General features: G+C 58.7%; 26 protein-coding genes and 3 pseudogenes. 17 read left to right on the top strand and 12 right to left on the bottom strand.

The genetic code is table 11. The annotated features are described in order from the left end of the window. On the bottom strand, positions 1 to 852 hold an 852-nt coding region (locus ABIQ96_RS05195), incomplete at its 3' end, for a Gfo/Idh/MocA family oxidoreductase (protein ID WP_348213494.1). Between the two features lie 434 nt (positions 853 to 1286). Here ABIQ96_RS05195 and ABIQ96_RS05190 point away from each other — a divergent pair. Beyond that, complete coding sequence (locus ABIQ96_RS05190; protein WP_348213493.1) at positions 1287 to 2477, top strand: glycoside hydrolase family 88 protein; 1191 nt, start codon at positions 1287 to 1289, stop codon at positions 2475 to 2477. A gap of 270 nt (positions 2478 to 2747) precedes the next feature. Here ABIQ96_RS05190 and ABIQ96_RS05185 read toward each other — a convergent pair whose 3' ends face one another. The 4 genes from ABIQ96_RS05185 to ABIQ96_RS05170 all read right to left on the bottom strand — a co-directional run bounded on the left by ABIQ96_RS05185 (position 2748) and on the right by ABIQ96_RS05170 (position 7707). Then, positions 2748 to 4340, bottom strand: coding sequence for a LamG-like jellyroll fold domain-containing protein (locus ABIQ96_RS05185; protein WP_348213492.1), 1593 nt, complete (start codon positions 4338 to 4340; stop codon positions 2748 to 2750). A gap of 3 nt (positions 4341 to 4343) precedes the next feature. Further along, on the bottom strand, positions 4344 to 4880 hold the full coding sequence (locus ABIQ96_RS05180; protein ID WP_348213491.1) for a sigma-70 family RNA polymerase sigma factor: 537 nt from the start codon (positions 4878 to 4880) through the stop codon (positions 4344 to 4346). Between the two features lie 146 nt (positions 4881 to 5026). Next, on the bottom strand, positions 5027 to 5665 hold the full coding sequence (locus tag ABIQ96_RS05175) for a response regulator transcription factor (RefSeq protein WP_348213490.1): 639 nt from the start codon (positions 5663 to 5665) through the stop codon (positions 5027 to 5029). Then, positions 5662 to 7707 carry a histidine kinase gene (locus tag ABIQ96_RS05170; RefSeq protein ID WP_348213489.1) on the bottom strand — a complete coding sequence of 682 codons (2046 nt, stop codon included), beginning with the start codon at positions 7705 to 7707 and terminating at the stop codon, positions 5662 to 5664. Before ABIQ96_RS05170 ends, ABIQ96_RS05175 begins: the two co-directional genes overlap by 4 nt. A gap of 140 nt (positions 7708 to 7847) precedes the next feature. On the opposite strand from ABIQ96_RS05170, the gene ABIQ96_RS05165 reads away from it, so the two are divergent. The 7 genes from ABIQ96_RS05165 (at position 7848) to ABIQ96_RS05135 (ending at position 21069) form a co-directional block, all read left to right on the top strand. Next, entirely contained in the window at positions 7848 to 10640 is a 2793-nt protein-coding gene (locus tag ABIQ96_RS05165; RefSeq protein ID WP_348213488.1) for an FAD-dependent oxidoreductase, read from the top strand. Between the two features lie 62 nt (positions 10641 to 10702). Further along, a complete protein-coding gene (locus ABIQ96_RS05160; RefSeq protein WP_348213487.1) occupies positions 10703 to 14719 on the top strand; it encodes an autotransporter-associated beta strand repeat-containing protein in 4017 nt (1338 codons plus the stop codon). A gap of 79 nt (positions 14720 to 14798) precedes the next feature. After that, a complete protein-coding gene (locus ABIQ96_RS05155) occupies positions 14799 to 15848 on the top strand; it encodes a thrombospondin type 3 repeat-containing protein (protein ID WP_348213486.1) in 1050 nt (349 codons plus the stop codon). Positions 15849 to 15905: 57 nt separating this feature from the next. Then, entirely contained in the window at positions 15906 to 18884 is a 2979-nt protein-coding gene (locus tag ABIQ96_RS05150; RefSeq protein WP_348213485.1) for an FAD-dependent oxidoreductase, read from the top strand. Between the two features lie 117 nt (positions 18885 to 19001). Continuing rightward, positions 19002 to 19133: a hypothetical protein gene (locus ABIQ96_RS05145; RefSeq protein ID WP_348213484.1), complete on the top strand. Its 132-nt coding sequence runs from the start codon at positions 19002 to 19004 to the stop codon at positions 19131 to 19133. 188 nt (positions 19134 to 19321) lie between these two features. Next, complete coding sequence (locus ABIQ96_RS05140) at positions 19322 to 20197, top strand: ion channel (protein WP_348213483.1); 876 nt, start codon at positions 19322 to 19324, stop codon at positions 20195 to 20197. A 464-nt stretch (positions 20198 to 20661) separates the two neighbouring features. After that, a complete protein-coding gene (locus ABIQ96_RS05135) occupies positions 20662 to 21069 on the top strand; it encodes a GxxExxY protein (RefSeq protein WP_348213482.1) in 408 nt (135 codons plus the stop codon). A gap of 517 nt (positions 21070 to 21586) precedes the next feature. Here ABIQ96_RS05135 and ABIQ96_RS05130 read toward each other — a convergent pair. Continuing rightward, entirely contained in the window at positions 21587 to 21976 is a 390-nt protein-coding gene (locus ABIQ96_RS05130; RefSeq protein ID WP_348213481.1) for a hypothetical protein, read from the bottom strand. 157 nt (positions 21977 to 22133) lie between these two features. On the opposite strand from ABIQ96_RS05130, the gene ABIQ96_RS05125 reads away from it, so the two are divergent. Next, the gene (locus ABIQ96_RS05125) at positions 22134 to 23483 is read left to right on the top strand and encodes a transposase (protein ID WP_348213480.1); all 1350 of its coding nucleotides are present in this window, start codon (positions 22134 to 22136) and stop codon (positions 23481 to 23483) included. A gap of 202 nt (positions 23484 to 23685) precedes the next feature. On the opposite strand, the gene ABIQ96_RS05120 is transcribed toward ABIQ96_RS05125, so the two are convergent. Then, complete coding sequence (locus tag ABIQ96_RS05120) at positions 23686 to 24165, bottom strand: hypothetical protein (RefSeq protein ID WP_348213479.1); 480 nt, start codon at positions 24163 to 24165, stop codon at positions 23686 to 23688. A gap of 168 nt (positions 24166 to 24333) precedes the next feature. Continuing rightward, positions 24334 to 29178: an autotransporter-associated beta strand repeat-containing protein gene (locus ABIQ96_RS05115; RefSeq protein WP_348213478.1), complete on the bottom strand. Its 4845-nt coding sequence runs from the start codon at positions 29176 to 29178 to the stop codon at positions 24334 to 24336. A gap of 710 nt (positions 29179 to 29888) precedes the next feature. Here ABIQ96_RS05115 and ABIQ96_RS05110 point away from each other — a divergent pair. Then, positions 29889 to 30320: a GFA family protein gene (locus ABIQ96_RS05110; RefSeq protein ID WP_348213477.1), complete on the top strand. Its 432-nt coding sequence runs from the start codon at positions 29889 to 29891 to the stop codon at positions 30318 to 30320. A 35-nt stretch (positions 30321 to 30355) separates the two neighbouring features. Here ABIQ96_RS05110 and ABIQ96_RS05105 read toward each other — a convergent pair whose 3' ends face one another. Beyond that, on the bottom strand, positions 30356 to 30514 hold the full coding sequence (locus ABIQ96_RS05105; protein ID WP_348213476.1) for a hypothetical protein: 159 nt from the start codon (positions 30512 to 30514) through the stop codon (positions 30356 to 30358). Between the two features lie 537 nt (positions 30515 to 31051). Next, positions 31052 to 31561: a pyridoxamine 5'-phosphate oxidase family protein gene (locus tag ABIQ96_RS05100; RefSeq protein WP_348213475.1), complete on the bottom strand. Its 510-nt coding sequence runs from the start codon at positions 31559 to 31561 to the stop codon at positions 31052 to 31054. Between the two features lie 567 nt (positions 31562 to 32128). Between ABIQ96_RS05100 and ABIQ96_RS05095 the strand changes: the two genes are divergently transcribed. Further along, positions 32129 to 34861, top strand: coding sequence for an autotransporter-associated beta strand repeat-containing protein (locus ABIQ96_RS05095; RefSeq protein ID WP_348213474.1), 2733 nt, complete (start codon positions 32129 to 32131; stop codon positions 34859 to 34861). 1159 nt (positions 34862 to 36020) lie between these two features. Here ABIQ96_RS05095 and ABIQ96_RS05090 read toward each other — a convergent pair. Next, complete coding sequence (locus ABIQ96_RS05090; RefSeq protein WP_348213473.1) at positions 36021 to 36659, bottom strand: hypothetical protein; 639 nt, start codon at positions 36657 to 36659, stop codon at positions 36021 to 36023. Between the two features lie 1870 nt (positions 36660 to 38529). Here ABIQ96_RS05090 and ABIQ96_RS05085 point away from each other — a divergent pair. The 6 genes and pseudogenes from ABIQ96_RS05085 to ABIQ96_RS05060 form a co-directional block, all read left to right on the top strand. Further along, positions 38530 to 39381: pseudogene (locus ABIQ96_RS05085) on the top strand (type I restriction endonuclease); the annotation flags it as partial. Between the two features lie 64 nt (positions 39382 to 39445). Beyond that, positions 39446 to 43135 (top strand): HEAT repeat domain-containing protein, encoded by a 3690-nt coding sequence (locus ABIQ96_RS05080; RefSeq protein WP_348213472.1) that lies wholly within the window; start codon positions 39446 to 39448, stop codon positions 43133 to 43135. A 17-nt stretch (positions 43136 to 43152) separates the two neighbouring features. Further along, positions 43153 to 43941: pseudogene (locus ABIQ96_RS05075) on the top strand (N-6 DNA methylase); the annotation flags it as partial. 13 nt (positions 43942 to 43954) lie between these two features. Further along, on the top strand, positions 43955 to 45157 hold the full coding sequence (locus tag ABIQ96_RS05070; RefSeq protein WP_348213471.1) for a hypothetical protein: 1203 nt from the start codon (positions 43955 to 43957) through the stop codon (positions 45155 to 45157). A 54-nt stretch (positions 45158 to 45211) separates the two neighbouring features. Continuing rightward, positions 45212 to 45328: pseudogene (locus ABIQ96_RS05065) on the top strand (restriction endonuclease); the annotation flags it as partial. Positions 45329 to 45556: 228 nt separating this feature from the next. Next, a complete protein-coding gene (locus ABIQ96_RS05060; protein ID WP_348213470.1) occupies positions 45557 to 45691 on the top strand; it encodes a type I restriction enzyme endonuclease domain-containing protein in 135 nt (44 codons plus the stop codon). A 407-nt stretch (positions 45692 to 46098) separates the two neighbouring features. On the opposite strand, the gene ABIQ96_RS05055 is transcribed toward ABIQ96_RS05060, so the two are convergent. After that, positions 46099 to 47256 (bottom strand): fatty acid desaturase, encoded by a 1158-nt coding sequence (locus tag ABIQ96_RS05055; RefSeq protein WP_348213469.1) that lies wholly within the window; start codon positions 47254 to 47256, stop codon positions 46099 to 46101. Positions 47257 to 47582 lie beyond the last annotated feature (326 nt).

The following is a 47582-nucleotide window of genomic DNA, read 5'->3' as shown; positions in this document are numbered from 1 at the left end:
CAAAGCGCGGCCTTTGGCGGGCGACGAGAACGACACGATGCGGCCGAAATTATCTTCGGTTCGGGCGAGGCTCATGTATTGGGCGACCGGGCCGAGACCGTGCGTCGGATAGAGGTTGCCGTTGCGGCTAGCGTATTGGAAAGTCCGCCACGATCCGGTGGAATCGCCATTCTCCATCTGCCCGCACAGCGGGTGGAGATAGGCGGCCTCGCCATGCAGCAGATCACCGAGCACGCCCTGACGGATCATGTTCAGATAGACCAATTCCTCGCGGCCGTAGTTGACGTTTTCCATCATCATGCAGTGGCGTCCGGTCGCCTCCGAGGTATCGACGATCTTCCACATGTCTTCGATGGTGTAAGCGATCGGCACTTCCGAGAACGCGTGCGCTCCGGCCTTCATCGACTCGATACACATCGGCGCGTGATGATCCCACGGCGTGGCAATGAAAACAGCATCCGGCTTGGTTTCCTCAAGCATCTTCTTCCATGCGCCTTCCTCACCGAAATAGACTTTCGGAGTGTGGCCGGCCTTGACCACGGCGGCTTCGGAACGCCTGGCACGACCTTCGACGAGATCGCAGATGCCGACGAATCCAACACCCTTGAGACCGGCGAGTTGCACTGCGTGACCGGAGCCCCGCGCGCCAACACCGATGATGGCCACCTTAACCTTGTCGAGTTTCGGTGCCGCGAAATCACCCATGTATTTCGCACCGGTTAGGCGGGACGGCGTGGACTCGCCCGATTGCGCGCGGGAAAACGTCGGGAGCGTGACGAGGCCCGCTGTGATGCCGCCAAGCGCTTTTAGAAAGCCGCGGCGAGGGTTGGTCGGAAAATCGGATGGGTTCATGGGTTGCGAATGTTTTCGGGGTGAATCGTTGTCGGGGCCTTTCAAACGGACAGATGATGGGTGTCTCCTCGATATGAGAATCACGAAGCCCGTCAATGATGAGCTTCATGTCTCGTGACTACGAGACGAGTTTCACGATCATTCAGGCGTCCGTCAAGCGCATTTAGCACGAGCTAAATGCCGTTGCTACTTAAATAACCTGTCTTGGGTCCCGCCAGAAAGCGCGGCGCGACGATTCAAGGATCGCAAGTGCCGGATACGGCGGTCAGATCACCATCGGCGGTCTAGCGGAACGGCTCGTCGGCACCGACAAGCTGCAGGCCGCCGGTTGGAGTCCGCAATACAGTTTGGACGAGGGGCTCGAGACAACACTCCGGTTTTTCAAAAACCAAAATTCTTGCTAAGTTTTCCCACCGAGCCTGCATGTAGCATACATGCAGTTGAAAAATCCTCTCGTTCTTGGAGCCACCGTCGCGTGCGCTTTTTGCCTCATCTTGACTTCGCTGGCCGGACGGGCCGCCGAAAACTATTTCAGTGACTGGCCGGAGGGCACTTCGCCAAAGCTGATCGGCACCCGCGTCACCGAACGATTCCTCAAAACGCTCAAAAACAGGGCTGATTCCGGCAAGAAAGGCGAGATCCGATATCAGGACGTCGTGGCGTGGTATGGCGCGTTGACTTTTGCCAAGGCCAGCGGGCAGCTGGAGTTGACCAAAGTGCTGATCGAGCGGACGACTCCGCTTTTGAACGAAGAGACTTACCAAATACCCCCTCCCAATCATGTCGACCGGAATGTTCTCGCCGCGCTGGCTGCCGAGATTTTCCTGCAATCCGGCAACCAGCGGGCTCTCGAAGTCGCCAGGAATTTTGCCGATATCCAGTGGGAGCCTACCGAGGAAATCATCAACAAAGGCGACGAGGGTGGAAAACCGCAGGGGGGATTGAGCTGGCGGTTCAACGAGGAGGCGAAGGTCCACATGCAGCAGGGGTTGAGCTGGCAGACCCGATTCTGGATCGACGACATGTATATGATCACGATGGCGCAGGGGCAGATGTTCCGGGCTTCCGGGGAACGGAAATACATTGATCGCGCCGCGAAGGAGATGGTCGCCTATTTGGACAAGCTCCAAAAGCCCAACGGACTTTTTTACCATGCGCCCGATGTGCCATTTTTTTGGGGACGGGGGAATGGCTGGATGGCTGCGGGAATGACCGAACTCCTGCGCAGCTTGCCAAAGGACAATCCGGATCGTGCCCGCATCCTCGAGGGCTATCTGAAAATGATGGCCACTCTCAAGGAGTCCCAAAGCGAAAGCGGCATGTGGTATCAACTCGTCGACGATCTCAAGTCCTGGCCTGAGGCATCCTGCACCGGGATGTTCACCTTCGCGATGGTTTCCGGAGTGAAGGAAGGCTGGCTGGATTCCGACGTCTACGGGCCGGTTGCTCGGAAGGGTTGGATCGCCTTGGCCGGCAATGTTCACGGAGACGGCGAGGTGTGCCAAGTCTGTGTGGGGACGGACAAGAAGAACAGCCGTGAATTTTATCTGGAGCGTCCCAGAGTCCTCGGCGATTTGCATGGTCAGGCTGCCTTGCTGTGGAGCGCCACGGCACTGGCCCGATGAGCCTTGTGTCTCGACGGTTGTCGGAACCTAACATTTGAGTTCGTTTAAAACGATCAGAAAGCCAACTTGGACACATTTTTACCATGCACCATGTTTCCGGATAACGGCATCATATTCCTCGCCGGGGAGTCTGCCCGCTAACGAATATTCCGAAGACGACAGGAGAAGATGGTCTGGATAGAACACCCGTCGTAGGTGCGGAAACTGATACTCAATGGTCACTATTGCAACGACCTGATGAGAAGCCGCACTGAAAAACCAAGGGGGTATTCACTGCATTGCCGCGATCTCTTCACTTGTTAGGGCGCGGGTGAACAGTGCGAACTCGTCGATCCGGCCGTTGAAGTTGCGGACCGGTTGGGTCCGATACCAGGTGGCGTCGAGGTTGCCGAGATTTGCTGTGCCGAATTGGATCGGCGTGTGCCGTAAGAGCGGACCACTGGCGACCTGCTTGCCGTTGACGTAGTGGCGCATCTCGCTTTTATCCGCATCGATCACCGTTGCCAAGTGCATCCACCGGCCGAAATCGTTAGGTGTCACCACTTGCGGACTTTCGAGGCGTTCCCAGGAATCGTAGCGGAGTTCCGGAGCGGCTCTCAATCCAAACAACAGTCGCCCGGATCGATCCAGCTTCCAGTGAACCTCGCCCACCTCGCCGGGAGCCATCGAAAGCAGCGAGTTGTGATCCAGAGGCAGGCTGTCCACGCGCACCCATGCCATCAAGGTGATGGACGGGCTGCTGCCTTCCGTGCGGAACCTCACCCGATCGCTGGTCTTGGCAAAACCAAGAGCGGTTTTCTGATCCCAGCGTCCCGTGAGTTTCTCACAACCGATCACCGATCCGTTGGAATCCTCATGCGCGCCCGAGGCACGGTTAGGCAGGGTCATGCTTGAGGAATCGAAATCCTCGAAATCGAAGTAGGCCAGCAGGCCGGGTGCCTCGCGCAGCGATTGGGATCTTGTCCGCCACTGTTGCCACCGGGCTTCGGTTTCCTTGGCGGCGGCCTGCAGGATGCCCACCGGACTGGCAAACGAACGCCGGTCCGCGGCGATGGCGGAGGACTTCCCCGCATGGATGGACACTGCCTCTCCTTCAAACAATTTCCGTGCCGTAGCTTCCGGCACATCTCCTTGAAGCTCCACTTCGCCATCGAATACATGCACCGTGCAGTTGTCCGCGTCGGTCACGCTCATGCCGAACTGGGTTCCCCGATCCACCACGCGCAGGTTGCCGTTCAAAACCGTGAAGCCGTGAGCCGGTGGCGGCACCTTGGCGGTAAGCTTGCCCTCATCGAGCCTGGCAAGGTTCTGCGACAACAGCTCCAGTTGTGCGGGTCCTTCGAGGATCACCCGTGCCCCGCTGTAGAAATCCAGCCGCAGCGTGCCTTTGCGGATGTTCAGCAGGCCCTTTGGCAAGGCTTCTCCCGTTGTAAATGTCCGCCCGTTCCACTCGACATCGACCGCCATCCCTAGCAGCGCCACCTCATCATTAGCGGGAGGTGTGGTATCGACCGATGCTGCCGGCGGCGTGGTGGTGTTAGATGCCGTTGGAGATTTCCCGACCTTCGGCAGGAGCCACCACCCCAATGCAATGCTGGCCGCCAGTCCAGCTGCGATCCAGGCACCCTTCGGGAAACGGGGGCTCGTCCGCCGGGGAGGTGCCGTTTTTCCCAGCCATTCCACGCCACCCGCTTGCATGGCCTGCTCACGCAGCAGGCCATGAAAGTCCGCGTGATCGAGAAAAACCTGCCGCGCTTTCGTTGAGGAAAGCAACATGGCTTCCAGTTCAACGCGCTCGTCCGCCGTCAGCTCTCTGTCGAAGTGGGCTGAGATCAATCGTTCAAGTCTGTCTTCGTCAAACATGGCTTAAGTTGGGGAGGTGGCCATCTTGCGCTGGACGCACTCGCGAAGGAAAGCCCTCGCACGGGACAGGGTGACATTCACCGATTGCACCGTGCAACCCGTTAGGCTTGCAATCTGGGGCGGCAGGTGCTCGTTCTGATAGCGGTAGTTGATCGAACGGCGGGCCTGAGGAGGGAGCTGATTGATGCATCCGCGCAGCAGGGCAAGCCGTTCGTCGATGTCTCCGGCGAACTCGTGCGGCTCGGTGCTCAGGGCCTCAAGCACTTCTTCGGAAAGTGTTTCAAACTTCCTCGCACGGATGGCCTCCAGCGCCTTGAAGCGTGCGATGGTTTTCACCCATGCCGAGAAACTCGTGCCAATTTCAAATGACGAAGCCTTCTTCGTCACGATGAGAAACGTTTCCTGGATCACGTCGTCCGCCAGTGAGAAGTCCGGAATCATCGAAAGCACGAAGCCGCGGATCACCGGCTGGTGCTGAATGAACAACCCCTGAACCTTCGCGGTGTGGTCGTTCCCGGCAGTGGAGAATGGGTCATTCATGATTCTCGTCACATTTGAATGGTCTGGCATGGCCAAAAATTAGCACCGGATCGGAAAAAACATCCGGCGGAATGCCAAGGCGCATCGGGGGAGCTGCAATCATCCATGTCACTCAAGCCGAACCATCGGGTGTGATCCGCTGGATTTCATGCCTCGGGCAAATGAACGATACCCCGGCGCAGGGCCACCGTGACCGCTTCCGTGCGGTCACGCACCTGGAGTTTCGCGAGGATGTTTTTGACATGGGACTTCACCGTCTGCTCCGTGATGCCCAATGCGGAGGCGATCTGCTTGTTAGCCTCTCCTAACACCAATAACCTGACGATTTCCCGCTCCCGCTCCGAAAGGATTTCCCCCCGTTCGCGGGAGGCCAGGTGACCGGCCACTTCCTGCGGGATCCAGCGTTTTCCCAGCATCAACGAGCGGATGGCGGGCGTGACCTGATCTCCCGAGCTGTGCTTGAGCAAATAGCCCATCGCCCCTGCGGTTAGGGCCGCGTGAATATCCTCATCGCCTTCGAAATTGCTCAACACCAGAATCCGTGCCACCGGGTCCGCGGCACGGATTTTCCGGATCGCCTCCACTCCCCCGCAAACCGGCATCCGCAGGTCCATGATGGTGACGTCGGGGCGCAGTTTGGCATGCGCGGAGACCGCCTCGAGGCCGTTGGCGGCTTCACCCACCACGGTAAAATCCGGCTCCCGGCGGAGAATGCTGCGCAGGCCCTCGCGGACCACGAAATGGTCATCGGTGATGAGGATGCTGATGGAAATTTTGGTGTTCATGAGGATGGATGGGTTAGCGGCACTTCGATGCGGATGGTGGTTCCCTCGCCGGGCTGGCTGCTGACGTCCAGTTTTCCGCCGATCCGCTCCGCACGTTCGCCCATTCCCATCAGGCCGAAATGTCCGGTGCTTCCATCTGGAGCGGTGGATGGGGTGAAGCCGTTGCCGTCGTCGCTGATCGCCAGGGAAATAAGATCGTTCGTGGTGGTTAGATCGATCCGCAACACGGAGGCATTCGCGTGCTTGAGCACGTTGGTGATGGCTTCCTGGCCGATTTTCAGCACGTTGTCGCCGATGAGTTGGGGGATTTTCCTTTCGCCCTTCTGCTGGCGGAATATCGCGCGGGTCCGGGATCCGAGGAACAGGGACTGGGCCGCGCGGTGAAGCGCGTCGCCGAGATCGAAGTGTTCGAGCGCCTCCGACCTCAGGTTCCAGATGGATCGCCTGATTTCGGAATGACATTGCTGCACCAGCCGCCGCGCCGCTCCGACCCTCTCCTGGGTTTCACCGGATGCTTCCTGTGGCGAGGGACCGATCGCGTGAAGCTGGAGATGAATGGCTGTTAGTCCCTGCTCCAGAGTGTCATGGAGATCGCAGGCGAGGCGGCTGCGTTCTGCCGAGACCGCCAACCTCTCGCGCATTTCCGCACGCAGCCGGAGATTCCGCTGCGCGAGAAAATACGCCCACAGGGCGGCTGCCAACAGGATGGCCAGGGTGATGCTCAGAAGGACCAGCAGACGTCTCGGCGTGAAGTAAGGAGCAGCCTCAACGACGGCGATGGAGGCGGCATCCGGGACCAGCATTTTGAATCCGGTGGTCTCACCCGTCATGTCCGTTTGGACCGAGCAAATACCCGTCACGCGCAACAGGCTGCCGGTTTCCAAATGGCCTAACACCCCGGAACCGCGGGCGTCCAGCTCGGCGGTGAAGACGCCACGGTCGGACTGCAACGCCAGAACCACCCGCCGGTCCGCGCTTCCGATGGGAGCGTCGATCCGGTCCAGCAGATGTCCGGTCACCGAAACAAAATCGCCGTGGTGCAGCCCTTCCCGCAGCGCCGCCGCTTGGAGTTGCTTGGGCTGCAACACAATTTCCGCCCCGTTGTCCGGGCGAATCACGGCATCCGACAAAACCGGCAGGAAATCTTCGAGGTCGCGGAAACCCACCACCTCCACCTGATCCCCGCGACTGACCTTCACCGCATCCGCTCTCCGCATCGCCAGTCCGGCCTCCCCGTCATGCAGCCAGGCGATGCCGTCTGCCACCATCACCACCTTGCCGCGCACATGAAGCCGTTCGCCGCGGGTTTGAGCCGGGTGATACTGGAACGCGTTGCGCAACGGCGTGGGAGGGAGGGTCCATGGCGACGCGGTTTCGCGCTGCTCCCAGCGGAAGTCCTCCTCGCCATTGGCGAGCAATTGCACTTCCACCAGTTGCCGGATGGTCCCGCGCGATCTAGCGGGACTGGCGACGCCGCGCACCCAGGCCTTGCCGGCGATGAGTTTTTCCGGTTTCAGAGTTTTCACGTTGTTGATCCGGAAGCTGATCCGCGACGCTCCGGAATCCAACAGACCAACCATGGTCGTGGCGTCGATCATCTCCGCCGATCGGATCCAGCCATCCGTTTCCACCCGTTCGCCATTGAAGGAACCGTTGAGCAAGCCTCCGCCGGACGCTCTAACCACATTGGGCATCCCACCCGGCCCAAGGCTTTGGTATTCCGCTTGGCGGATTACCGGGGCGAAATCTCCACGGCTCAACGTTCCCCTGATGCGCACCCGCTCGGCCACCTTCGGGCCGGGACCGTTTTCCCGGGTCACCAGCAATCCCCCGCTGGAGTCCTGGATGTAAAACCCGGGGCCCGCTCCGGCTTCCACCCAAGTCACCACCCCCTCCGCGATCACCTCCGATTGCTCGAACGGCTCGACGGTGGCGGCGGTCTGGATTTCCCGGATCGGCCGCACCTGGGACGCAGGCAGGTCCGCACCGGAGGAAAGGCCGGAGCAGCAAAGCATCGCCAGCAACAGCCATGGGATTTTCATGCTTGGAGGAATCTCCCGTTTATACGGGACGAACCCTTGCCCAAGGCGAGGGAAAAAATTCCGCTGTCGATCACCCGAAAGAGGGATTTCAAGCCCTCTCTCCGGGTCCAGTGTCGGGTAACTGCTGCCAGTTCCAACCCATGTTTCATTTCGGCATCTCATCTCTTTTGTTCCATCCGCGCATCCTTGCCCGGCTATTCGCTTGTGCGGGCCTCTCCGTCGCGGCCGTATCCGCCCATCCCGAGGACTTCGATCTCGTCGTGTACGGCGGCACCTCCGGCGGCATCACCGCGGCGGTGGCGGGCGCGAAAATGGGAAAGAAAGTCGCGCTGGTTTCCCCCACCGTCCAGCTCGGCGGGCTCACCACCAGCGGCTTGGGATGGACGGACTTGAAAAACCCCGCGATCCTCGGCGGCCTCAGCAAGGAGTTCTACCACCGCGTCTATCTCTACTACGCCGCGCAGCCGAACTGGACCACGGTCAAGTCGATGGCCGGCCAGCACGTCCCGGCGGCCTTCGATCAAACGAACCAGCTTGGTTACATTTTCGAGCCGAAGGTCGCCACGCAAATCTACGATGAGATGCTCGCCGAGACCAAGGTGGAGATTTTCACCGGCCTGCTGGATCTATCCGATGGTGTGGCGATGAATGGCCAGCGGATAATCTCGATCAAGCTGGAGGACGGCCGGATTTTCACCGGCAAGATGTTCATCGATGCCAGCTACGAAGGCGACGTCGTGGCCCAGGCGGGCGTGAGTTTCACGGTCGGACGCGAGGCGAATTCGGTTTACGGGGAAACGATCAACGGGGTGCAAACCGGGGCGGGGAACGAAGTGGTCGCGAACCTCGACCCATACAAGGTGAAGGGAAATCCGGCGAGCGGATTGCTGCCCGGCATCAAGGCGAGCGTCGCCGCGAACGGCACCGGTGACGGAAACCTCCAGGCTTTTTGTTACCGGATGTGCCTCACTAACAATCCCGCGAACCGCTTGATGGTGGCGAAACCCGCGAACTACAATGAGGCGGATTTCGAGCTCGTGCTTCGCGCCGTCGAGGCCGGGCAGACGACGTTCCTGAAAAACGATGCCATGCCGAATGGCAAGACGGACACCAACAATTCAGGCGGCGTTTCCCTCGACTACATCGGAAAAAACTGGGGACCGGGCTGGGACTGGTCCACCCTCAACCATCAGCAACGGGCCGCGCTTGCCGCGGAGCACGCCTATTGGCAACTGGGCCTCATCTGGACCATCCAGCACCACCCGCGCGTGCTCGCCAAAGTCGGCGCGACCGGACTGTATGCGAGTTGGGGCCTGGCGGCCGACGAGTTCACCGATAACGGGAATTTCCCGCCCCAGCTCTACGTCCGCGAGGCGCGAAGGATGGTCTCCGACTATGTGATGACCACGATGAACTGCGCCGGCACGGTCGTCGCCGCGGATTCCGTGGGCATGGGTGCCTACACGATGGACTCCCATTGCACGCAGCGCTTCAACAACGCCGGCGCGGTGAAAAACGAAGGCGGTATCGGCCAACCCGTTCCGGCTCCTTATCCGATCTCTTATCGCTCGCTGATCCCCAAGGTCGGGCAATGCGAAAACCTGTTGGTTCCCTGGTGCCTCTCGGCCACCCATGGTGCCTTCGCTTCGGCTCGGATGGAGCCCGTTTTCATGACGTTGGGGCAATCCGCAGCCACCGCAGCCGCAATGGCGATCAATGACGGCATCAGCGTGCAGCAGGTCCCTTACGAAAAACTCGCGGCGGTGCTCCGGGCCGACGGCGGAGTTCTCAGCTTGGCCGCGGCGGCCTCAGGCATTGTTGTCGATACCGAGGATGCCACCGGCGTCGTCACGACCGGGATCTGGACCATCTCCTCCGCGACCGCGGGCTTTAACGGCGCCAGCTATCTCCACGACGGCAATGAAGGAATCGGTCAGAAATCCGTCCGCTTCACCCCCGTCCTCCCCAGCACCGCAAATTACCGCGTCTCCCTCCGTTGGAGCGCCAACACCAACCGCGCCACCAATGTCCCCATTTCCATCACGCGCAGTGGCGGCGTGACCAATACCACCGTGAACCAGCAGGCGAACGGCGGCACCTGGTTCGATCTGGGAGTTTTCTCCTTCAACGCGGGAACGACCGGCAACCTTTTACTCACGAACACCGGCGTCAACGGCTATGTCATCGCGGACGCCGCCATGTGGACGCAGATGGGCCTGCCACCCACCGTCCGGATTTTCAGCACGGTTCCCACGATCATCCGTGGCGATTCCATACCTGCGGCCATCGTTTTCACCCGCGACGGCGATACCGCCGCTCCGCTGCAGGTTTCCTATCAAATGTCGGGCAGCGCCAACCCCTCCGGATTCACACCGCAACCTACCGGATCGGTCACCATCCCCGCTGGCAAGCGCGAGTTCAAGCTGCCACTTGCGGCTCTTTCTTCGATGATTCCTCAGGGGGAGAAAACCCTTGCGATCCAGCTTTCCGCGAACGCCGCTTACTCGTTGAATGGAAACACCTCCGCCGTCATCGTCGTGAGCGACAAGCCCTTCGATTCCTGGCGTTTCACCCGCTTCAGCTCAGCGGAGCTGGCAGACCCCTCCATTTCCGGCCCGTTCGCCGATCCGGACGGCAGCGGTGCCGTCAATCTCCTCCGCTTCTTCAGCGGCACCGAAAGCTGGCCCCGGACCTCCATCCTCGCGCAGGGTGACATCCTCTATTTCCAGTTCGACCGGCAACGCGCCGCCGCCGGCCTCGGATACTCCATCGAGGAATCCGACGATCTCCTGCACTGGAATCCCTCCCCGCAACTGTACCTGCACGCTCCCGTCCAGAATCACGGCGAGATCCAGCAAATCCAAATACCGGTCCGTGCCTTTGCCCCGCTGGCCGAGGGGAGAAAATTCTTCCGTCTGAACGTCATGCCTTGAGCTGCTCCATTTTCCGAAGAAATCCAAAACCCAAATCCAAAACCCCAAAACCAAAAAAACTCATGAAACTCAAGCCATCCCCCTTCCTTTGCCGCGCGAAATACTCGATCGGTACCCCAACGTGCGCCAGCATGTGTGCCGCCCTCGCCTTTTCGTTCCTTTACGTATCGTCCGCCCGAGCGGCAACAAGAGTCTGGGATGGCGGCGCGACCGTGTCCGGCACCGACGGCCCCAACACTTCGATGAACAGTGGAACCAACTGGGGCACCCCGGGAAGCCCAACAGCAAACGTCCTCCCTGCCTCCGGCGATACCTTGGAATTCAGCGGATTCGACAGCTCCACGACGGACCTCGTCATGAACGCCGCGATGTTCGCCTCGCCTGGTGCCATCGCCGCCATCAATGTGAATCAAACCAACCCTCTCACCTTTGCAAGCGGGGCCCAATACCTGCGCATGGCATCTGGCAGCAACTTCACCGTCACAAATGGTGCGGTCAGTATCAACGGCGGCCGGATCGTCTTCGGCGTGGGGTCGCTCACCACCGAATCCTTCACGCTGACGAACAACTCAGCCAGCCCGGTCACGTGGGGAACCGGTGCGACCACCCCCATCGCCGTCGGCACAGGCCCTGCGGCAGGCGGCGGGCGCAATATGACCTTCGCTGGATCAGGCGATTGGGTGTTCAACAGCAAGTTCGACGGGGCGACCTATGCAGTATTGACGAAAACCGGAGCAGGGACGCTGACCCTCAACGCCACTGGCAACCTCCTTGCCAACATCGCAACGACTCCTCTGACCATTTCCCAAGGCTCCATCGTCATTGGCGGTGCCGCCAACTTGAATGGCGGAGCCTACGCGAGTCCCATCGCGAACTCAGCGGCGTTGGTTTACAGCAGCAGCGCCAACCAGACTCTTTCCGGAGCCATTACCGGCACGGGCTCGCTGACGAAAAACACCAGCACGAGTTCCATCCTGACACTTGCGGGCGCCAACAATTACAGTGGTGCCACCACCCTATCAAGCGGCACTCTGGCCATTACTGGAAGCTCGACAGTCGGATCCCTATCAGTGGCGGATCAAACGACCCTCGCGGTCAAGGTGACCAGTCCATCCGTGAGTCCTTTGAAGCCTTCCAGCCTCACCCTCGGAGCGGCCCCCACCGACTTTTCCAACCTCAACGTTGACTTTGCCGCCTCGACGAATCCGACGGCACCACTCATCGATTTGGGTGCGGGCTCGGTCACCTTGAATGGAGAGGTGGATGTGTCTCTAGCAGGTTTGACGGCGCTGACGACTTCCACGAACACCATCAAGCTGCTTAAATATGGTTCCCTCACCGGTACCGGATCTTTCTATCTCCTGACGACTTTTTCCGGACGCTCCACCTTCGAGCTCAATCAAACAGCCACAGCGCTGTATCTCAATGTCACGGCCCTGGCGAACGTTTGGAAGGGAACGGTTAACAACACCTGGGACAGCGACCCTCTCAATTCGGCCAATTGGAGTCTGCCCGATGGCTATCAGTATGGTGATACGGTGATTTTCAATGACACGACACCTGTCACCACGGTCGATATCCCTTCCACGGTCTACCCGAGTGGGGTCACCTTCTCCAACAGCAGCGCGAGAACCTACACCCTGACGAGCGGCACCGGCTCAGGGATCGGCGGCAGCGGACCGTTGGTACTGAGTGGCACCAATGGAACGGTCGTCATCACCAATGCCAACACCTACACCGGCACGACCACCATCGGCACGGGTAACACCCTCCGGCTTGGCGATGGCACCACCGACGGCACCATTACCAACACCACCGACATCATCAACAATGGAACCTTGGTTTATAACCGAATCGGCACCACGTTCACTTACAATGGCGTCATCAGCGGCAGCGGCTCGGTGCTGAAGGAAGGGATAGGCACCCAGCGTCTGGGGGTCGCAAATACCTATTCGGGCGGCACCACCATCAACGGCGGCGACCTCCAGATTGACAACGGCAACGCCTTTGGCACAGGTCAGCTCACCCTGGCTGCCGGTTCCATCACCGCCCGTGGAGCATCCAGGACCGTTCCAAATCTTGTCACCATGAGTGGCGACTTCACCCTGAATACAATAACGGCGGGTAACAACGTGCTGACACTGGCGGGCAATGTTGACCTGACAGGCGCGACCCGCATCATCACGGTGGCAAATACCGGCGGAGCGGCTATCAACGGAGTTATCTCGAACGGCGGTCTCACCAAGGCAGGCACCGGCACATTGACCTTGACCGGCATCAATACCTACACCGGCCCCACACTCATCAGCGAAGGCCTGTTGCAGATCGGAAATGGAACGGTGGACGGCAGCATCGACACCTCGTCAGGCATCCAGAACAACGGAACGCTTACCTACAATTTCGCCGGCCAGCACACCATCAGCTTACCGATCACCGGCAGCGGGGCACTGACCAAGATCGGCGCGGGAATCGCGAGATTCTCCAACACCACCAACTCCTACACGGGGACCTCCACTGTCACCGCCGGAGCAGTGGTCAAGGACGCGGCCGACAGCACCACCGGAGACATCACCGTCGCGACCGACGCCACCTTTGTCCTCGCGGGTGGTATTACCGACGGCAGTGCCCAGACCGCCACCATCTCGGGCCCCGGCAACGGTAATCTCAATTATTTCTACACCGGCTCCTTGAACCAGCGCGGTGCGCTTCAGGCCCACACCGGCAACAACACCTGGGCTGGCAACATCGCTCTATCAGGCACCGCGGGCACCGCCGGGAACACCCGCATCGGCGTGCAGAACGACGCCAGCCTCACCCTCACCGGGAACATCACCGAAGCGGTCGCCGGAATGAGCCCGTATTTCCGCGCAGGGGACGGCTCATCCGATACCATCACGCTCGCGGGAACCTGCTCGTGGACCGGTGCCACCCGCATCTTCTCGAACGGAGGCAGCGTCAAGATCGGCGGCAACAACAAGCTGCCAACCACCTCCGACCTGATCGTGGGACCCTCTGCCGCCACACTCGGATCCCCCACCTTCGATCTCGGCGGATTCAACCAATCCGTCGCCGGACTCGTCGGCACCGTTGGGACCGTCGCCGCCACCATCAAGAATTCCGGAGTCGTCCAGTCCACCCTCACCCTCAACCCGGCGGCTGCCAGCAGCTTTCCCGGCAACATTCAGGACAACGTGAAACTCGTCATCGGGGGAGTCTTCACCCAGACCCTCGCCGGTCTGAATCGCAATACCGGGGATACCACGATCAATTCCGGTGCCAATCTGACCATCAGCAGCGCGGGCGAGCTCCGGTTCTATCCGACAACCAACGGCGTCACCAATTCGGTCGGCGGCACCGGCACGCTTCAATACAACGGCACTCTCAGGATCGATTTGGGCGGCTCTAATTCCACGCCCGGCAATTCGTGGACGCTGGTGAACGTCGGCAGCCTGGCCAATCCCACGCCCTTCAGCTCCACCTTCGCGGTGAGCGGCACCAGCGGCACCTTCACCGAGACGCCCGTGAATTCCGGCATCTGGAAATTGGTGGGTGGCGGCAAAGCGTGGACCTTCACCGAATCCGACGGAAAACTAACGGTCGCCGCCGATGGCTCCCCTCCCTACGAAACTTGGATCAACACCTACTTCTCCGGTGTGACCGACCCCGCCATCGTCGGCAAGGGCGCGGATCCCGATGGCGACGGCACTAACAACCTCGCCGAGTTCGCCCTCAACGGCAATCCTAACAATGGCGCGGACAACGGCTATAAATCTTTGGCCGTCGTGGACACTAATGCGAACTCGCAAAAGGATCTCACACTCACCATCGCCGTGCGCAAGGCCGGCGGCTCGCCCGTCTTCGCCGGCTCACCTCTATCAGCCACCTCGGATGGAGTGAAATACACCATCGAAGGATCCCTCGATCTGGCGTTCCCAACCAGCGCCGTCAGCGAGGCCTCGCCCGCCACCGGCACCGGCGGACTCCCGGCGGACTATGAATACCGGCGCTTCCGACTGGATGCCTCCGAAGGTCTCGGCAGCAAGGGTTTCCTCCGGGTGAAAACCGAACCCGCCCCCTGATTCTAACTTTACGGACTCCACCCGCCCGGCGTGGTTTCCCGTAGTCCGCAGCCGGAATTGACACTAATTTATTCGGATCATGAAAAGTCCATTTTATTGGCTGGCTGCGGGCCTGCTGTCACTGTCCTGCGACGCCGCGCAGATCGGTGGCGAGTCCTTCGACTACGCATCGGCGTCCCCCCTCGGTAGCCAGGGAGGGGGAAGCGGGTGGTCCGGCGCATGGTTCCAGGATGGGGAGTCTACGGTCACCGGTGCGGTCGGCTTGGGTTTCACCGATTCGCTGGGGAACGTCCTGAATGCCTCCGGCCTTTCGGCCGACACCTCCGGCACCGCCACCACCAGAAGCCTGCGGGACTTGAGCAGCGGGCAGCTCAACAACGTCTGGATCTCGTTTCTCTATCAGCTCCCCGCAGCTAACAGCAACTTCGAGGGAGTTTCGTTTTACCGCGGAGCCCAGCCATCGTTCTCGGTGCATAATCCGGGTTCAACGACCACGGCGGCCATCTATCTCACCAGCAATCTCACCGGAGGAGCCAGCGTGAACACCTCACGCGGCACCTTCGGACAGACCCACTTCGTCGCGCTGAAGCTCACCAAGGCCGGTGGCACGGGCGGCGCCGACCGCGTTGAGGTATTTATCGATCCGGACCTTACCGGTAATCCCGCGTCTCCCGCCGCCACCATCAATGGTTCGAATTTCGATTTCGACCGAGTGCGGATCGCCGGGCAGAACGGCAGCAAGCTGCTGGTGGACGAGCTGAGGGTGGGAGTCACTTTCGCCGATGTGGCTCCCCATTCCGCCGTGGCGGGTAACGACAGTGACAACGACGGCTTGACCGATTCCCAAGAGGCCGTTCTCGGGCTGGATCCGAACGTGTCCGACGCCGTCCTGATCGCCGGCATCAAGACCCACCCCGACTGGTTTGATCTTTACACGGCTGACGGAATGATCGGTCTTGGAAACAATGGCGTGATGCTTTCGCAAAACTCCGATGACCCGGTGAATCTCATCTTCGAGGTCCAGCAAAGTGACAACCTCACCCAGTGGGGAACGCTTGAAACCTACAACCGTCAGGTCGAGCTGCCCGCCGGGAAAAACTTCCTTCGCGTCACCCTTCAGGACCGGTAAAACCATGAAATACCCGGTCTGACACGCGCGCTCTCTCCGTCATAAAATCGAAACACCTTGAAACGGCTCCTCATTCTAGCAGTCATCTCCGCCCACGTCTCCGCAGCTCCTGTGTCCTATGACATCGTCGTCTACGGAGGCACTTCCGGAGGAGTCGTCGCAGCCGTCCAGGCGAGGAAATCCGGGCGCTCGGTCGTCCTCATTTCCCCAACACCCCACCTCGGCGGGCTCACCACCAGCGGCCTCGGCTGGACGGACCTCGGCGAAAGTTCCATCCTCGGAGGCTTGAGCCGCGAGTTCTATCATCGCGTCTATCTGCACTATCAGAACGATTCCGCCTGGAACCTGCAGTCACGCTCATCCTATGGGAATTCAGGACAGGGTGGCTCCGCTTTCAACGCCACGATGGAGATCGCTTCGGTGTTCGAACCCAAGGTGGCGGAGTCGGTTTTCCAGTCGATGATCAGCGAGCAAAATGTTCCCGTCGTCACGGGCCGGCTGGATCTGGACGACGGTGTGGTGAAGGACGGAGACCGCATCCAATACATCCGTCTCGAGGACGGGCGCGAGTTTGCCGGAAAGATGTTCATCGACGCCAGTTACGAGGGCGACCTCCTTCCCGGTGCGGGCGTTTCATTCACCGTCGGTCGGGAGGCGAACGCCACCTACGGCGAGGACTACAGCGGCATCCAGGCGGCGAGGGCTACGAAGAACCAACTTCCCAACGGCATCGATCCCTACGTGATTGCGGGAAATCCAGCGAGCGGCCTGCTTCCGGGAGTGAACGCAGGCCCGGGCGGTTCCGATGGCGACGGGGATGCCAGGCTCCAGTCCTACTGTTTCCGCATGGCTCTAACGGACGTGGCGGCGAACCGGGTGATGGTTGCCCAACCTCCGGGCTATAACGAGGCCGATTACGAACTGCTTTTCCGCTCCATTGACGCAGGCCAGACCTCGGGATTTTTCAAACTGGATCTGATACCTAACCGCAAAACGGATTCCAATAACACCGGCGGCATTTCCACCGACTACATTGGAAAAAACTACGGACCCGGCTGGAACTGGGCCACCCTGAATCACAATCAAAGGCTCGCGCTCGCCAAGCAGCATGAAAACTGGCAGCGAGGACTGTTATGGACTCTCCAGAACCATACCCGCGTGCCTCTGTCCATCCGGAACAGCTACGCTTCATGGGGTTTGCCCGCCGATGAATTCACCGATAACGGAAACTGGCCGTGGCAGCTCTATGTGCGGGAGGCGCGGCGCATGGTTTCCGACTACGTCATGAACCAGCACCATTGCAGCGGTGAAACCGTGGCTGCTGATTCCATCGGCCTCGCCGCCTACTCGATGGACTCGCACCACGTGCAGCGCCATGTGAAAAACGGTGTGGTGAAAAACGAGGGCGACGTGCAGATGACCGTGCCAAATCCCTATCCGGTTTCCTACAGGGCCATCGTCCCCAAGACGACCGAGTGTCGCAACCTGCTCGTGCCTTGGAGCCTGTCCGCAAGCCACATGGCATTCGGATCGATCCGCATGGAACCGGTCTTCATGATCCTTTCGCAATCCGCTGCCATCGGCGCGGACCTCGCGATCCGTGACGATCTCGATGTCCAGCAGGTTGCCTATTCAAAACTCCGGCCCGCGCTGCTCGCCGCCGGACAAGCTCTCGGCGAGCCATCGGTCGGATCGCCCGTGATCGTGGTGGACAACTCGGATGCCGCGCGCGTCACCATCACCGGCGCGTGGACCTCCGCGAATAGCACGACCGGATTCTTCGGCAGCGATTACCTGCATGATGGAAATGCCGGCCAAGGTGCCAAACAGGTGGCTTATACACCACCCGCCTCGGTGACCGGAGCCCAACGGCTCTATCTCCGGTGGACCGCCAACACCAACCGCGCCTCGAACGTGCCGATCCGCATCGTCGATGCCAAGGGCCCCCGGACGATCCTGATAGATCAGAGGAGCAACGGCGGGAAATGGAACCTGCTAGGCATTTTCACCGGTATCCAGAGCGTGACCGTCATGACCACCGGCGCGAATGGATACGTGATCGCGGATGCGGTCGGCTTTGCCCCCGTAGCCGCGGACGATGACAGCGATGACGACGGCCTGAGCGATCTCCGCGAAAGCGAAATCGGACTGAATCCGCTGGTTTCCAATTCCACATTCTTCGACTTGGTGCGGAGCCATCCGGATTATTTCAACCTGCATTCCGATTCCGAAATCTTCGACCTGCAAGTCAATCAGCCTGTTTACACGCCTTCCCTCTTCCAATTCGGCATCACCTCCGGACCTTCATGGGAAGTCTTCGAAGACTTCCAACTCAACGTGCCCCGGCAGGGAGACAGGAGCTTTTTTCGTGTGGCCCTGCGCTCGGAGCCCGCGGCCTTCGTCGGCGCCCTTGCCACAGGGCAGCACCGCATCATCGTGGTTTACGGCACCAGTCTTACCGCCAGCGGCGCATGGGTCGGGCAAATGAGTTCGTGGCTTTCCGCGAAATACCCCGGCCTTTTCACGGTCGTCAACAGCGGTCTCAGCGGCAAGAACTCTGCGGAAGGCGTTGCCCAGCTTCAAACCAAGGTCCTGAACCACAACCCGGACACGGTGTTCATCGAGTTCGCGATGAACGATGCCTTTCTCTACAGCGATGGCACGCCATCTCTCAGCGTTTCGCAGGCCAAGGCCAATCTGGAGGCGATGATTAACGCGATCCTCCAACAGAATCCCCAGGCGGAGATCATCCTGCAAACGATGAACGGGGTGTGGAACTCGCCGACGGGCAGCAATTCATCCGCAACCCTTCGTCCCAATCTCGCCGCCTACTATCAGATGTATCGCGAAGTCGCCGCAGCGCGCGGGCTTCTGCTCATCGACCACCAGCCCGACTGGGCCCGCCTGCAAAACGAGGCTCCCGCCACGTTTCAATCCTATGTTCCGGATGGCGTTCACCCGAGCGCGACCGGTTGTTCGAAAGTCACTCTTCCGCTCCTGCGGTGGAAGCTTTCCGGCGGCAGGCCACTTCCATGAGGAGCTATCTTTAAAAAATCCAGCCGCTGATTCCGGCATGCCAGGATCTTTTGCAAACCACTGGCCACGCGTGTCCGGTTATAAGTCAAAGAAATTTAATTGGTTACAATTCATGTCATGCATGCAGCAAGACCGCACCTTTACGGAACGCGAGGTGGCGGTGGCTGGCTTGATCATCGAAGCGTCACCAACAAGGAAATCGCGTCGCTATTGAAACTCGACTTCTGGTCCGCGAGCTATGCCACCTGAAACCTCTTCAAGAAACTCAACGCCCGGACACGCACCGAAGCTGTGATCAAATACCTGCACGCACTCGTAAAACAAAGCCGGCGGATCGGCGTCCATTAGAGAGTGGTGGGCGGAGCCGCCGCCGTAAGCCGGAAAGCAGCGAAGGTTTTTATCCTGCCCACGCTTCCCGGTTACGCTAGACTCCGTTCATGAAGAAGAGCCGGTCGGTGATGAAGGTGCGCTCGGGGGATGTCGAGTTCCTGCGGGTCAATGCGGTGGTCTGGCGCTGGCAGGATATCTATCAGTGGATGCTCAGCCTCAGCTGGCCGCTCTTCGCACTCTTCCTGCTCGGCTGCTACCTCGGGGTGAATATCTTCTTCGCCGCCCTCTACGTGGCGGTGTCGGGGGGCATTGCCGCACTCGACGCGCACTCGTATGTTGATGCGTTCTTCTTCAGCGTCGAGACCCTGGCCACCGTGGGCTACGGTCACATGTACCCGGTCAGTCTGGCCGCTCACATCATCGCGACCGCGGAGATTGTGGTCGGCATGTTCGGCATGGCCGTGACGACCGGTCTCATCTTCGTGCGCTTCTCCCGCCCCACGGCCAATCTGTTGTTCTCGCAGCACATGGTGGTGTCGAACCACGACGGCAAACCGACGCTCATGTTGCGAGTGGCCAACCAGCGGAACCAACCTGTGGTGGAGGCGGCCTTCCGCATCATGTTGATCCGCACCACCACGACGGAAGAGGGAGAAATCATCGCCCGATTCCACGAGCTGAAGCTCCAGGTGCAGGGCGTCATTGTCTTCCCCGCAGCCATGACCATCCGCCACGTCATCGACGAGACCAGTCCGCTCTATGGCATGACCGCGGAGGACTTCCAGCGGGACAGCGTGCATTTCATGGCCTCCGTCGTCTGCATCGATGTGGTCGTGCCGACCGAAGTCCAGAGCCAGACCAGCTACACCTGGCGGGATGTGAAATTCGGCGAGCGCTTCGTGGAAATCTACACCGAGACCCCGGATGGCAACGGCTGGGTCGTAGACTACGGCCAACTCCACGACACAGAACCCGCACCGTGAAAAATAAACGGCTGTTCTCCATTCCACCGTCTCCTTGTTTGCCCTGAACACTCGGGACCGAACACTAGCAACCTCCCCCAACTTTCCCCTTCCCGCCAAACCGCTGATTGTTAGTGTGGCGTTTCAAAATGCCTCCATCCGATCCCACTCCCGAAGCCCTTTCCCAGTTCATCGGGCGGTGGGAGAAACGAGAATGCCAACTACGCCCTCTTCCTGACCAAACCAAGCTCGGAAATCTTCCAAGGTCCCGTCGGCACTCAATCAGAATTTTAACCACAATCGAAGCGTAGCGAAGATGGACGGACTGGAAAATCAAAACTCTCCGTCAAATGACACGGATAGACACAGATGAAGAGAAGCAGAATCCAGATCTTTATCCATCTGTGTTCTCTGTGAAATCTGTGGTTGAATCTTCAAACGTCCTCGCCGGCATTCAATCAGAATTTTAACCACAGATGACACAGATGCACACAGATGAAGACGACTATAATCCCGATCCTCACGTCCCATCTCCAAACGCGGATCTCACCCAGGTCGTGATTGGGGCGGCGATGAAAGTGCTGAATACGCTGCGCCCCGGTCTGGATGAGAAGCTCTACGAACGGGCGCTGGTGATAGAGCTGACCAAACAGGGCATCCACTGCGAGCAGCAGAAACAGCACGAAGTCCTCTACGACGGACAACTCATCGGCACTCTAATCCCGGATTTGACCGTCGAAGACTGCCTCATCGTTGATCCCAAGGTGGTCACCAGTTTCAACGACAGCCATATCGCCCAGATGCTGGGATACTTGAACATCACAGGACTCAAAACCGCCTTGCTCCTCAATTTCAAATACGCGCAGCTCGGCATCAAACGCGTTTCGAAATGATCACCCACATCCAAATCTTAATCCATCCGTGTTCTCTGTGAAATCTGTGGTTCAATCTGAAGAGAAGATCCATTTTAACCACAATCGAAGCGTAGCGGAGATGGACGGACTGGAAAATCAACTCTCCGTCAAATGACACGGATAAGCACAGATCAAGAAATCAAAAAACCGGACGTGCGTGGTGGAGATGGTCGATTGCAGTTTATCCACTGCTCGTCCTGCCAGGCTGGCCTCCCGTTGAAATCGGAGGGGGAATCAAAAACCATTTGGCGGTAAAGATGGGGAAGCTCGAGTGCTTATCTATCGTTTCGGGGGGGACGTTATTTTTTCAAAGTTGCGGACACGTAAATTCCGGTAGATGTGTTGGAAGCACCGCTCACTGTCCGGCGGTCACTTGAGATCGTAGTAGCCATCTGATCCAAACATCGATGAAACTTCGTTGGCTGAACGCATCAACGGGCGGCTCGGGAGGCGGAGTTTCCTCGCTGGCGGTGCGGCTTCGAAACCGGCTGTCTCTCTATTTGCGTCCGCTCTCGCGCATCTCGACTTCCGATCTAACAGGTAATGAACCGGTGGTTGGTGAGGGGGAGGCCGAGGCGGATCCAAAACCAAGGAGTCCGAGCATGGGGGCCAGAAACATGATGATTGGCGCGGCGGTGATGGAAAATAGCAACAGCGCCACGCCGCCGCCCGGGCGGCCCTTGGAAATGGCGACGATGGCGAGAATCAAACCCGCAAGGAGCAGTGGCGGACCGACGAGTAGGTTCAGCACCCTAACTACGGGAACGAGGGCGATGAGACAACCGCCGCCGACGAGGCACCAGCCCCAAACCAGACAAGTGCGCGCGTTTTCCACGGATGAATCGGGATAGGCGTTGCCCGAAGGCGGCGGGGGTGGCGGAGGCATGGGTGTTGTTAGCGGGGTGACCAATTGGCAGATGCTTGGAGGGGCGCTTTGAACATCGAACGCCCAACATCGAAGTGAAGAGGGGGAAGCGACGCTCATAGCAGGCTGTCGGACTTTACCCCCGGATCGGCGCGCCTTCTGCTGTTAGTCGGAAACCATGGCAAAACGACTGGTCAACGTGGACCGAGACACCCCGCTGCTGCTGCCTCCATCGATTCAGGAATGGGTGCCGCAGGACGACATGTCCCGCTTCATCGTCGATGCGGTCGGATTGTTGGAAGAACGCTGTTTTGGCTACAACTGGCGGGGCAGTGGCAGCGAGCAGTATCCGCCTCGCATGATGCTTGCCCTGCTGATCTACTGCTACGCCAACCGCCTCTTCAGCTCGCGGCGCATCGAGCGCGCCACCTGGCGCGATATCGCCGTGCGTTACATCACCGCCGACACCCACCCCGACCACGACACCATCGCGAAGTTCCGGCGCGAGAATGGCACGTTGATCAAGACCTGCTTTTTGGAAGTTCTCGCACTGGCCCGTGAGATGAACGTCGCCAAGGTCGGTGACGTCGCCACCGACGGCAGCAAACTCGAAGCCAACGCCGCCAAGCGGCGGGTCAAAACCAAACAGGAACTCCAGACCGAACTCCACGCGGTCGAAGCCCGGGTCGAGTCCCTGCTCCAACAAGCCGAGCAAACCGACCGATCCGAGGATTACACGGTCGACGGAAACCGTCTTCCCGCCGCCCTTGGCGATGCCGTCGCGCGCCGCGACAAGCTGCAGGCGGCCCTCGCCCTGCTAGACTCCAACCGCCTCCGCGATTCCCAAAAACGCGACAAGCAACGCGCCGGATTCGATCCGGACGGCCCGGGCGATCCGCCGCGCGTGATCGAAGCCGCCAGCGGCCCGGACGACCGCCTCAACCTAACCGACCCAGATGCCAAGCTCCTGCCCGGCAAGAAAGGCGGCTACCTTCCAGCCTACAACACCCAGATCGCCGTGCAGGCCGACAGCGCCGCGCCATTGATCCTCGCCAGTGATGTCAGCGATGAAAGCAGCGACCGCCGCCAACTCGCTCCCATGGTCGAGGAGTTGATGAAAAACCATCCGCAAACCAAGCGGGTGCTCGTCGATACCGGTTATGACAACACCGCGCAGATCTATCAGGTGGAAAGGGTTCACGGCGTCATCGTATATTGTCCGCCAGAGAAGTGCGGACGCGTGGCCAAACCGAAAGCGCGCGAGACCCGGGCAAGGCGGCGCACCAAACAGTTTCGCGAAGGCATGAAAGCCTGCCTGCGTGGCGAGTTCGGACGCAGCAGCCAGACCTTGAGGGCGACCACCGTTGAACCCGTTTTTTCATGGATCAAGCACACTCTTGGATTCCGCCGCTTCCACCTCAGGGGCATGGAGAAAGTGCGCTTGGAATGGGACCTCGTGTGCCTCGTTCACAACCTGTCATTGCTGCACCGCGTCAAGCAAGGCCGCGAGAGAGCCTTACCCGCCTGAACGAGCCTCCATCAGAGCTCGCCATACCACCGACAGGCCCCGCTTCGTGCAACAGGTGACCCGATAGAGCCTAGTGCGCACCGTCGCGTCCAGCCCAATCGACTCCAGCAGTTTAGAAGCGATACAGCCCCAGTCCTAGAAACGGACCAGGGCAAATCTCAGTCCGACAGCCTGCACAGAGCGACGCTACTAAGGGTGGCGTTTACGACGCGGCACCGGCGGGTGGCTCGGCGGGCGGAGTTTCCTCGCTGGCCGGGCTTTCCTCGGGTGGCGGAGTTTTTTCCTTGGCCGGTGCTGGCTTGGGGCGGTTGCGGAAGAGGGAGCGGATGCTGCTGGCGATCTGGTCGCGGGTGGTTCCGCGGGAGGGTTTGCTTTCCGGACCGGCCTCCACGACAGCCTCGGGCTCGGCGGGGTGGAAGAGGACGAATTGATATGGTGGGATGGAGAAATAGTCCGGGAGATCCACCCGCCGCGCCACGCTGTGGTCCAGTTCCGCAATGAACAGCCGGCCATCCTGGAAGCGGCCGAGAATGCCGGAAAACGGGGGAATGCCGGTAAGAGGCAGGGTGATTTCCGACTTGGGCGAGGCCCCGATGACGGCGTGGGTGCCAGGCGGCAGGTCGAACTCGATCAGCAGATCGGGGTCTTCGGACTGGAGATGGATCCTGTTTTCAAGGGACATACGGCGGGAAGATAGCGCCTGCGGGTGGCGATGCAAGCATCGGAGAGGAACATTGAACATCGGACGCCCCACATCGAACATTGAAGTGAAGATGGGAGGACGCGGGAGGACGCGTTTTTCCGGGCGGGGCGCCTTTACGGTGGGCGCTTGTGGACCGCCGTGAAATCTCTAGTTCTCCGCTCCCCGCACGCGGAAGAACTTGCGGCCTTGTCCGATCGGGATGGCGGCTTGCTTGAGGGTGTAGTTCGCCGGCACTCTCGCCTGGCTGGGAAGCGTCGGAACGATGGGGCTGGCGGGCCACGGCGTTTCAGTCAGCAATACGCTTTCCTGAAGCTGATAGGTTCCACCGGATTTCAGTTCCTTCCACGTCATGATCCACTCGGAGGGCGAGCGGGTGAACTCGACCAAGGCGGGATTGGCCGATTGCGGGAGCGTTCCGAAAAGGTATTCCTGAAGGTTGGTGAATCCATCGCCGTCGGCATCGTCCTGGCGACCTTGCTTTCCGGGCGGCAGGGTGCTGGCCCAGGAATCGAACGCGGTGGGATAAGCGTCGGACAGCACCACCAGACTTCCGGTGCCGGTCAGGCGCGGCGTTTGGATGCCGGGCGTGGCGCTGCCCACGGCAACGTAGGTGCCGCGGAGCACCTGGCTGCCATCGAGGAAAAGACGGCTGATGGTATCCGGCTGGCCATGCGGAAGATTCAGCGTCGCCCCCGTGGCGATGCTGACGCCCGAGTTGTTGTCGAGGGAAGGGGAGTTGAGCACCAACGTTCCGTCGAGAACCTGGGTATCGCCGGTAAAACTAACGGACCCGGCGAGGGTGAGCGTCCCGAGGCCCGACTTGACGATTCCTCCACCGCCTCCCAGCGGCTGCGGAATCGTTAGGGAAAATCCGGCGCTGTTCACCCGCAGTCCGCCGACCTGGATCGTCGCGATATCGAGATCGGAGATGAAGGGCGACGCGTTCGCAGTGGCGATGATCTGGGTGCCGTTGAAATAGACATTCGCCGTGGCAGCGCCGCCATCGATGAGGGCGGTTTTCAAGGTTCCGCCGTTCAGGTTGACGGTGCCGACGGTGGTATCAGCCAGCCCGACGAGCAACTGGGGCGTTCGGATTTCCCCGCTGCCGGAGAGTGTCAGCGAGGCCGGTCCGGCGCCCAACTCGCCGACATAGATGTTTCCCGCCTGCACGTCGATCAACCCGCCGGACACGCTCACAGCGCCCGTCGCCGAGGCTCCGATGGTGAGGTTTCCCGCCCCGGTCTTGGTGACGGTGCCGCCGGTCATGTTCAAGGTCCCGGTTCCTCCGAACCGCCCGATGGCGATCCAGTCATTCACCGCGACGGTGCCTCCGCTCAAGGTATAAATGTCGTTCGTCGCGCCGACATCCTGGCCGATCCATAATTGGCCGTTGACGGTCACTGCCCCCGCGGTTTGTGTTAGGGAGCCGACCGCATTGTTGCCGATGACGAAATTGCCGGTGCCGTTCTTGGTGAAGGATCCGCCATTGACGGTCAGGGTCCCATTTCCTCCCTGGCTGCCGATGGTGACTGCATTGTTATTGGTCACGTTGCCGCCGCTCATGGAGAAGGATCCGGTGCTCCCGGCGGCCTGTCCCACGCGGATTTCTCCTCCGACGTTCACGTTTCCTGAATCCAGCCGGAAGCTGCCGATGGCTCCATCCCCGACGGAAAGGAGGTCGGTCACCGCCAGCGTTCCGGAAGTGTTCATCCGGAAAGCACCCGCGCTTCCCGCATCGGTCCCGATGGCAAGACGGGTTCCCGCGGTGGCCGAACCCGAGCCCGTGCCGTATCCCGTTAGAGCGCCGCCCGAGATCGCCGTGTTGGCGAGATTGTAAGTGCCGTTGCCACCCGCGCGACCGACCAGAATTCCGTTGGCGGCGCTGCTGGCGGCGGAACCGGCGCGATGATCGACACGCGCGGTCGCGCCGCTGCCGATGATGATGTCGCCGGGCGTCGCCGTTAGGCTTGCTGTGATGACGGGGAAATTAGTTAGCGAATTGACCACCGCATTGTCCGATCCCGCGACGCTGGGATTGACGGGGACGCGACCGAGACTCCAGTTCGTGGTGTTGTTCCAGTTAGAGTCGGCCGCACCGGTCCAAAGGTTGATGGCGGGACCCGCCTCGTAGAACTGGACCTCCGCCACGTTGCAGTGGGAGTTCGCTGCGCCGAGATAGCGCACATAGCGGAAAGCCGTCGGCTGATCGACCGCCAGCGTGGTGTAGATGCCTGTCGGCGGCGTGATGGTGACGGTCGCCAGAGTGACGGGGCTTCCGCTGAAGTCGGCGGTGTTGGAGCCTTGGAACACTCCGCCGGGCATTCTTCCGGTGTAGTTCGTGCGCGGGTAAAAGCGGATGGCGGCGATGGTCCTCGCCGTCGTTAGATCCAGCCCCGCCCAGTCGCCGGTGGCATTGAGCGCGTCGAAGGCGGTGGCGGTATTTCCGTCGAAGACCTTGTCCCGGGTGTCGGGGCCGTTGTTCCACGCGCCGGTGGAGCCGATCACCGTCCCCGTCAGCGGGTAGCCGGTATTGGGAAATGGCGGGAAAGCCGCATTCGCCGTCGCGCGGGTCGAGGTGCCGAAGTCACGGCCCACCGCTTCCACCTCGATGGCGATCATCGCCTGATTGTCCAGCCGGCGGGTGCCGGGCACCTGGAAGACGTTGTTAGGAGTGGCGCCGAGCCAGACCAGCGAATTGTTAGCCGCACGCGAATAGATGTTGTAATAATAGACGGGAGTCGCTGAATGATTCCATTTCAAACGCAGACTCAGGGTATCCGCATCGATGCTGTCCTGTTGCGTGACGGTCAGGCTCGATGGTGCGGAAGGCGTGACGATCGCGCCGTTGTAGATCGCCATTTGTCCCACCCGCATGGTGTAGCCGGAAATCGTCCCGGCGCTGGTGAACTGAAGCGAGATCTGCGCGATCTTGCGCCCGACGTAGGCACCCAGAGCGAATGTCTTCGTGTTCCAACTCGAAGTGGCGGCCGTGCCAACGTCCAGGTATTCAAAAACGGTAGGGCTGTCCTCGAACGCCAGGCCGATTTTCATGGCCGACGCGCCGGTCGTGCCGCGGTTGAAGACCAGCCGCAGATTCGTGTCGGCGGCCACCGTCAGGCTGCTTTGGAAAAGCCTGATGTCGTCAGTGCCATCGAGCGTGCCGGATATCAGCAAACTCGTGCCGCCGTAGTAGGCTGCGCCTCGGTCCAGGGACGGGACCAGCTTGTTAGCTCCCGTTCCCTGCACCAGCCACCGCCACGTCGGCAGGACGTCCTGGGTGCTCAGGTTGCTCCATTCCGAGGTCGAGCGGACTTGGCCGTTGATCGCATAGAGATGGCCGTGTCCGAGGTTGAAATTGGTGACGAACGGCAGCGTGGTTAGAGGCGAGCTGGCGGGGACGTAGTGCGCCATCCCTTTCCACGTGTCCGCGGTGGTGGTGTTGGATGGGTCGCCGTTAGGGCCCGACCAGAAGCGGTTTTCATTGGCATGGAAATCGGTGGGATTGCCCGCGTTCTTGAAATTTCGGTCCAGGCCGTAGAAGCCGACCGACAGCTTGTGGGCGCTGCCTTCGGGAAACAGCGTGGTCCAGTCGAAGGGTTGGTTGAAGGAGTTCATATCGAACTCCACCCCGGCATAAAGCGCGTAGGGATTCACCCCCAGCGTCTGGGCGGTGGTGCGGCTGTTCGTCATGCCCGTGGAGCTCCAGCCGAAGTCGATGAACATGCTGTTGGAGATGGCGTTCGCCCCATCCTTCATGAAACTGTCATTCTGCGAATTGAACTGATCCTGCCAGCCGACCGATCCGGATTCGTTCATCGCATCATACCACATCACCTTCAGGTTGGGGGCCTGGCTGTGCAGATAGGCGATGAAGGCTTTCATCGCGGTCGCTGTGGCGGCACTTCCCCCTGTTGTTTCCTGATTGATGAACCAGCCGTCGAATCCATAGTAATTCGCCACTTCGATCAGCTTGTCCGCCACCGGATAGGTAGCTCCTGTTTGCTTGAGGAAATCATTCACCCACTGGAAGCGACCGCCGAATCCCGTGGGAGGAAAGAAGACGTTGCCATAGACCGGCACGCCGTTGCGGTGTCCCGCATCGATTACCGGTGCGCTCGGCGCGAGGATCAGCCCCTCCGACGCCGACCCGCCGAAATAAACGCAGTCCTCGGTGTATTGCCAATACGACATCGCGTTCGAATGTTCCACCGCAGTGGCCTGTGAGACGGTGCCGGAAGTGGAGAAGCCCGTTAGCGTCGCAATTTTCGCCTCTCCGGGTCGCGCGTGGGCGTTGATATTGAACGCCGCGTTGAGCGCGGTGGCTGTGTTTCCCGGAGCGAATCGCGTTGCCAGCGGGACATTGGAACGGTTGAAGTCGGCGTTCGGATCCGAGGCCGGAGTCCAGTTCAGCAAATACTCCGGATGCCAGAAGGAACTGTAGGGCGCGACCGTCTTGGGCAAGGAAAAGATCGTCTGATAGGTCGTCCGCGCGGTGGTCGCCGAATAACTGTTGATCAGATCCAGCAGCACCCATTGGACATTGTCGGCACTTCCTTCGAAACGCCAGTTAGAAGGATCCCGCTCCTGCGCGTCGTTCGCGGTGGCGAAGTTATAGCCATCGATGGTGACGGGCGCGGGAAAGGCGAACGTCACGGTGCGCTTGTTGAAATCCAGCCATTTGGTGGCCGTGCTGGAGTCTAGCAGGTTGGCCGGCCCCTCGCCCACCGGATTGTTGCCGCCGGTATTGGTGACCGTCACCCCGGCCGTGCTGATCGGCGAGCCGTAGCGGATGAATTGGAACTCGGAAATCTGTAAACTGGTCGCCGCCGACGGGTTGTCCCTCTGCTTGGTCGGGACGAACCGGAAATAGCGATAGGTCTTCGCCTCCGCCGCGGCATGGCCGATCGATAGGAAGACGAAGATTCCGCCCGCAAGGAGCCCGAGGCAACGGCGGAAAATGAGGAGGCCGCCAATAGCGACAAAGGGATTCATGCAATACGACGGGCTGGGTTTTTGAAGCGGGCCGGGCTTTGCCCGAACTGGCTCCGCAGGAAGAGTGATCTACCGAACCGGGATCTGACGAGCCCGCTTTGGTTCCGGTGGAGGAATTTCCGGGGTGGGTCTGCGGGCGCTTGGGTCAGCCCTCCAATTTCCAGAGGAGTTCCTCCGCGTCAAAGGATTCCGTACCGCCCGTATGGGGGGCGGAAACCAAAGCAGAATTTTTAACCACGGATGAATGGCACGTAGTTAAGCGCGCTTTGCTGCGATCCCGGCCCCAAGGAGTGGCGGACTCCGATCCGCCAGAGCCCATGCGGAGTCAATGGATCGAGAGAATCGCTTTTCATGATCCTCTCATGGGCAGGCGATTCGGAGATCGCCATCCTTGTTTCTGCTGCCATTCGTGCCGGAATACAGAGGCGACATACTCCTGCCCCATCAACCAGATCGGCCTTAATTACGTGCCATTCAACCACGGATTTCACGGATGATCACAGAGTAAGACTTCGCGATGAAGTTTTTCGTCAATTTTGATCACCATAACAGCAATTCGGCGGGATCTGAATTCGGCCGTCCCTCTGATCCGTGTTCATCTGCGTCCATTGCGGTTGAAAAACTCCAAATGGAAATACCCTGTCTTCGCCACAAAATCATCTCGTCATTTCCAGCCGACCTTACGAAAAAGGGGTCGAACCAAACACACCATGAACCTGCCAATTACCGGAGGCTGCCACTGCGGAGCGGTGCGATATGAAAGCCATGAGCGCCCGATCCTGATGCTCAAGTGTCATTGCCGTGACTGTCAGCGCATCACCGGCGGGCCTTATGTGCCTGCGGTCATCTTTCCCTATCAGGCGTTCCGCGTGACACGCGGGGAGATCCGGCGGCATGCGACCGACAGCGAAAACGGAGGACACAACTTGAGAGGTTTTTGTGCCGCGTGCGGCTCCCGGTTGACCGGTGCGGAAGATCCCGAGCGGGGGATGATTGGAGTGGTTGCGTCCAGCCTGGATGATCCGGGCATTTTCCAGTCCCAGTTCGACATGTATGTGGAGGACGCCCAGCCTTGGGATGTGTTGGACTCCACCAGCCCCAAGTACCCAGGGCGACTTCCGAACAGGAATTCGATCAAATGAAAGCACCTCAAGCGCGTCGGCCATCGGCCACGCGCTTAATGGTCAGCTTTTTTATGAACTCCGGTTTTCGGATCACTGTCAGGTGGCGGGACGGACACATCCTGATCCGGCGGGAAGCCGTCGTTAGGTGCTTCCGGGATCGTGGGTTTAGCGGGCGGACGGGTATCCGGAGTGATGGTGGGCTTGTCAGACATGGCATTGGATGGTGAGGGTTTAGAGCGGGTTTGTAATCCGTAGGGAAACGGATTCATGGAGCCAGCGAAACGCGGAGACGCAGAGACAGGAGAGAGGGCCGCAGAGCTTGGAAAACCACTTGGAGGCTGTCTTAAAATTGCCAGAAGCAGGTTTAAATTTCATCCAGGATAGATGTGGATCATGGGTCATGGTTTTTGGAGGGCTTGGCTTTCATCTGAAAAACCTCTGCGGCTCCGCGGCTCTGCGCGAGAACAGGAATTCATCATTTTTCAGACAGGCACTTAGATCGATTGCCAGAAGTTGTTGTCGAAACTCGCTCAGGGATGTGCCACCGAAAGGCTGTCCGGAGTTCACGGTTTACCGTGCTCTTCATGAAGACAAGCTAAAGCTTGGACTCCGGACGGCAGAAAGAAGACCAGCACCGACAACGAGTTTCGGTAATTCATTTTGGCATACGCTCCAACTTTGTCTCCGCGATTCTCTCCGCGACCTCATCAACTCGGCGTTTCGTTTCGGAAATGATATTTGCAACCATTCTAGACCGTGAGCTTGCCCTCCACGCCACCCTCGTCGGCTCCGCTGCCGGTGATGGCGGAGGTCAGGACCTTGGCGAAGGTGGTGAGCATGCCATTTTCCGTATCCCAGAAATGGGACATCACCGGACGGACACGGATCAGCGTGAGGTTGGGATCGTCAGGGCCTCCCGGAAACCACGCTTCGACCAATTTGCTCCATAGCTCTTCCGCCTTGGTAGGATCGATGAAAATGGCGGCCTCGCCGAACACCGTGAGGTATTCGATTTTGGAAGGATTGCTGAAAATCAAATGCACGCGGGCGTCGGCGGCGATGTGGCGGTTGTGAACGCTGTCGGCTCCGCTGAAGAGCCAGAGGCAGCCCTGGTGATCCACTTGCTGCACCTCCATCGGACAAAGATGGAACGGGATGACATGCAGCCCGCTGCCGAACATGCAGGTGGGGGTGTTTTCGGTAAGGCTGCGGAGTTTATCAATGGCTTCCTTGCCGGTGAGGTTTTGAGTGGTGCTCATGATAGGAGAGGGTTTCCGACGAAGCGCCGGTTGTGGGTTCCATAAGTGTTTCGCAAATCCCATGCCATAGTTTCGCGTGTTTGAAATCCCCGGAAAACAAGGGCTGCAAACGGAGATCAAATCCGCAAGTTGCGATTTGCATTGGGATGAAACCGCACCGACGCTGAATCGAGGTGAGACAGTTCGAAGAACGATAAATAACGCTCGGCTGGCGCAAAATGCAAATCAATCGGGCATTTTGCGGGGGCGCTGTTGTTGAGCGCGCCATCGATCGCTGATCGTTCAAAATAAGATATATCCTCGCGAAATGGTGCCGGATTGCATGTGCAATAAATTGGAAATTATTTTCCCTTGCATCGATGGGAAAGCACGCGTCGATTGCCTTTAACGGAATCGCATTGACGGATTTCTATCTCATCTTGGAAAGGCAAGCCGATCCAAAACGGGCTGTTGCGATGTATATCATTCTTCACCCCGGATGCGGATGGGAAGACCCGTCACTGTTGATTTTCTATCAGCGACGAACCCAGCCCGCCGATTTCAAACCCAAAGACCCATATCACTCCGATGAAACCCAAGTATTGTATTTTCACGCTCCTCAATCATACAGCGATCACCCTCTGCTTTTCGACGTCCGCGTTCGCGGCAGATGTCGTCTGGAATGGTTCTATCAGTAACGACTGGACAGATGGTGCAAACTGGACACCCGCCCACACGCCGGACCGGAACAACAGCGAAGATGCTGTGGTCAATATTTTGACAAACTATCCGGTGCTGACCGCATCCCCCGGCTTCGGTGCGACCACGCCGCGGGATATTTTCATCGGCCGCGGCGCTGGGACCAGCGGGCGGGTGGATCAAAATGCGGGTTCGGTGGCGAATGCCGGTGGGAACTGGATCTTCGTCGGAGTCGAAGGCGGAACGGGTAGATTGGACATCACCGGCACCGGCTCTTTCAATGACTCCGGCCGGATGTGGGTCGGTGGTTCGCAAAATGGTGGCGGTGGCAACGGCATCCTGAACATCAACACCTCCGGCACCGTCGATACCAACGATCTTTCCGCAGGCTCCAGCGGTGGCACCGGAGTGATCACCCTCACCGCCGGAACGTTGAACACCAACGGCTGGAACTTCATCGGCAAGCGGGAAGCTGCGGTCGGTGGCAATGGCACGCTCAACATTACCGGTGGCATCCTGACTAACAACGGCGAACGCACGGTCATCGGCCAAGGCGATTCCACCGGCGCTCTCAATATCAGCGGCGGCGTTTATAACAATCTCAAGGTCGGAGACCAAACGTTCTTCGTGGTCGGATCTGATAATTTGGCCAATGCCAATACCCCATCGGTGACCCTAACCGGCTCCGGCACCATCAACGCGACACGGACCCTTTCGGTGGGCGGCATCGAAGCCCAGGGCGGGGACGTAAGCTTCACCGGCAGCGGCAAGGGAACCATGACCATCAATGGCGCGACCGCGCTGCTCAACATGACCGGTGAGCTTTGGGCGGGGCAGGGAGCCGGCAGTAACGGCGTCATTACCCTGCAGGCCGGAGCGATTCAGGTGAATAACTGGGTCGCCATCGGCCGCAATGGCGGGACGGGTGCCTTGAACATGTCCGGCGGCACCATCACCAAGACCGGAGCGGGGAACTTCATCATCGCCGCCACCGGACCGGGCACTATGACGCAGAGCGCCGGAGTGGTGAATGTGCTCAATGGAGTCACTTGGATTGGTGAAAACAACAACGCTGTTGGATCGCTTGCCATTTCCAACACGGCTGAGTTCAACACCCAGTCCCTCGTCCTCGCGGTCAATCCGGGGACTTCGGGTACCATCACTACCACCGGTGGCACCATGACCGTCGGTGGCAACAACGAAATTCAGATTGGGGCGCGGGGAGCCGGCGTTTGGACTCAAAGTGCCGGCACCGTCAATGCCAGCGGATGGACTGTCGTCGGCCGCTACAATGAAGTGGGCGCGAGCGGGATCCTCAACGTTTCCGGCGGCACCTTCAATCAGGTCCAGCTCGATCGAAACATGATCGTCGGCGAGGAAACGATGGGAACCCTCAATGTCTCTCTAACCGGTGCCGTAAACGCATCCGCCGTCAATGGCATCAGCGTTGGCAACGGCGCCACCGGCAACGGCACCATCAATCTGGATGGCGGCACCATCACCGCGAAAAGCGTCCACGAAGGCACCGGCGGCAGCAGCGCCTTCAACTTCAACGGCGGCAAGCTCGTCGCCGGAGCCGGAGCCAGTTCCGCCTTCATGTATGGCCTCGACAGCGTCGTGATCAAAAGCGGCGGCGCGTTCATCGACAGCGGTGCCAATGACATTGGCATCAACTCGACCGTTTCGGATGACGCCACCAACGGCACCTTGACGAAAACCGGATCCGGCGCGCTCTACATGAATGCGTTTAACAGCTACGCCGGAACGACCCAGGTCAATGCCGGGACCTTGGGAGGCGTCGGCAATCTCGCCGGAGCCGTCTCGGTCGGTGGCTCCGGGAAGTTGAGCCCCGGTGCTCCTTCCGGCGTGTTGACCATCGGTTCCGCCAGCTTCGCGGCTGGAGGTACTCTTGCGATTGATATCGTCGATACCGCACCCGTCGCGGACCGCTTGGACGTCAGTGGAACCCTGAACATTGCCAATGCCAAGTTGACCCTGTCCAAGGCTCCGAGTTCGCAGCGCTATGTCATCGCCAGCTACGGCGCGCTGACTCCGGCGGCCGGTCCGTTCGCGACGGTTCCCACCCTGCCTGCGGGTTACACCATCAACTACGCTTACCAAGGCTCGTTGATCGCCATCGAGCGGCCGCTGACGGCTTTTGACAATTACATCAACGGTATCTTTCCGGGTTTTGAGGACAATCCGGGCATCGTCGGTGAAAATGCCGATCCTGATAGCGACGGTAGTTCCAACATCCTGGAATACGCCTTGGGTGGCAATCCCGACAGCGGCAGCGACGGAGCCAAGGTCTATCAGATCATCGCCGACAGCAGCGACGCCGGCACCCAGCCGGAATTGCTCCTCACCATCGCGGTGCTCACTGGCACTCCCGCCTTCACGCCGGTTTCAGGCTCACCGACCGCCACCTTCGGCGGTGTGACCTACACCATCCAGGGCAGCGTCGATCTAGCAAACTTCGCGAGCCCCTGCACCGTGGTGACGCCGGTGGCACCTGCCAGCAACCCGACGCCACCGGCGGGCTATACCTACCGGACCTTCAGTCTCAACGGCTCCAACGGAACTCCCGGCAAAGGCTTCATGCGCGTGACCGTCTCCAGGTGATCGGCAACCGCATCGGCGGCTTTCTCTTCCCTTCAAAAATCCAAAATCACCAACCCACAATCATCAATCGACCTCTCTCCTCAGCGTTGCCGGGCATTGGAGAAAGAGGAATGAACCACAGATTTCACGGAGGGCACAGATGAATTAAGATCTGGATTCGGGTTCTCTTCATCTGTGTCCATCTGTGTCCATCTGTGTCATCCGTGGTTCTATTTTCTCCTTTGATGGAAAGAGGAAGAGCGACCTCATCGACGGCTTTCTCTTCCCTTCAAAAATCCAAAATCACCAATCCACAATCATCAATCGACCTCTCTCCTCACCGTTGCCGGGCATTGGAGAAAGAGGAATGAACCACAGATGAACGCTGATGGACATTGATTTGAAGAGGCTTCTGATCTCTTCAAAACATCTCGATTGATGATTGGAACTTCGCGATTGATGATTTCTTCCACGACCTTTGATTGTTGATGGAAAGAGGAACCACGGATGAACGCAGATGAACACGGATTTGAAGAGAGTTAGGAAAGACGCGGCACCCACTCTTTGGGTGAACTGCTCAGATCTTATATTTGATTCATTATCTGTGTCCATCCGTGTCATTTGACGGAGAGTTTTGATTTTCCAGTCCGTCCATCTCCGCTACGCTTCGATTGTGGTTAAAATGGATTTTCTCTTCAGATTGAACCACCGATTTCACAGAGGGCACGGATGGATTAAGAGGCTGTCTGAAAATGGCAATCCAGGCGCGGTGAATGATATTCCTGCCACTTTTTTCCGAGTGAACAGCGGATAAGGGGCATGGACGTCTCGTCCATGCGTGGGGACGAGACGTCCCCACCCCCTATTTTAAGACAGCCTCTGAGATCTGGATTCTGCTTCTCTTCATCAGTGTCTATCTGTGTCATCTGTGTCATTTGACGGAGAGTTTTGATTTTCCAGTCCGTCCATCTCCGCTACGCTTCGATTGTGGTTAAAATGGATTTTCTCTTCGGATTGAACCGCAGATGAACACGGATTTGAAGAGGCGTCAGATCTCAAAACATCTCGATTGATGATTGGTACTTCGTGATTGATGATTTCTTCCACGTCGACACCACCACCAAATCGCGGCAGAGGCCCGCCGGGCTCCTGCCGCGAATGGTCACGGGTCATCCTCCTATCAGGCGGCGCGTTGCACGAGCAGGTCGCTCCAGTCGGAATACGTCGTGCTTCCGCCGACGGTGCGGCCCTGATAGGCATACAGCTTGCCTGGGATCAGGCCGGTCACGGCGATGTTGCGCGAGCTGGTGCTGAAGGGCAGGATGCGGAACTCGCCGGGCGCGCCATCCTCGCCGATCTCCGCGACGCGGATCTCGCAGCCGCGGGCGATTCGCTCCGTGCTCACGGTCACCAGCGCCTCGCCGGTCATGCCGGTGACGATGCGCAGGATCGTGGGTTTGGATAGAGGGTAGGGCGCGCGGTTCAGGCTCATCGCCTGGAAGCCGCTGGACAGAAGCACCGCCATGTCATTGTTGCTCGCTTCCTGCACGAAGCTTGCCAGTTTTTTCAGGATCACCAGCAAGGCGGCGCGCTGCTTGTCCTTCTCCGCGGTGGCCGCCACGCCGCCGCTCGGTTGGTCCGCCTTTGACTTGCTGAAGATGGCGATGGCTGCTTGGAACTCCGCTGCCGTTACCGGAATGTCAGTGAATCCCGCGATATACAACATCAGGAGGATCTTGTTGGCGAAGGTGATCAGGGTGTTGTCCGGAAAACTGCCGAAGGACAGCAGGACGCGGAGGATGGGTGAGGCTGGTTTCATAAGGGTGTATTTCTATTTTTTGTGGGACTTCATTCATTGCCGGTTACTCGTTCCGTCATCGGGAATCTCGACCGTTGATAATCAGTTAGCATAAAACTTTAACAGACCGCTAGATATTTTTTCAAGGGGCGGACGGAAGTTTTTTTCGGAATCCGGTGACCAGTTTGGCAGGTGCCGGAGTTGTTCGGATCGATGGTCTAGCAGGGAGAGACTGTTATAAATCAAGCGATTGTCGATTTTTTTGACCCGATTTTGGGCGTGGTTTTCCGACGATGAAACCGGCTGTTATTGTCAACAAATTTCTTCATGTCTATCTGTTATGGCCGCTTTTGGGACTTCCTGGAGGGTGATTTATTTTTAATTTTATTCACTTTGAGTCCGGATTTTTTGATTTTCCCTGTCAGAACGCCACCGGATTTCACCCTCCGACCGGTATTCCTAACCGTCAATGCGGCCGATTCCGGACGGATTTTGAGAGGCTGTTGGAGAAATGGAAATGGAGCGCGTCCATTCTGAACGCGATTTGGGAGCGCGTTCATTTTGAACGCTGTTTGCCGTGGACATCCTGTCCAACGGCACGGACAAGGTCCGCCCGACAGGATGGGCTGCATGGCATTCCACTTGAACCCCACTGAAAATTCCATCGTTCTGGCTTTGCGTTCCTCTGCGGCCTCAGCGGCTTTACGGTTCACTCTTTTGGAGTGCTGGCGCCCATCTGAAACACCTCTGCGTCTCTGCGTCCCTGGGCGAGAACGGGAATTCATCATTTTCTGACAGCTTCTGAGAACCCGTCTTAAAACTGCCGGAAACCGGTTCAAATTCCATCAGGAATCGATGTCTCGCGCAGAGCCGCGGAGGCGCGGAGTGGGGGAGATCATTGCCATTTTCCATGTGCTGGCTCTCATCTGAAACACCTCTGCGCCTCTGCGTCCCTGCGCGAGAACAGGAATTCATCCTCTTCAACACAGCTTCTGAGAACCCGTCTTAAAACTGCCGGAAACCGGTTCGAATTCCATCAGGAATAGATGTCTCGCGCGGAGGCGCAGAGTGGGGAGATCATTGCCATTTTCCATGTGGTGGCTCCCATCTGAAAAACCTCCGCGCCTCTGCGTCCCTGCGCGAGAACAGGAATTCATCCTCTTCGAAACTGTCTCTTTGGACCGCTCCACGGGATGTTAGACGGTTTCGGGACATTTCGGGACATTTCGGGACGAGTCCGGAACAGATGTCGCTGCCCCCGAAACAGAGGGAAGCCTCTCCGACGGTATGGTTGCTGACTCGGAAACAGAGGGCAGCCTCTCCGACGGTATTGTTGCTGACCCGGAAACAGAGGGCAGCCGCTCCGACGGTATTGTCGCTGACCCCGAAACAGAGGGAAGCCGCTCCGACGGTATGGTCGCTGGCTCCGAAACAGAGGGCAGCCGCTCCGATGGTATTGTCGCTGACCCCAAAACAGAGAGAAGCCGCTCCGACGGTATTGTTGCTGGCTGCGAAACAGATCGGAGTCTTTCCGAAACAAGGGTCGCTGGCTCCGAAACATTTGGAAACGCCACCCAAGGGCTTGTGGCGGCCAGTCGATGACCGTCCGTCCCTGGAAAAGTAAGCCTTCGCTCGCTCCCTCCGAATTCTCCTCGCTGCGACTGATCACTCCTCTTCCACTCCTGCTTCACTTCCCCGAAATTTATCCTTCCCGCCAAGCCTCTGGTTGTTAGCTTGTCGATGCAAAATGCCCTCGTCCGAATCTCAAATCTTCCCTTGCAAACCTTTGGCTGTGACGGCGGTTTGCGGCCGCACCCGGAAGCATCCGAATCAATTTGATTCATCCTCCGGACGTCCTGCGATGATGAAATCGATTTTCTAAATGACGCCGATGACGCCAAAGAAGACCTCCTATCACGAATCGACTGATCCCCTCAGCTCCGTCGTCCGGGAAGACACGATCGAATACGGTTTTATCGGCACGCTCCAAAAGCTCAAATACGAGTATCGCCCGGACATCCGCGACCGCGCCAGCCTCGAAGCCAATTTTCGCGAAAAGTTCGAAGCTCTGAACCGCGTCCACCTCACCGATTCCGAGTTCTCCCGGCTCATGGAGGAAATCATCACCCCGGACGTGTTTACCGCCGCCCGCACGCTCCGGGCGATGAATGCCTTTACCCGCGACGACGGCACGCCGCTGAACTACACCCTCGTCAACATCCGAGACTGGTGCAAAAACACCTTCGAGGTGATCAACCAGCTCCGCGTCAACACGGACAACAGCCACCACCGCTACGATGTCCTCATCCTCATCAACGGCGTGCCCTGTGTGCAGATCGAGCTGAAAACCCTCGGCATCAATCCGCGCCGGGCCATGGAGCAGATCGTCGATTACAACAATGATCCCGGCAACGGTTACTCCAAGACCCTGCTCTGCTTCCTCCAGCTCTTCATCGTCAGCAATCGCGACAGCACCTATTACTTCGCCAACAACAACGCCCGCCACTTCGCCTTCAATGCCGAGGAGCGCTTCCTGCCCATCTACCAGTTCGCCAGCGAGGATAACAAGAAGATCACCCACCTCGACGACTTCGCCGGGACCTTCCTGATCAAATGCACTCTCGGCCAGACCATCAGCCGCTACATGGTGCTCATCGCCAGCGAGCAAAAGCTCCTCATGATGCGCCCCTATCAGGTGTATGCGGTCAAAAACATCGTTCATTGCATCCATCAAGACTGCGGTAAGATCTACATCCACGGCCTGCCTCAAACGGCATTGCCGGCTTAAAGTTAAAACTAGAACCAGCATGACCATCATCGGTGAAATCCTTCTACCCAACCTTCTTGCTTACCTGATCAATATCGCTTCGGGTGAACGCTCGGCAGCGATGGCCGCGACAAGAGACGCTAAGCTCAAGGGGATAGTGGAAAATGACGATGCTCTGCGAAAAGCCCTTATTTCAACTCATTCGATTCGAGACGAGGTTCGCGGAGCCTGCGCCGAACTTGCCCGCAACCGCGACAACCTCGGCGTTCCAGCTCACGAAGAGCCGCTTTGGCAACTCCTCAGCGACGACGTTTTCCAAGCTGACCTCATTGAATGGTTGATGGCAGGAGCAATTGACGAAGGATACGCCGTCAAGGGGCGCCTTCTGCAGACGATGGAGACCGCCTTGGCTAGTGGCGGTGCCAGCTCTGGGCAGATTAGGCACTTCGCAACAGGTTATTTCGAGTCGGTGGACAAGGCGATATTCGCGCATCCGGTCCTCGCCCACTGGCGGCAGCAACTGAGTCTCGACTACCTCCGCGGGCAAGTAACGGTTTTGCGGAAACTCGCTGAAGAAGCGGCGGGAGTTTACCCCCCAGCCAGACAGAAAGTGGCCCTCGACCGCTATTGCGAAAAAGCACTCGCTTCATGGGACATAATCGACCTCAGCAATCTGCCTGAGGGGGACGTCCAAATTACCACGCAACAACTCCTTTTGCGCCAGCTCTACATGCCTCTGCGCATTGAGGTCGAGCCGTCCCAGCGTGGTGAAGACGCCGATGCCGCGCTGGCCAGATTGGAACAAGGACGCGAAGACCGCCGCCACCGCGAAGCGGGCCATTTCGTCCCGGATGAACTAACTCTGTCCGACCTCGTATCCGGCGAAAAGTCCCGCTCGCCAATCGGCGAACGCCTTGGAGTGTCGCGCCGGTTGGTCGTGCTCGGCGACCCAGGTGGCGGCAAGACAACTATGCTCCGTTGGATGGCGACCGCGTATCTGCTACGACACAATGACGACGCTGCATTCAGTATGGTCCCGGATACCGACACGCTGCCGGGTCAGCCTTGGATTCCAGTATTTATCCGCTGCCGAGAACTAGGTGAGGTAGACCTCTGCCGTTGCTTTACTGACTTCCTGACTCAGCATCTCAACAAGACGGAACTGCTTCCTGATGAGGCCAGCATCATGCGGGCTGTCATTCTCGACCGCATCGCCAAGGGGGAAGCGCTGCTCCTGGTGGATGGTTTGGACGAAATCACCAATCCTCAGGTGCGTATGCAGTTTTGTCAGGAGTTAGAACGAACCGCCGCTCGCTACCCAAATGCGCCCATCGTGGTCACCTCCCGCATCGTGGGCTACCGCGACATGCCTTATCGTATGGGCTCTGGATTCGAACACTGCGTTATCGCCGAACTGAACCGCCAGGACAAAGACCTATTTGCCAAGCGATGGGTCGAGGTCACCGAGCAACACCAACCGACTCTGGAAAAAACCAAGCGTGTTCAGGAATTGATCGAGGCCCTGCATTCCAGCGACCGCATCGAGCGGCTTACCGGCAATCCCATGCTACTCACGACGCTGGCCTTGGTGAAGCGCAAGGTGGGCAAACTTCCCAATCGCCGAACGAAGCTCTATGCGGAAGCAGTCTCAGTGTTGCTCAACTGGAATCCGAGGCTCTACCTAACCATTGAAGAGGACGAGGCTATTCCTCAACTCGAATACCTTGCCTACGAAATGTGTCGGCGCGGGGTCCAACGAATGACAGACGACGAGGTTCTCGAACTGCTGGACAATCTCCGTGTTGAGTATCCCAAAATTCGCTCCGTTCGCAGCCGTGATCCGCGCGAGTTTCTTAAGCACTTGGAACAACGTTCCAGTATTCTGATACGATCTGGTGGCGCTTGGCAGAAGAACAACCCAACGGAAAAACCGGTATGGGAGTTCCGCCACCTGACTTTCCAGGAATATCTCGCAGCCCGCGCGCTCCTTGACGGGCGCTATCCGGGACGCGGCAAGCCCAAGTCGCTGGCCGAGCAGGTGGCTCCGCTGGCAGGGGCAATGGAGACGGTGAAGAACCGTGCTTCGAGGCGAGATGGCACTGAAGAGCACGATGTTCCTGAATCGTGGCGCGAGGCATTGCGACTACTCGTCTCGGACTGCAAAGACGATGATGTGGACGATGTTCTCCTGGCAATCTTGAATCCGATGGATGGTGAGGACGCAGTAAAGACGGGCCGACCGCGAGCAGTATTGGCGGCACTGTGTCTCGCAGACGAACCTAACGTCAGCGAGGAAAATGCACAGAAGGCTATTTCTGTATTTACTTCTAAAGTTGGAGAAGAAGACGGAACTGGCCGTATTGAGACACCTTTGGCCCGCGCGGCAATGGAGGTAGGTGCCAGTATTTGGTGTTGTCCTCTTCGGCAAAGTTTGGTCGACGAGTTTTTCACTCGCTCAGCGAAAGACCGTGAAGGTCCGGGCGCTCTTCTTGGAATGATCGAAGTTGTTAAAGACGGCAGCGAACCGGCTGCGGTCTTGTCTTGGGTCCGAACGATGGCCGTGTCTTTAAAAGGTGCAGATTCCAAGAAGGCGACCATCGCTGCGCTAGGCCTTACGCTTGCCGCCTTTCGTCGAGTAGATCTGCCAGCCGCGAAAGTCATTCCCGGTTTGTTAGGGCTGTTGGGGCGTGAGCAGCCGGTGGCCCACGCAGCATCTTGGGCACTGCAGTGGTTGAGCGGCGGTAAAGGTAAGAGAAACGCGCATGGAAAGCCTTTATGGAATCCTACAGATAAAGAATTTTCCCTCCTCGCGCACGCGCTCGTCAACACGCCAGAAGACTCGGCTCAAACTAAGATCTGCCTGATAAACACCTTGGCGAAACGCAAGAATGTGGCAGGTTACGCTGCGATAATAAAGAGATTGGATGATCCGGATGCGGGCGTCCGACAAGCTACTGCTAGAGCGCTGGTGCCGTCGGGCGGCAAGCAGGCCGTTGCGCCGCTGGTGGCAATGTTGGACGACCAAGATGCGGCTATCCGCAAAGCCGTCATCGTAGCGCTGGGGCAGTTGGGCGACAAGAAGGCCGCTGCGCCGCTGGTGGCAAAGCTGGCCGACCAAAACGCCACTATCCGCAAAACCGTGATCGCAGCGCTGGCGCAGTTGGGCGACAAGCAGGCCGTCGCGCCGCTGGTGGCAATGTTGGACGACCAAGATGCGGGTATCCGCAAAGCCGTGATCGCAGCGCTGGCGCAGTTGGGCGACAAGCAGGCCGTTGCGCCGCTGGTGGCAATGCTGGACGCCCAAGATGCGGCTATCCGCAAAGCCGTCATCGTAGCGCTGGGGCAGTTGGGCGACAAGCAGGCCGCTGCACCGCTGGTGGCAAAGCTGGATGACCTAGACGCTTCTATTAGATCCGCCGCAGCAGTGGGCCTCCACACTTTGGGTGAGCCAAAAGGAATTGCGGCCCTAACTCGATTCCTTGCCTCGGACGATTTCGAAATCCGCCAAGCCGCCGTTCGTGCTTATGCGCAACAGAATGGATCCGATGACAAGCTACTTCTCTCCCGCGATTTGGACGGCAGTGATCCTTGGCTCGACCCCAAAGAAACCGTGTCCGAAGTTCAAGCCGATGAAGCAGCAAGCCGACTCGCTATTACTCCTGAGCAAGTGCGTTCACGCTTTGAAGCACTGGCTGGTGAATTGAATCTTAAGCTTGACTGGAAGCCGTAGCACCAAGAGCCCAACAAGGCCAAGAAAAGAACGTCACCACCTACAACCTCGCCCCCATGAACAAGCTGCTGCATGGGGTGAAGGACACCGAGTTCGAGATCTTCCACGGCGACACCCTGCTCAACGATTGGGAAATGTTGAAGGAGCTGAATCCCGCCAAGACGCCATTCAGCTACCGCTGGTACCCCACTGACGCGGTGGGCGACGACGTGCGCTTCAAGAACCACGGCCTCGCCCCCAAGTCCGCCGCCGACTTCGCCTTCCTCCTCCACGGCTTCCATTTCCTGAAAGACGAAGGCGTCATGGCCATCATCCTGCCCCACGGCGTGCTCTTTCGTGGAGGTGCCGAGGAACGCATTCGCACCAAGCTGCTCAAAGACGGCCACATCGACACGGTTATCGGCCTGCCCGCCAATCTCTTCTACTTCACCGGCATCCCGGTCTGCATCCTGGTGCTCAAGAAGTGCAAAAAACCGGACGACGTGCTCTTCATCAACGCCGCCGAGCATTTCGAAAAAGGCAAACGCCAGAACCGGCTAACGGAAGCGAATATCGCCAAGATCATCGACACCTACCAATTCCGGAAGGAAGAGGACCGCTACTCCAAGCGCATCTCGATGGAGCGTATCAAGGAGGAAGGCCACAACTTGAACATCTCCCGCTACATCAGCACCGCGGTGGCGGAGGAGGAGATCGAACTAAAAGCCACACACCAGAAGCTGGTGGAAATCGAGAACGCCATCCGGTCCGCGACGGACAAGCATAACCAGTTCTTGACTGAACTCGGTCTAGCCCCGATACCGTAAACCCACACCAATTATGGAGTGTATCCTGCCAGACTTTTTGACTCGGACCGATGCGCTTGAGCTCATCGAAGCCGCGGCCCGAGGTGCCGATGCAGCTTACGGGGCTCCAGATGCGGCTGAGAGGAGCGTCAATCTCTATTGGTGGCGGAACCCGACTTCTGCCAAGATCACCCGGTCCGTCCTTGCGGACGGAACCACTAGGCATTGTGTCGCATTTAGGGGAACGATCATGACAGAGGCGGGCAACTGGGTATTCGCCAACATGCAGGCATTCAAGACGAAGTTCGAAGGCTACCCCGTAGAAGGCGAGGTGCACATGGGCTTCTACAGGGCTTTTCACTGGTTGTGGTCACCATTGGACCGCGAGCCGAAGATCGATGAGAAACACAAAATTCGTCGTCGGAAGGTGGCGGCGCTAAGGGGTGGGGTCATAATCGTTATCTTAGCCTGCGTCTGGGCGGCGCTAGTATCCCTAAATCATCCTTGGGGTGCGCCCCTCACGAAACGAGATCAAATCTTAGCCTTAAAGTTTCTCGTCGGGTTTGTGCTTTTGCTTTTTGTCGAGTTCGGATGGGCTGAGAAGGGGTTCACGCTGAGAAAGCCACGTCCTCATGGGATCCCCTTGGAGACCACGTTAAGGAACGTAAGCGAGCAGGACGAAGTGGTGTTCACCGGGCATTCCTTGGGAGGGGCCATGGCGGTGCACGCGTTTCTCTTGTTCCGCAAACTTAAGCCAGCGGTGAAAAGTTCCTTGATCACATTCGGGGCACCCCGAGCTGGCGACGAGGAGTGGATAAAGTCAGTCGTCAAATTCACTGGAGGACGGGATCAGCATCACATCGTAAACAACGGAGATCCCGTCCCGCAGGTGCCTGGAACCTTTGCTCAGGCCAGGAGGCTCAAGTCAGGAGCGGGCAGCTTGAAGGCGCTCTTCATTCTGCTCGGTCTCGGGCGTGAGGTTTGGGCGCTGCTATACAATCAAACAGCCCCCGGCGACTGGCCGTCGAAGCTAATCTACCCAGTGGGCACCTATCCGCTTCGCTTTATGAAGCACCCGATGGCGGTATATGGCGACGAACTGCAAGCGAATCTGGACATTACTGTTTCGATGGAGAAGAGGAGCGGGTCACTTCTTGCTGTCGTTGGTTTTGCTACTGCCACGCTGCTTTCCATCGCGCTTGTGCTTGGTCTTCTCTGGGGGCTTGTGTTTCTTTGAGGCGGTTACCGCTGGGAATCCACCGATGCGCTGGCCGACGACGTGCGCTTCAAGATCCTAATCGACGGAGCAAGGCTCGCGGATCTAATGATTGAGAACAACATCGGGGTCTCGATCAAACGCACCATAGAGGTCAAGGCGATCGATACAGACTACTTTGAGGAGAGTTGAATGAAACGTGAGCTTCACCAAATCTGGTCGAACTACGGGGTGACGTTGGAATGGATGAGGTGGCGGATGGGTGGACCTTGGAATGTGGCGGCGTGTCCGTGACCGCCTTCGGTTAGAGGGGAAGAGGAGCCTCCGGCGGAAGAAGGTGAAGTGCGACGGTCATATACACGCCGCTACACGGGATCTGCGGCGAGACGCCACAGCTACTTTTAACAGTTCCGCGACAGCGTGCGGGCGAGGATGCGGATTCTGATCCGGCAGCTTTTGCGGAAATACAAATATCCGCGGGAGGGGCAGGAAGAGGCCATTGTTCTCGTTCTAAAGCAGGCGGAGGAATTGGCGGATGCTTGGACGGGCATTTGATTGAGAGTTGAGAGGTGTAGGCAAGAGAGGATGCGAAGCGGGACGCTCCTGTAATGGGCTGGGGCTGGAAGCCTGCAGCCACTTGAAGGGTTGTTTTTCTCACGGAACCCGTGGTCCCGGCTTTGCGATCCCTCTGCGACCTTTGCGCCTCTGCGGTGAACTCTTGGACGAAGACCTTCGACAGCGCGGAGATCAACGCGATCGTGAAGGACATCGGCCTGCTTAAGGCGTTGTTCAGAGCAAAACGGTCTTGATCGTCCTCAAACACATTCTTTCCGCCGTCACATGATACACCGCGCCTGCCGCTTCATATCGCAATGGTCTTGCCATGGAGAATCCCAATCCCGATCAGATTCCGGGATCAATGCCTGTAGTTCAGGACTGCCCCCGAAGCATATCGAACGCGGTCAAGAAATCACCAACGTCGCCTCGGTCGACTCCGCGTCCTTGAAAGCGAGACCGGGCAATCCCATCTCAGAGGTTGCATTGCCTTCGAAATCGGTCCAGCAGTGCCGCTCGAAATCGTAGAGCTTGCAGACGCGGCACAATTCCAGATGTTGCCAGGGAGACCAGCGGATGACCGCCGCATGTTCTTCGCAACTTTCCTCCAGCAGGCGCTGGCTTTTGGGCAGGTGATAAAGCGGAATCGTCGGGTCGATGTGATGGGCGGCGTGGTCCATGATGTTGTTGAGGAGCCTTTCGATCGGGTATGGAAAAACCACGTGCGTCGAACTTTTGAGCTGCACGTGATAGAAAGACCACTCCTTCGGATCGTCATACCATGCCAGCCGGGGGTGGGTATGCTGAAGGTAGGTGACAAATCCCATGAACTGGACCCACAGCACCCAGGGCAGGATCGTATCGAAGAACGCGTAAGCGAGGGGCGGCAAAAACAGTCCCGTAGTCCTGAGGGCCAGGAGATACATTCCCAGGACTTGCAGGACAAAAAAGCCCAACACCAGCAGCCGATCCCACTGGAATTGCCGTCTCCGTGATAGGAGCAGCCCCTTGGCCGGAAAGAGAATATAGCCCAAGTAAAAACCGATGAGATAGCTGAGGCCGGGGCCCAGCGGCGAGCGGTAGAATTTTTCCAGAAGCTGCCGCCAGCGCGGCAGCCGGTCGTATTCCTCCTTGGTAAGCGGCACGAGATCGGGATGCTTGCCGCGCAAATTGGTGCCGCCGTGGTGGAGCGTGTTGTGGGCAAAAACCCAAGACGTGTAGGGATGCCAGGCGGGCAGCAACACAAGCCGTCCCAAGAGGCGGTTTAACCAGCCGTAGGGCGTAAAGCTGTTGTGGGCCGCATCGTGGCCAATGACGAACAGGGCGCCGATCATCAGGGTCGCCATTGACAAGGAAACCGTGCGCCAGAAGAAGTTCGGCCCCAAAACGGCTCCCACCATGGAAACGATGTAAATCGTGAGCGACACTGAAACGATCACTCCACCGCGCGTCAGGCTTCGCTGCCGTAACTCGCGCGGCAGGTTCGCCCGCCATTCCCGCGCTGCTTCGCCTGCCGGTTTCGCATTCGTGGACCGGACCTGAATAACATCGGCATCATCTCGCATGTGCGCGACTCTACCAAGCTCGTAGGTCGTTCCCAAGTGGAACTTGTGAGCAAGCCGGAAATCGCGTCAACGGGTCGCGGCTATCCATGATGCACTGGCAGAGCGCCCGGAAGTCCTGCCGAACATGGGCGACGACACTTTGAAGAAACCGGCCAACGAACTAACGGAAAAGCTGCGCAACAGCAGGACGGTGGATTGCCTAAGAGGCTGTCTTAAAATTATCTATCAGCCGATTCTGGCGAGCATTCTCTTGCTCATGGACAGGTAGATCATCGATTCCGAATGGCTTGTTTTCACCTCGTAGTCTCGCACCAGCCTGCGTGACT

This window comes from Luteolibacter sp. (genome assembly GCF_039920825.1).
Lineage (GTDB): Bacteria > Verrucomicrobiota > Verrucomicrobiia > Verrucomicrobiales > Akkermansiaceae > Luteolibacter.
This window is presented reverse-complemented; position numbering and strand designations above follow the sequence as displayed.

Bases quoted from the DNA above. Each gene is read 5' to 3' on its own strand.
- ABIQ96_RS05190 (WP_348213493.1), top strand. From the start codon at position 1,287: ATGCAGTTGAAAAATCCTCTCGTTCTTGGAGCCACCGTCGCGTGCGCT.
- ABIQ96_RS05185 (WP_348213492.1), bottom strand. From the start codon at position 4,340: ATGTTTGACGAAGACAGACTTGAACGATTGATCTCAGCCCACTTCGAC.
- ABIQ96_RS05180 (WP_348213491.1), bottom strand. From the start codon at position 4,880: ATGAATGACCCATTCTCCACTGCCGGGAACGACCACACCGCGAAGGTT.
- ABIQ96_RS05175 (WP_348213490.1), bottom strand. From the start codon at position 5,665: ATGAACACCAAAATTTCCATCAGCATCCTCATCACCGATGACCATTTC.
- ABIQ96_RS05170 (WP_348213489.1), bottom strand. From the start codon at position 7,707: ATGAAAATCCCATGGCTGTTGCTGGCGATGCTTTGCTGCTCCGGCCTT.
- ABIQ96_RS05165 (WP_348213488.1), top strand. From the start codon at position 7,848: ATGTTTCATTTCGGCATCTCATCTCTTTTGTTCCATCCGCGCATCCTT.
- ABIQ96_RS05160 (WP_348213487.1), top strand. From the start codon at position 10,703: ATGAAACTCAAGCCATCCCCCTTCCTTTGCCGCGCGAAATACTCGATC.
- ABIQ96_RS05155 (WP_348213486.1), top strand. From the start codon at position 14,799: ATGAAAAGTCCATTTTATTGGCTGGCTGCGGGCCTGCTGTCACTGTCC.
- ABIQ96_RS05145 (WP_348213484.1), top strand. From the start codon at position 19,002: ATGCATGCAGCAAGACCGCACCTTTACGGAACGCGAGGTGGCGGTGGC.
- ABIQ96_RS05140 (WP_348213483.1), top strand. From the start codon at position 19,322: ATGAAGAAGAGCCGGTCGGTGATGAAGGTGCGCTCGGGGGATGTCGAG.
- ABIQ96_RS05135 (WP_348213482.1), top strand. From the start codon at position 20,662: ATGCACACAGATGAAGACGACTATAATCCCGATCCTCACGTCCCATCT.
- ABIQ96_RS05130 (WP_348213481.1), bottom strand. From the start codon at position 21,976: ATGCCTCCGCCACCCCCGCCGCCTTCGGGCAACGCCTATCCCGATTCA.
- ABIQ96_RS05125 (WP_348213480.1), top strand. From the start codon at position 22,134: ATGGCAAAACGACTGGTCAACGTGGACCGAGACACCCCGCTGCTGCTG.
- ABIQ96_RS05120 (WP_348213479.1), bottom strand. From the start codon at position 24,165: ATGTCCCTTGAAAACAGGATCCATCTCCAGTCCGAAGACCCCGATCTG.
- ABIQ96_RS05115 (WP_348213478.1), bottom strand. From the start codon at position 29,178: ATGAATCCCTTTGTCGCTATTGGCGGCCTCCTCATTTTCCGCCGTTGC.
- ABIQ96_RS05110 (WP_348213477.1), top strand. From the start codon at position 29,889: ATGAACCTGCCAATTACCGGAGGCTGCCACTGCGGAGCGGTGCGATAT.
- ABIQ96_RS05105 (WP_348213476.1), bottom strand. From the start codon at position 30,514: ATGTCTGACAAGCCCACCATCACTCCGGATACCCGTCCGCCCGCTAAA.
- ABIQ96_RS05100 (WP_348213475.1), bottom strand. From the start codon at position 31,561: ATGAGCACCACTCAAAACCTCACCGGCAAGGAAGCCATTGATAAACTC.
- ABIQ96_RS05095 (WP_348213474.1), top strand. From the start codon at position 32,129: ATGAAACCCAAGTATTGTATTTTCACGCTCCTCAATCATACAGCGATC.
- ABIQ96_RS05090 (WP_348213473.1), bottom strand. From the start codon at position 36,659: ATGAAACCAGCCTCACCCATCCTCCGCGTCCTGCTGTCCTTCGGCAGT.
- ABIQ96_RS05080 (WP_348213472.1), top strand. From the start codon at position 39,446: ATGACCATCATCGGTGAAATCCTTCTACCCAACCTTCTTGCTTACCTG.
- ABIQ96_RS05070 (WP_348213471.1), top strand. From the start codon at position 43,955: ATGGAGTGTATCCTGCCAGACTTTTTGACTCGGACCGATGCGCTTGAG.
- ABIQ96_RS05055 (WP_348213469.1), bottom strand. From the start codon at position 47,256: ATGCGAGATGATGCCGATGTTATTCAGGTCCGGTCCACGAATGCGAAA.